This is a genomic window from Cupriavidus sp. SZY C1 (assembly GCF_032190535.1).
GTDB classification, from domain to species: domain Bacteria; phylum Pseudomonadota; class Gammaproteobacteria; order Burkholderiales; family Burkholderiaceae; genus Cupriavidus; species Cupriavidus pauculus_C.
The window spans coordinates 1-56145 of sequence record NZ_JAUANU010000021.1 but is presented as its reverse complement, the minus strand read 5'-3'; the positions used below and the strand labels follow the sequence as shown (position 1 = coordinate 56145).

Genomic DNA, 56145 nt, shown 5'->3' with positions numbered 1-56145 from the left:
TGGGAGGCAACCGGCCTCCCTGCCGGAAACAAGCTCTGGTTCTTTCATCCACTGCAGTTTATCGAGGTTTTCCGCAGATGTGGATGGTTGAGTGAGGCGGAACTCGCACAAATATATTTGGAGAAGCACTACAAGTCCGCATCCAAAACAGGGGCATAATATAAGGAGATGTACCGGATCCATATAAACCGGGTGCTTCGCAAGTATGCCTTTGATAATAGCACAAGGGCTGCTCATTTCTTCGGGCAGTGTGCTGTGGAGTCCCACTACATGATGGCCGTGCGAGAGAGCACAATTGCCGCGCCCGTCGCGGTGAAACGCAATCATTATTCTGTCACTCCTGAAGTCAACGGATACTTGGATTCGCCAAAAGAATTCTCTGAAGCCTTTGACGATTATCAAAATAACCCTGCACTCGCAAATACCGATCCTGGAGACGGCACCAAGTTTCGCGGACGGGGATTCAAGCAGCTTACTGGAAAGTATAACTACAGTGAGTATTGGAAATACCGAGGATGGCTACAGCAGAGTGACTATGATCCCGTATGGTTCAAGACGCGGAGGCCTGGACCGATCATTCCAAATCCTGAAGTGGTCGCCAATGATGCCTACTCGTGCGTCGACACGGCAGGCTTCTACTGCGCAAGGTACCGAGTTGGTAAGCCCGCTGACGGAGGGATCGCGCGGGAAGCTTCCGCAGCCGTGACGAAGCGCGTGAACCCTAACGACCGGCGAAGCGTATCTCCACGTTGGGAAGAGACGAGGCTGGCTTACCAGATATTAGGAGATGATTCATGAAATCGCTCATTGTCACTGGCTTTTTCCTGCTTTTCTCGAGCACTGCGTTGGCGGTTCGTCCAGTACACTCTTGCTCCGGCAATTTGTCCGTGGAGAGAAATTCGAGCAACTTCCTAGTTCTGCGGCAGAACTCCCGAGAGATAGGCGCCCTGAGGATCAGACACCAGCTAACTGGAGGGCTTTTCAATCTCGAAAATTCCCTCTTGGTAGTGTACGGCCTGCCAAATCAAGCGAATCCAGCACACCCTCAGACAACTTACCTGACGCTGTACTCGCTCGACAGAAAAGGGCCACGAATGCGCAGGTTACTCAGCGAAGTTTTCGGAAGTAGAATCCTCGAGATCGGATTCACGGAAGACAATAAATCCGTCTATGTCAACACCAGGCTGGGCCACGGACTCATCGATATTCGCAATAAGGACGTTGCGTGGTTTAGTTTGAGTGAAGAACTGGATGTGAAACTACAGGAATGTTCAGCAGAGAACCGTGCGAGAGCTTTCTGAAGCGATCTGCATTCAAGCGTAAGGTCTGCACGAAGCTCGGCTCTGACAAACTGCAGCCGGTGCAAGCACTGGATAAGACCTAACAACGCCCAAACCGAGACTACCCCCCCCCCCACACCCCACCCTGCCGACGCACAACCCACATGCGCCGCAGCGCGCCTAGCAACTGAACACCCAGCATCGCGTTAGCAGCCGCGAACAAGCATCCCCCCAACCTCGCCAGCGCTTCCGGTGCCATGGGCAGCACGAGCAGTGCTGCGAAAGCTGCCAGCAACACCATCGCTTGCTGGCGTTGGCGGTGGGGCTGGATGATGGCCTGCATGACGGGCACTTTTGCGCGCGGCGGTAGCATGCGGCGCAGATGGAGCCACACCAGGAACGGGACGATCTTGCCGAGCATGGCCGTGACCGGCAGCGCGCCGCAGCCGATCAGGGTCAGGACGCCGATTAGCCATGGCAATGCCGGCGCGGGATGGAACTGGGCGACGGCGGCCAGCATCGCGGCGGTGGACATGCTGGCCGATGCGATGAGCCAGAGCAGCCAATGCGGGTCGTGCCGGCGGCGGGCGCGCAGCAGTGTGGTCAGCATCGCCATGCCGAGGATGACGATGAAAGCGAGGTACGGCAGGAGCGCGTAGCGGGCGATGGTGCCCTCGCCTGCCGTCACGACGGCGAGGCTGAAAGCCAGCAGCAACAGCCAATGCGCCATCGGCAGGCAGCGCTGCAGCGGGGCCGGCAGGCGTCGCGCCTGCCAGAACATTGGCAGCACGGTCGTGGCCACGCCGGTCACCAGGGCGCCCAGCCAGCCGCCGAGCCCCCACGCCACGTGCAGGGGCAGCACTGTCGATACCGGCAACTGCCACCACCCGCCGAGCGTGCACGCCAACGCGATGCCTGCGGCGACTGTCGCCAGCAACGGCGCGCCGATCCATGCCAGCGTGCGCGTCGTGGCATCGACGCGCATCACGCGCCGCCCCGCCGTCAGCAGGACCATCGCCACCGCGAGTGGAAACAGCGCCATCGCGGCGGCCCAGCGGAACGCCGCGCCGCCAGCGCCGAGGAAGCCGGCGGACAAGGCGGTCGCCATGCCAACTCCGGCCAGGGCGACGAACGGTGCGATCCATCGCACGCGCGGCACCGGCACATGGGCAATCACCGGCATCATCTGGAATAGTGCGCCAAGCATCACCGGCAGCAGCATCGCCAACGCCACCATATGGACTGACGCCAGCGCCAGCGGCGCAAAGCGGTGCGGCAAGCCGTCGGCGGGCCCGAGCGCCAGCAACAGCCCGGCGGCCGCGCCCAGCCACGGGGCGGGCATCAGACAACCGAACACCACGGCGGGCCGCGGGGTGCGCGCGTAATCGAGATTGACGGCCTTCATGGGGATCACCCGCGCCAGTCGGCGTCGAAAAACGCCGATTGTCCGCCGCCGTGGCGGGCCGCTTCAATAGCGGCGGGTCATCTACGCCACAGTCGGCCGTCGATCGCCGACTTATTGATCTGGCGCAGAAACGGCAGGCCCCGACGGGCCGAAAATCAGCGCGAGGTTGTGCCCGCCCCCTTGCGCCAGCCTGCATCCATGTCAGCTTTCGCCTCCCACCCCTCGACCGAATCCCCGCCCCAGGCATCCCAGACACCCGACGGCCCATCCGATCCTCCCTCGGCAGCCTTCCCGGACACGGGTCACGTGTCCGAAACCGTGCAGCTCACGCCGCTGCGCTACCGGTTGTCGACGCGGATCATCCTGCTGTCGCTCGTGTCGCTGCTTGCCGTGCTGGCGATGATCGCCGGCACGCTCTACCTGTCGTGGAAGCTCGAAGGTGCCGGCGCCGCCATCAACGATGCCGGCAGCCTGCGGATGCGCGCCAATCGCGTCGCCATCGAACTGTCGCTGTCGGCGGCCGGCAAACCCCATACCCTGACCAGCCAGATTGCCGCGCTGGACCGCACCCTGGCGCAACTGCGCAAGGGCAATCCGGCGCGGCCGCTGTTCGTGCCAGACGACCCGGCGATCCATGCGCAACTGGAAGCCGTGCTGGCCGACTGGTCCGAGCGGCTCAAGCCGATGGCGCTGGCCGGGCAGGCCGCCGCCTACGTGCAGGCGCTGCCCGGCTTCGTCGACCAGGCGGATCGGCTGGTCGGCCAGATCGAACAGAACAGCGCGCGCAAGACCGACATGCTGCGGCTATCCCAGGTGGGCCTGGCGGCGATGGCGTGCGTGGGCACGGTGGCCGTGATCTACCTGCTCTATCTCTGGATCATCCTGCCCGTGCTGCGGCTGCAGGACGGCCTGCGCCGCATGGCCAGCCGCGAGTTCTCGCTGCGGCTGCCGGTGGAAACGCGCGACGAGTTCGGCACGCTGAACGCCGGCTTCAACCGGATGGCCGCCGAGCTGCAGGACCTCTACCACGACCTCGCCGCGCGCGTGACCAGCAAGACCGCCGAACTGGCGCGCCAGAACCGCGACCTCGAATCGCTGTACGACATGGCCGCGTTCCTGAACCAGGCCGGCGACGCCGAAACGCTGGCGCGCGGCTTTCTGGAACGCGTGCTGCAGCAGTTCGGCGCCGATGGCGGCACGGTCCGGGTCTACGACGCGCGGCAGGGGCGGCTCCATCGGCTGGCGGCCGTCGGGCTGTCGGCCACGCTGGCCGACAACGACCACTGCGCGGACATCGACGCCTGCCACTGCGGCCGCGCCACGCACACCGGCATCGTCACCGTGGCGGATCTGCGGCGGGCCGTGCTGCCCGATATGTTTGCCGAAGCGATGCCCGTCCCTGCCCCGTCGAACGGCGCGCTCTCGCCCTGCCGCAGCGAAGGGTTCCTGTCGATGGCCGCCTTCCGGCTGGACACGCTGCACGGCCCGGCCGGCACGCTGACGCTGCACTTCCGCGTGGCGCGCGAACTGCCGCCGTCGGACCGCCAGTTGCTGGAAACGATGGCCCAGCACCTGGCAACCGCGCTAGAACACGTCCGACTGTCGGCCAGCGCGCGGCAACTGGCCGTCGTGGAAGAGCGCAATCTCGTGGCGCAGGGGCTGCACGACAGCATCGCGCAGGGACTGAATTTTCTGAATCTGCAAGTGCAGTTGCTGGAAGACGCCGTGGAGCGTGGCGCCGCTGCCGAGGTGCACGACATCATCCCGCTGCTGCGGCATGGCGTGGAGGAAAGCTACCAGGATGTGCGCGAGCTGCTGCACAACTTCCGCTCGCGGCTGACCACGGGCGACCTGCGGCCAGCCGTGGAGGAAACGGTGGCGCGCTTCCGGCGCCAGTGCCGCACCGAGGCCACGCTCACGATGGATGACAAGGGGCTGCCGCTGCAGCCGGAGCACCAGTTGCAGGTGCTGTTCATCCTGCAGGAGGCGTTGTCGAACGTTCGCAAGCACGCCATGGCCGAGCACGTGACGATCACGATCCGCCACGGCCGTGTGTTCCAGCTCGTGGTGCAGGACGATGGCGACGGCTTCGACGCGAGCCGGCTGGCGCAGCGCGACGCCAGCCATATCGGCCTGCACATCATGCGCGAACGCGCGGCACGGCTGGGCGCCCGGCTGGCCATCGACGCCCGGCCGGGGCTGGGCGTCCGCATCGAACTGACCCTGCCGCGCGACGACATGCCCCCGTCGCGCGGCGCCCCGCCCGCCGGGCAACGGCGCCAGGCGCCACAAGAGGAACCCGCATCATGACCATCCGCATCCTGCTGATCGACGACCACACGCTGTTCCGGTCGGGCATCCGGGCGCTGCTTCAGCGGCAGACGGACTTCGAGATCGTCGACGAGGCGGCCGACGGCGTGGAGGGCATCAAGCGCGCCAAGCAGCACCGGCCCGACGTGATCCTGCTGGACCTGAACATGCCGGGGCTGTCGGGGCTGGAAGCGCTGCAACTGCTCGTGGAGGACCTGCCGGACAGCGCCGTGATTGTGCTGACCGTATCGGAGGAAGCCGAGGAACTGGCCACGGCGCTACGCAGCGGCGCGCGCGGCTACCTGCTCAAAAACATCGAGACCGAGGCGCTGACCAGCGCCATCCGCCGTGCGGCGGCAGGAGAACCGGTGATTTCCGAGGCCATGACCGCCAAGCTGGTGCAGCAGTTCCGGGCGCCGCCGGTGCCGGTCCCGCCCGGGCGCGGCCAGGACAGCGCGCCGCTGACCGCACGCGAGCGCGACATCGTCAACGGGCTGGTGCGGGGCGAAAGCAACAAGGAGATTGCACGGGAACTGGGCGTGGCCGAGAGCACGGTGAAGATCCACGTGCAGAACATCCTGAAGAAGCTCAACCTCGCCAGCCGCGTGCAGGTGGCGGTCTACGCGGTCGAGCACGGGCTGGCCGGCTGACCGCGCGGGGGCATCCGCTCAGTAGTCGGTGCGCTGCACGCCGTGCTCGGTGCCCAGCAGCAGCACGTTGGCGCCACGCAGCGCGAACAGGCCCACCGTCACCACGCCGGGCAGCTGGTTGATGCGCGATTCGAGACCCTTCGGATCGTCGATCTTCAGCCCGGCGACATCGAGGATCACATTGCCGTTGTCGGTCTTGTAGATGCCGCCTTCCTTGGTCATGCGCAGGCGCGGCTGGCCGCCCAGCGCGGCCAGCTGGCGCGCCACGGCCGCGCGTGCCATCGGGATCACCTCCACCGGCAGCGGGAACGTGCCCATGACCGGCACCAGCTTGCTGCCATCGGCGATGCAGACAAAGCGGTCGGCCACGGCCGCGACGATCTTCTCGCGCGTCAGCGCGCCGCCGCCGCCCTTGATCATGGCGCCCGAGGCGTCGATCTCGTCGGCGCCATCGACGTAGACGGGGATGCTGTCCACCTCGTTGAGGTCCAGCACCTTGAAGCCGTGCTGCTGCAGGCGGCGGGTGGACGCCTCGGAGCTGGACACGGCGCCGCTGAAGCGCTCCTTGAACGCCGCCACGGCGTCGATGAAGAGATTGGCGGTCGAGCCCGTGCCCACGCCGAGCACGGCCCCTTCGGGCACTTCCTGCTTCACATAGTCCGCGGCAGCTTGCGCGACCAGCGCCTTGAGTTCATCCTGAGTCATGACAACAGCCAGAAAAGCGTTGGGAAAGCGCGTAGTGTAGCGGATCGCGGCCGGCGGCCCCGCCCCGGCCGGGAATACCGCGCCGGCGTTGCCGAACCGGTTGCCGCCTGGCGCGACGCCGTTACAATGGCCCATTCCCGGCGCCCTTCCAGCCGACTTCTTCCAGACGGAACCCAGACCATGAACGCGCTCGAACAACTGAAGCAGTTCACCACGGTGGTCGCCGACACCGGCGACTTCCAGCTCATGAAGCAGTACACCCCGCAGGACGCGACCACCAATCCGTCGCTGATCCTCAAGGCCGTCCAGAAGCCCGAGTACCGGCCCCTGCTGGAACAGGCCACGCGCGACCATCACGGTGCCGCCGGCGTGGAAGCGGTGATGGATCAGCTTCTGATCGCCTTCGGCTGCGAGATCCTGGCGATCGTGCCCGGCCGCGTGTCGACCGAGGTGGATGCGCGGCTGTCCTTCGACACGCAGGCCACCGTCGCCAAGGCGCGCCACCTGATCGGCCTGTACGAGCAGCGCGGCGTGGCGCGCGAGCGCGTGCTGATCAAGATTGCGTCGACCTGGGAAGGCATCAAGGCCGCCGAGATCCTGCAGCGCGACGGCATCCGCTGCAACATGACACTGCTGTTCTCGCTGGCCCAGGCCGTGGCGTGCGCGGAAGCCGGCGCGCAACTGATCTCGCCGTTCGTCGGCCGGATTCTGGACTGGTACAAGAAACAGGCCGGCGACAAGTGGGACGCCGACGCCAATGCCGGCGACAACGACCCCGGCGTGCGCTCGGTGCGCCAGATCTACGACTACTACAAGAAGTTCGGCTACGCGACCGAGGTCATGGGCGCCAGCTTCCGCAGCACGGGTCAGATCCTGTCGCTGGCCGGATCGGACCTGCTGACGATCAGCCCCGACCTGCTGGAGCAACTGGCGGCCAGCGACGCCAAGGTCGACCGCAAGCTGTCGGTCGAGCAGGCGCAGGCGGCCAACATCGCGCGCATCGCCGCCGACGAGGCGGCTTTCCGCTGGCAACTGAACGAGGATGCGATGGCGACCGAGAAGCTGTCGGAAGGCATCCGCCTGTTTGCGGCGGACGCGGTCAAGCTGGAAAAGCTCGTCGCCGAACTGGCGGGCTGAGGGGGCTGAGGGGCCTGAGGGGGCGGGAGGCCGAAGGGCCGAGGGTCAGGTGGTTGGCGGCCAGAGCTTTGGCAGCGCGTCACCGGCCGCGGCCGACACCACCAGGTCGGCCGTCTGGTCCAGCGCCGACGGCTGCGGGTTCACGACGATGACCCGGGCGCCGTGCTCCTTCGCCAGGCCCGGCAGTGCCGCGGCCGGATAGACCAGTCCCGAAGTCCCCACCACCAGGCAGAGATCGCACGTCTGCGCCGCGTGATCGGCCCGGAAGCGGGCCACGCGCGGCAGGTCCTCGCCAAACCACACCACACCGGGGCGCATCATCGCGCCGCATAGCGCACAGTGCGGCGGATCGCCGGGCACGGGCGGCACGGTGTCGCACCGGCCGCAGCTATCGAGCCACTTGTTGGCGAACAGGTTGCCGTGCAGCTCCACCACGTGCTCGCTGCCGGCCTGCTGGTGCAGCCCGTCGATATTCTGCGTAATCAGCGTTACCGATTTCTGCCGGGCCAGCGCCGCCAGCGCGTAGTGCGCGGGATTCGGCCGGGCCGCCGCCACCAGCTCGCGCCGGTGCTGGTACCACTGCCACACCAGCGCCGGCTGGCGCCGGTAGGCGACCTCCGTGGCCAGTTCCTCGGGATCGAAGCGGGCCCAGAGGCCGGTCAGCGCGTCGCGGAACGTCGGTACGCCCGACTCGGCGGAAATCCCCGCGCCGGTCAGCACGAAGATGTTCTGCGCCGCGGCGATCCACGTGCGGGCCTGCTCCAGCTTGGCGGCATCCCCGGCCATGCGTCAGCCCCGGCGCTGGCGGACCGCCTCGTACAGGCACACGCCGCTGGCCACCGACACGTTCAGGCTTTCCACGCCGCCCGCCATCGGGATGGCGACCAGGTCGTCGCACGTCTCGCGCGTCAGGCGGCGCATGCCCTCGCCTTCCGCACCCATGACGATTGCCGTCGGGCCCTTCAGGTCCACGTCGTAGAGCGCCTTCTCGGTGCCGTCGGCCGTGCCGATGACCCAGACGCCGCGTTCCTGCAGCTCGCGCAGCGTGCGGGCCAGGTTGGTCACGGTGATATAGGGAACGGTTTCGGCCGCGCCGCTGGCAACCTTCGCCACGGTGGCGTTCAGGCCGACGCTGCGGTCTTTCGGCGCGATCACGGCATGGGCGCCGGCGCCGTCGGCCACGCGCAGGCACGCGCCGAGGTTATGCGGATCGGTGACGCCATCGAGCACCAGCAACAGCGGCGTGCCTTCGATGCCGTCCAGCAATTCGTCCAGGTTCAGCGCCAGCGAGATATCGTCCGCGCGTGCCACCACGCCCTGGTGGCGGTCGGTGCCGGCCATGCCGCGCAGGCGGTCGGCGTCGACGGGATGCAGCGTCACGCCAAGACTCTCCGCCAGGCGGATGAAGTCCTGCATGCGGCGGTCCTTGCGGTTCGCTTCGATGTAGATGTCGGAGACGCTCTGCGCGTTCTGGCGCAGGCGGGCGTTGACGGCGTGAAAGCCGATCAGAAGTTTGTGTTTGGCCATGGCGCGCATTGTACCCGCCATGGCCTTCCACAACGCCGATTTGCTTACCGCTTGCGGGCCGGGCGTCCCGTCTTGCCAGCCGGCTTGGCCGGCCGCTTGGCCGCCGCCTTGCGCGGCGTCTTCAGGTGCGCGGGCTTCGGCTTGGCCGCACGCTTTTCCGGCTTGCCGGCCGGCGCCTTGCGGCCCGAATGTGCCGGGTGTCCGACATTGGCTTCGCGCGGCTTGACCGGCGTAATCACCGCTTCGAACACGGGTTGCTCTTCGATCACGCGGTCGAGCGTTTCGTCGAACGATTCCTCCGGCTTGGACGTTCCGCCCAGCAGCGCCGCCAGCTGGCGCCCCTTCTTGCGCGCCGGCACCGCGTGGGCGGCCGGTACGCGCGGCTGTTCGGGCACGCCGGCGCGGGCGCGCAGCGTCTTGGCCGACGGCTCCTGCACCAGGCGGAAGTCAATCTTGCGCGCGTCCAGGTCCACGCGGGACACCTGCACGCGCACCCGATCGGTCAGCCGGTAGCGGATGCCGGTGCGCTCGCCGCGCAGTTCGTTGCGTGCCTCGTCGTACTGGAAGTAGTCGCTGCCCAGTTCGGTCACGTGCACCAGGCCCTCCACGTACAGCTCGTCGAGCTGCACGAAGATGCCGAACGAGGTAACCGCGCTGATCGTGCCGGCGAAGTCGCTGCCGAGCTTGTCGCGCATGAAGTAGCACTTCAGCCAGGCTTCGACGTCGCGCGAGGCTTCGTCCGCGCGGCGTTCGTTGGCCGAGCAGTGCAGCCCCAGTTCGTCCCAGATGCCCTCGTCGCGGCGGGCGCGGGCGGCGGCATTCTCGGCGCGCTTCTCGGCGTCGGCCGCCTGCATGCGGCGCGCCTTCGGCGAAATCTGCGTGTTCAGCTCGGTGCCCGTCACAAAGGCCGGGCGGTACTTCGTATGCGCCAGGATCGCCTTGATCGAGCGGTGCACCAGCAAGTCCGGATAGCGGCGGATCGGGCTGGTGAAGTGGGCGTAGGCCTCGTACGCCAGGCCAAAGTGGCCGATGTTGTCCGGGCTGTAGACGGCCTGCTGCATCGAGCGCAGCAGCATCGTCTGCAGCATCGGCGCGTCGGGGCGGGACTTGATCTTGTCCATCACCTCGGCGTAATCCGATGCCTGCGGCTTGTCGCCACCGCCCAGCGACAGCCCGGCCGTGCGCAGGAATTCGCGCAGGTTCTTGAGCTTTTCCTCGCTCGGCCCCGCGTGGATGCGGAACAGCGCCGGATGCTTGAAGCGCTCAAGGAAGTCGGCCGCGCAGACGTTGGCCGTCAGCATGCATTCCTCGATCAGCCGGTGGGCGTCGTTGCGGGTGCGCGGCAGGATCTGCTCGATCTTGCCCTGCGCGTTGCAGACGATGTAGGTCTCGGTGGTGTCGAAGTCGATCGCGCCGCGCTCGCGCCGGGCCTTGAGCAGGACCTGGAACAGCTCGTACAGGTTCTGCAGGTGCGGCACCAGCTCGGCGCGCTTGTGCGCCTCCGGGCCCTTGGTGTTCGACAGGACGGCCCAGACCTCGTTGTAGGTCAGCCGCGCGGCCGAGTGCATGACGGCCGGGTAGAACTGGTACCCCTTCAGCTCGCCCTTGGCCGTGATCACGGCGTCGCAGACCATGCAGAGGCGATCGACGTTCGGGTTCAGCGAGCAGAGGCCGTTCGACAGCTTCTCGGGCAGCATCGGGATCACGCGCCGCGGGAAGTACACCGACGTGGCGCGGTCCAGCGCGTCGGCGTCCAGCGGCGTGCCGGGCCGCACGTAGTGCGACACGTCGGCAATCGCCACGATCAGGCGCCAGCCCTTGGTTCGGCCGATCTTGACCGGCTCGCAGTAGACCGCATCGTCGAAATCGCGCGCATCCTCGCCGTCGATCGTCACCAGCGGCACGTCGCGCAGGTCGATCCGGTGATCCAGATCGGCGTCGCGCACCTCGTCGGGCAGTGCCTGGGCTTCCTTGGCGGCGGCGGCCGAGAACTCGTGCGGCACGCCGTACTTGCGCACCGCGATCTCGATCTCCATGCCGGGGTCGTCGATCTCGCCCAGCACCTCCACCACGCGGCCCACGGGCTGCACGTAGCGGTCCGGCCATTCGACCAGTTCGACGCTGACCACCTGGCCGACGCGGGCCTTGCCCTGCGCCTTGGGCGGGATCAGGATGTCCTGCCCGATGCGCTTGTCCTCGGGCGCCACCACCAGCACGCCGTTCTCGGACAGCAGGCGGCCGATCACGAAGCGGTTGGCGCGCTCGACGATCTCGACGATCTGCCCCTCGGGCCGGCCGCGACGGTCGTACCCCACCACGCGCACCTGCGCGCGGTCGTTGTGCATGGCCTTCTGCAGTTCGCGCTCGGGCAGGAAGATGTCGTCCTCACCGTCGTCGCGGATCAGGAAGCCAAAGCCATCGCGATGGCCCTGCACGCGCCCGACCACGAAGTTCGGTTGATGGGCCAGCTCGTAGCGGCCCTTGCGATTCAGTTCGATCTGGCCGTCGCGCTCCATGGCGGCGAGCCGTTTCTGAAAGCCGTCATGCTCCTTGCGCGTGACGGCCAGGGCCTTGGCGATATCGCCGGCCGACAGGGGCGACCCCGAAGTTCTCAGTACGCCGAGGATTTCTTCCCGGCTGGGGATCGGATAGTTGTTCTGATTCAATTTTTCTCGAAACTATTTGACAAACGTTTGACGGTCGCTATAATGGCCGCTTCGGTTGTTTCGACACCTGCCCAGGTGGCGGAATTGGTAGACGCACTAGGTTCAGGTCCTAGCGGTGGCAACACTGTGGAGGTTCGAGTCCTCTCCTGGGCACCATCTTCGAGACCCTGCTCCACGAGCAGGGTCTTTTCATTTGTACGCCCAGGAAGGGACGTCCTTGAGGACGTCGCGCGGGGACTCGAATGGGTTGCGCCTGCCAGCGCAACCCCGGGGTCGCGCCCGGGTGACCGAGTCCTCTCCTGGGCACCAGAGATTCAGCGAGAAACCCGCAACGCACGTTGCGGGTTTTTTGTTTTTGCGTCGCCGAATCGTTCAAACCCTCTCCTCTCGTTGCCTTGTCCATCGCTCGTTTCTTACAGCGAGCCGTGGATGAGTGTATCAGTTTCAGTGTCGATTCCGGCATTATCTCGCCATCTTCCCCCATTCCATCGCCAAAAATACATCGGCCTGTGCCGCCAAATCACCGGTTGACGGCCAGAGTATCTGTAACTATCATGGTTTCACATTGAGATTTCCGCATGAGCACCAGTAGCCGGTTCGCCGTTGCCGTCCATATCCTTACCCTGCTGGCACAGGCCGAAGGCCCGATGCCGTCGTCGATGATCGCCGGCAGCGTCGGTACCAACCCGGCGCTGATCCGGCGCATGATCGGCGCGCTGACCGAGGCGGGGTTCGTGACGACGACGATGGGCAGCACCGGCGGCGCGATGCTGGCGCGGCCGGCGTCGGCCATCACGCTGCTCGACGTGTTCCGCGCCACCGAGACCACCGCGCTGATCACGCTGCACCAGAGCGCGCCCAATCCGGCGTGCATGGTCGGCCGCGAGATCACGGGCGCGCTGCAGACGGTGGCCGATCGTGCCCAGGCGGCCATGGATGCCTCGCTCCAGGCCATCACGATTGCCAGCATGCTCGACGAGGTCGAACATGCCGCCCGGCGCCGCAAGCGCTGATTTTTTTACCCCAATGTGTAACCGATATGGTTTCACATCAACCCTGATCCGAAAGGAGTCGAACATGAAGATCGCCATCATCGGTGCCACCGGCAACGTCGGCAGCCGCCTGACCGAGGAGGCTGTGCGGCGCGGCCATGCAGTGACCGCCCTCGCCCGCAAGGCGTCGGCCCTACCCGCCCGCGACGGCGTCACGACCCGCGACGTCGACATCGCCGACGCCCCGGCCCTGACGCAGGCCCTGGCCGGCCACGACGTCGTCATCAGCACTGTGCGGTTCCTGCAAACCAGCGCGGCCCAGATCACCGCGGCGGTCAAGGCGGCTGGCGTGCGGCGCCTGCTCGTGGTGGGCGGCGCGGGCAGCCTGTACGTGGCGCCGGGCGTGCAACTGGTCGATACGCCGAGCTTTCCCGATGCCTACAAGGCCGAGGCGTCGGCAGGTCGCGATTTCCTGAATGCGTTGCGGGGCGAGGCGTCGCTGGACTGGACGTTCCTGTCGCCGTCCGCCCTGTTCACGCCGGGCGAACGGACGGGCCGGTTCCGCCTGGGGAAGGACGATCTGCTCACCGCCGCAGACGGCAAGAGCTGGATCTCCATGGAAGACTATGCCATCGCCATGCTCGACGAAATCGAGCAGCCCAGGCATGTGCGGGAGCGTTTTACGGTGGGGTACTGATGCCCCGGGCCCACCCTCCCCGTGCGGGAGCGTGGGCCGGCGCGGCGCCGCGCGTCAAGCGGCGCTGTCGTCTTCCAGCAGGCTGGCGCGCTTGCCGCGCTTGAGCCAGGCAGCCAGGTTGTGCGGGCGCAGCGTGTCGTATTCCTCGAACGGCTGGTGGATCCAGGGGTTCGACGGCAGGAACGTCACGTGGTAGTCCGGCTCGACCTTCGAGCACGCCTTGTACCAGAGCACGGCCGAGCGCACGTCGGTCACGGCCGGATAGCGCTCCTTCAGGTGACGGCCCACGCGTTCCAGCGTCACGCCGGAATCGACCAGGTCATCGACCAGCAGGATCTTGCCGGACAGTTCGCCACGGGTCATCGTGATGTACTGCGCGATGTCCAGGTCGCCCTGCTGGGTGCCGGCTGCCTCGCGGTACGAGCTGGTGGCCAGGATGGCCAGCGGCACGTCGAAGATCCGCGACATCTGGTCGCCCACGCGCAGGCCGCCACGGGCCAGGCACAGGATCTTGTCAAACTTCCAGCCCGACTCGTGCACGTTCAGCGCCAGACGCGCGATCAGGCGGTGGTATTCATCCCAGGAGACCCACAGGTTCTCTTCGTCATTGGTTGGCAGGTTCATGGCGTCTTTTCTGCTATGGGCCGCGTCGGGCCCGTTTGATAAAGCATCGGCCCGCTGGTCGCGGGCCGAATGGCTTTTGTGAGGCCGCGACGCTCATGGCGCCACGGTCATGCTCACGGAGACTTCCGTCGCGTCAGGCGACCTGGTACGGATGGCGCAGCAGGATCGTCTCGTCGCGGTCCGGGCCGGTCGAGATCATGTCGATCGGAATGCCGACCACTTCCTCGATCCGCTTCAGGTACACGCGGGCCGCTTCCGGCAGCGCGTCCCAGGTCTTCACACCGAACGTCGACTCGTTCCAGCCCGGGAATTCCTCGTAGATCGGCTTGCAGTTCGCCACGGCGTCCGAGCCGCGCGGCAGGATGTCCACCTGCTTGCCGTCCAGTTCATAGCCGACGCAGAGGTTGATCGCCTCCAGGCCGTCCAGCACGTCCAGCTTGGTCATGCACAGGCCCGACACGCCGTTGATCTGCACCGAGCGCTTGAGCGCGGCGGCATCGAGCCAGCCCGTGCGGCGCGGACGGCCGGTAACCGAGCCGAATTCCTTGCCGACGTTGGCCAGGCGCACGCCCACGGCGTCCTGGCGGGCCGGGTTGTCGTTGTCGTACAGCTCGCTCGGGAACGGACCGGCGCCAACGCGCGTGCAGTAGGCCTTGGTGATGCCTAGGATGTAGTTCAGGCGGCCCGGGCCGACCCCCGCACCCGCGGCGGCCGCACCGGCCACGCAGTTGCTCGACGTGACGAACGGGTACGTGCCATGGTCCACGTCCAGCAGCGTGCCCTGGGCGCCTTCGAACATCAGGTTGCCGCCGGCCGCGTTCACGGCGTACAGCTCGGCCGACACATCGGCCACCATCGGCTTCAGGCGCGGCGCGTAGGCCAGCATTTCGTCCAGGATCTGCTGGTAGTCCACCGCTTCGGCGCCCAGGTACTGGGTCAGCATGAAGTTGTGGAAGTCCACGTTCTCGCGCAGGCGCTCGGCAAAATGCTGCGGATCGAACAGGTCCTGCACGCGCAGCGCGCGGCGGGCAACCTTGTCCTCGTAGGCCGGGCCGATGCCGCGGCCCGTGGTACCGATCTTGGCGGCGCCACGGCGGGCTTCGCGCGCCTTGTCGATGGCCACGTGGTACGGCAGGATCAGCGTGGTGGCTTCGGAAATGCGCAGGCGGTTCTGCACCTGCAGGCCGGCGCCCTCCAGTTCCTCGATCTCACGGAACAGCGCCTCGGGCGACAGCACGACGCCGTTGCCGATGTAGCAGACGGTGCTCTCGCGCATGATCCCCGACGGGATCAGTCGCAGGATGGTCTTCTTGCCGCCGATGATGAGCGTGTGGCCAGCGTTGTGGCCGCCCTGGAACCGCACCACGCCTTTTGCATGATCGGTAAGCCAATCGACGATTTTTCCCTTGCCTTCGTCACCCCACTGGGTTCCGATCACGACGACATTGCGTCCCTGGCCTACTGCGGATGCGGACATGTTGAATTGGTCAGAAGGTTAAAAACGTATTCTACTCTCGTTGTTCTACGGTTCCGGCTTTTCACACGTCCGTGTCACAGACGTTTGGGATCCATTCCGGGCGATCATGGGACGCCACGGGCAGCAAACGTCATGCGAGAGCAACTGGAGACGCCGGCACGATATGGCCGGCTCGCAAACAAACAGGTCAGCGCGGCACGACAACCCAGGTGTCGCCCTGGCGCTGCAACTGGCGGTCGCAGTTGAACTCGTCGAGTTCATGCGTATGGCCGGGCAGCGACTGGATCACGATCTCGCCGGCGGTGCGCAGCGCGGCAATCGTCGTGCGCAGGGCCGGATCGGCGTCCCACGGCGCGTACACCGCCTGGGCGCGCACTTCCACGGGCGACAGCGCCGCCACCTCGCGCAGGTCGAGCGAAAAACCGGTGGCCGGCCGCGCACGGCCGAACGCCTCGCCCACCTTGTCGTAGCGGCCGCCGCGGGCCACGTAGTTCGGCAGGCCCGCCACATAGGCCGTGAACATCACACCGCTGTGATAGTGGTAACCGCGCAAATCGGACAGGTCAATATTCACGCTCGCGCCGCGCACCTGGGCGGTCAGTGCGGCCAGTTCATCGAGCGCTCGGCCAATCGCCGGGCTGGCGGGCAGCGTCTGGCGGGCCTTTTCGATCACTTCCACACCACCGTACAACGTCGGCAGCGCCAGCAGCGCATTGCGCTCGGTCTCCGGCATGCCCTGCGTCAGTTCGCGCAGCGCCGGCACGTCCTTGGTTTCCAGCGCGGCAAACAGCGCATCCTCGATCTGGCGCACCGACGGCAGCGCCGCCAGCAGCGCTTCCAGGATGCCAGCGTGGCACAGGTCCAGACGTACGTCGCGCAGCCCCGCCACCTGCAGCGCGGCCAGCATCAGCTCCTGGATCTCGACGTCTGCTTCCAGACCGGCATGGCCATAGATTTCCGCACCGATCTGGATCGGCTCGCGCGTGGCGTGGAACCCGGCCGGGCGCGCGTGCAACACGTTGCCGGCATAGCACAGGCGCGTTACGCCGGGACGGTTCAGCAAGTGCGCGTCGATCCGCGCCACCTGCGGCGTGATATCGGCACGCAGGCCCATCGTACGGCCCGAAAGCTGGTCCACCAGCTTCAGCGTGCGCAGGTCCAGGTCGTGCCCGGTACCGGTCAGCAGCGACTCCAGGTACTCCAGCATCGGGGGCATGACCAGCTCGTAGCCATAGGTGCGGAACAGGTCCAGCATGCGGCGGCGCAGTTCTTCGATCTTGCGCGCTTCCGACGGCAGGACGTCGGCAATGTTTTCAGGCAGGAGCCAGCGGTTGGACATGGGGGTCTCTTCTATCAAAAACCTGGCCGGCGGGATGCACCCCTCCAGCCGGACAAAACCCCGGCGGACCGGGGTTCTGTCGAATGTTGCGTTTCGGGGCACCTGTCGTCAGACGCGATGCCCGGTGCGCGCCGTGCGCGCTACTTCTTGCCGCCTGACGCGGCCGGCGCCGTGTTGCCGCCCGACGACCGCATGTAGCGGAAGAAGTCGGAGTTCGGCTCCAGCACCATCACGTTGCCCTTGTCGCGGAACGTGCTGCGATAGGCTTCCATGCTGCGCCAGAACTGCGCGAAGTTCGGATCCCGGCCGAAGGCATCGGCATAGATCTGCGACGCCTTGGCATCGCCCTCGCCCTTGACCATCTGGGCATCACGGTACGCCTCGGCCAGCACCACTTCACGCTGGCGATCGGCGTCGGCACGGATTTTCTCACCTTCCGCGGCGCCGGTCGAACGCAGTTCGTTGGCCACGCGCTTGCGCTCGGCCTCCATGCGGCGATAGACCGACTCGCTGATCGCGGGCAGCAGGTCCACACGCTTGAGACGCACATCCAGGATCTCGACGCCCACGGACTGCGCGTATTCGGCCATGCCGACGCGGATGTTCTGCATGACCTTTTCACGCTCGCCGGCCACCACGTCGGTCACCGTGCGCTTGCCGAATTCCTCGCGCGCCACGGCGTCGATCCGCTGCGTCATGCGGTCCTGGGCGCCGCGCACGTTGCCGCCAAAGGCGACGAAGAATTTGCGCGGATCGGTGATGCGCCATTTGACGAACCAGTCCACGACCATCGACTTCTTCTCGGCGGTCAGGAAGCGCTCGTTGGCGGCCACGTCGATCGTCTGCAGGCGGCGGTCCATGAAGACCACGTTCTGCAGCGGCGGCGGCAGCTTGAAATGCAGGCCCGGCTCGCGCACGACCTGCTTGATCTCGCCGAAGGCGAACACCACGGCGTACTGGCGCTGGTCGACCACGAACAGCATCGACGACACGACGGCCAGCAGGATGAACAGGCCAATGGCAAAGGAAATCAGTCGATTCATGACGGTCTCCTTAGCGTACGTCGCGATCGCGGTTGCGCATCGATTCGCGCGAGCGGATGTCCGGCGACGGTGCTTCCGTCGTCGGCGGCGCAGTCGTGCCCGGCGCGGCGGCCGGCGGCGTGGCGCCCTGCACCTGCGACATCAGCTTGTCGAGCGGCAGGTACAGCAGGTTGTTGCCGGCCTTGGCATCGACGAGGATCTTGTTCGAGTTGCTGTAGATCTGCTGCATGGTCTCCAGGTAGATGCGGTCGCGGGTGACCTGCGGCGCCTTCGCGTACTCGGTCTGCACCGAGCGGAAGCGCGATGCGTCACCTTCGGCCTGCGCCACCACGCGGGCCCGGTAGGCCTCGGATTCTTCCTTCAGGCGCGCCGCCGTGCCGCGTGCGCGCGGCAGGATGTCGTTGGCGTACGCCTGGCCTTCGCTGATCGCACGCTCGCGATCCTGGCTGGCCTTGTTCACGTCGTCAAACGCGGCCTGCACCTGCTCGGGCGGCTGCACGCTCTGGACGTTGACCGAGATCACGCGGATGCCGGTCTTGTATGCCGACAGGATCGACTGGATCGACTTGGCCAGGCCCTGCGCAATCTGCTCGCGGTTCTCGTACAGCACCGCGTCCATCTTGTTGCGGCCGACGATCTCGCGCACCGAGGTCTCGGCGGCCTGCGTCACCAGTTCCTCGTCGCCACCGCGGTCGGTCTTGTTGAAGAACAGGAATTCGCTGGCGTCCTGGATGTCGTACTGCACCGTGAAGCGGACGTCGATGATGTTCTCGTCCTGCGTCAGCATCGACGAGTCCTTGAGGTTGCTGTCCTTGATCGACGTCGCGCGGCCCACTTCCACCGAGCGCACGGCCGACAGGTTGACCACCTCGGCCGACTGGATCGGCCACGGCGCGCGCCAGTTGATACCGGGGCCCGTGGTGTACTTGAACTTGCCGAACTGCAGGATCACGGCGGTCTGCCCTTCCTGCACCATGAAGAAGCCGCTGGCCAGCCAGATGCCGATCACGGCCGCCACGATCACGCCGGCGCCGATGTTCGAGCCCCTGCCCGACGGGCGCGAGCCGAAGCCGTTGCCCTGCCCGCCGCCGCCGTTGTCCTTGCGGCCCAGCAGGCCGTTCAGGCGGCGGTTGAAGTCGCGCCAGAGCTCGTCCAGGTCGGGCGGGCCATCCTGCGGCCGCTGGTTCTGCTGGCGGCTCTTGTCCTTGTCTTCATCGTCCTGACCGTTACGGCCCCAGCGGGGGTCGTTCAAGGAGAAGATGGCGCGCAGGCGCGGCCAGCGAGCAAGCCGCGCGGCGCGGCTGCCTGGCACGAAGTGCGAGTCAGGATTCCGAGGGAACAGGGGCATGAAGGGCACGGGTCCGGGAAAGTTTGGAACAGGGGGATTCTAGCAGCCATCTTGATCACTTTTGCTCAAAATCCCCCAATCGGGCCGCCATTGGCGGCAATGCTTGCTCAGTTGGGGTAGTTGTCGCCGGCAACCGGGCGATTCCCGGGTCCGTTTTCCGCCTCGTCATCGGGCTCGGGCAGGCCCTGGCCGTCGCTTCCCCCCGCCAGCCCGCCACCGTCCAGCCGGGGATCGTACGGGGCCGGCTCGCCCGGCCGGGTGGCCAGCCACTGGGCCACTTCGACGATGGCCTCGCGCAGCGCGTCCAGGCCCAGGCCGTCGCGCGCCGACAGGAATACCCGCGTCGGCACGCCGTCCTCGTTCCGCTCCACGCGCGGGCCAAGTTCCAGCAGTTCGGGCGCCGCGTCGATCTTGTTCATGACCACGATCTGCGGGATGTCCAGCGCGTCGATTTCCGCCAGCACCCGGTTCACCTGCTCGATCTGCTCGTGGCGCACGGCGCTGGACGCGTCCACCACGTGCAGCAGCAGGTCGGCGTGCACGGTTTCGTCCAGCGTGGCGCGGAACGCTGCCACAAGCTGGGTCGGCAGGTCGCGGATGAAGCCGACCGTATCCGACAGCACGACGTTGCCCAGCCCGTCCAGGAACAGGCGCCGGGACGTCGTATCGAGCGTCGCAAAGAGCTGGTCCGCGGCGTAGGCCCGGGCCTTCGTCAGCGCGTTGAACAGCGTCGACTTGCCGGCGTTGGTATAGCCGACCAGCGAAATGCTGAGCGTATCGTTGCGGGCACGGGCGCGGCGCTGGGTATGGTGCTGGCGCTGCAGCCGCGCCAGATCGGTCTTGAGCCGCTTGGCGCGGTCGTCCAGCATCCGGCGGTCCAGTTCGAGCTGCCGCTCGCCGGGGCCGCCGCGCATGCCGATCCCGCCCTTCTGCCGCTCCAGGTGGCTCCACGCCCGCACCAGTCGCGACGCCTGGTATTGCACCTGCGCCAGTTCCACCTGCACCTTGCCGACGTGGCTCTGCGCGCGCTGGCCGAAGATATCGAGGATCAGGCCGGTCCGGTCGATCACGTGGCGGCGCAGGAACCGTTCGAGGTTCCGCTGCTGGGCCGGGCTCAGCGCGTGGTTGAACACCACCACGTCGGCATCCAGCGCGTCCGCCGCCTCCTTGAGCTCCTCGGCCTTGCCGGAGCCGATGAACAGCGCCGGGTCGGGGCGCGAACGCTTGCCGGTCAGCGTGTGCACCGGCACCGAGCCGGCCGTGGTGGTCAGCAGCGCCAGTTCGGAAAGGCTTTCCTGGAAATCATGCTTGCCGAAATCCACGCCGACGAGGATTGCGCGCGAGGGATCGGTCTGGGAAGTAGCTCTGGGTTGCAAGCGGGTGGACGCGGGGCGCCGGATAAATGTTGGAAACGGTGGGAAATCCGATTGTCAAGACAATGGTCGCGACCACGGGCCGCGGCGCGGCAACCTGCCGCATCGGGCGGCCGTCAGGCAGCGGGACAGGTGCGGAGTCGATCGGAAACCGGAATTTGAAGAGGCGGCCCGTTCGGGGCAACGCTGGCGGCTCGCGCCGGAGGACGGCGGGACAGGAACGTGCAGCGTGGACGGCCGCATGGCAATGCGGCCACCCACGAATGAGGGAAAATCAGCCCTCGGAGGAATCATCCACACGGAAATTGACCGCGCGCGCCGGCACGACGGTGGAAATCGCATGCTTGTACACCATTTGGGTCACGGTGTTGCGCAGCAGGACGACATACTGGTCGAACGACTCGATATTGCCTTGCAGCTTGATGCCATTGACGAGGTAGATGGAAACCGGCACGTGCTCTTTGCGCAGCGCGTTAAGGAACGGGTCTTGTAGCAATTGCCCTTTGTTGCTCATGGCACACTCCAAAATTATAGATTTAGTGATGGATCATGGGGACGAAAGTCCCCGGTTCAAGTCAGTTGGCGCAAAAACGCGCCAGAAAAAAGATCAAAACGGTACCAAGCTGGCATCAACGCGCAGGGCTCCCCCTGCTACCGTGAATTTAGCCGCAGTTCCAAACGAACGCAAACGAAACTTCGGACGAGGATGGGCACCTTTCTGGCTCAATCCTTCGAGTCCGCGTACGGGTTTTTGTTCGTACGGAATTCGATGCGCAATGGCGTGCCCTTGAGCTTGAACGCCTCGCGGAAGCGGTTCTCCAGGTAGCGCTTGTAGGCATCGGTCACGTTCTGCAGGCCGTTGCCGTGGATGACCACGATGGGCGGGTTGGAACCACCCTGGTGCGCGTAGCGCAGCTTGGGCCGCGACACGCCGGCGCGCTTGGGCTGCTGGAATTCCACTGCCTCGTGCAGCACGCGCGTGAGCTGCGGCGTGGGCAGCTTCACCATCGCGGCGGCGTAGGCGTCGTCTACCGAACGCAGCAGCGCGCCGATGCCGGTGCGCTCCTTCGCCGAGACGAAGTGGAAGTTCGCAAAGCCCAGGAACTGCAGCTTGCGCTCCAGGTCGTGCTTCACGCGGTCGCGCTGGTGGCCGTCCAGGCCGTCCCACTTGTTCACGCCCACGACGAGCGCGCGGCCCGATTCGACGATGAAGCCGGCGATATGGGCGTCCTGCTCGGAGATGTCCTGCTGGGCGTCCAGCAGCAGCACCACCACGTTGGCATCGGCAATCGACTGCAGCGTCTTGACCACCGAGAACTTCTCGATGGCCTCGAACACCTTGCCGCGCTTGCGCAGGCCGGCCGTGTCGATCAGCGTGTACGGCTTGCCGCCGCGCTCGAACTCCACGTAGATGGCGTCGCGCGTGGTGCCCGGCATGTCGAACGCGATCACGCGCTCCTCGCCGATCAGCGTGTTGACCAGCGTGGACTTGCCCACGTTGGGCCGCCCGACGATGGCGATCTTGGTGCCACGCTGGTTGGCCTCGGCTTCCTCGGCCAGCTCGGGCCGCTCCTGCACGGCCAGTTCCAGCGCCTCGTCCACCAGCTCGCGCACGCCGTCGCCGTGCGTGGAGGAGATCGCGTACGGATCGCCCATGCCCAGCTCGTAGAAGTCCGCGGCCACCGAGGTGTACTTCATGCCTTCGGCCTTGTTGACCGCCAGCATGATGCGCCGGCCGGTCTTGCGCAGGTAGTCCGCGATCACGCGGTCCTGCGGCGCCAGGCCCAGGCGGCCGTCCACCAGGAAGATGACGACGTCGGCCTCCACCACGGCCTGGCGCGTCTGCTTGGCCATTTCGGCGACGATGCCGTCCTTGGCCACGGGCTCGAAGCCGCCCGTGTCGATCACGATGAACGGACGATCGCCGATGCGGCCCTCGCCATAGTGGCGGTCCCGCGTCAGGCCCGGCAGGTCGGCGACGAGTGCGTCGCGCGAGCGGGTCATCCGGTTGAATAGCGTCGACTTGCCCACATTAGGGCGGCCGACGAGTGCGATAACTGGTTTCATGCAATAAATGGGAACAGGGGGCGGCCTGCGCCGTCCCCCAGCAACTCCGGAGTCATGTTGAGCCGACAACCGCCGTGGGCATCACGGCTGGCCACGTCTGTCGGGCGTCCTGTCGGGGGGCAAGTCGGAGCCAGACGCTCCGTCCCGCCGTGTTGCACGACCAGGGATCATGCTACCGGATTGGCGCCGGCCGTGCGACAGGGGCACGGCCGGGCCGCGTGCGCCAGCACGCGGTACGATGGCGGCCCCGGCACGGGCCGCCGCTGGCAATCAGTTCGGCACGAAGCCGTACACGTCGCCGTCGCGGGTCTGGACCACCAGGGTCTGCCCGGCGATGACCGGCGCCGCGCTGATGGCGCTGCCGTCGGTCTTCATGCGCGCGACGATGGTGCCGTCTTCCCGCGACAGGAAGTGCACGAAACCTTCATAGTCGCCCACCACCACCGAGCGGCCGATCGTGGCCGGCGCACCAAGCTGGCGATAGCGCAGGTCCGTATTCTTCCAGCGTTCGTTGCCGTTCTGACGATCGAATGCGAACACCGCCGACGTCTCGTCGCTGGAGAACAGCGAATTCTCGTCCTGGGCCAAGCCCATCGGCGACGAGAAATCCTTGCCCCACTGCGGCTGGCCGTTGGCCAGTTCCAGGCAGGCAATCCGGCCCTGGAACGTCGTGGCGCAGACCTGGCGACCCAGCACGGCCGGCACGCCGGTCACGTCGTTCAGGCGCTCGATTTCCGACACGCCCTTCGGATAGGACACGGTGCTTTCCCAGCGCAGCACGCCGTTGCCCGGGGCCAGCACGCCCAGCTTGCCGCCCGGGAAGCCGGTCACGATGCCGTCGCCGGCATAGACCATTCCCATCGCGGCGCGCAGGTTCAGCGCGGCCTGGGAGCGCTGGTAGATCCAGCGGCGGTCGCCGGTGCCGGCGTCCAGGCCGATGACGCGCGTATCGGTCGTACGCACCACCACCAGGCCGTTGCCGACCAGCGGCGCCGACAGGACTTCGCCATTGACCTGCTTCTTCCAGATCTGCTTGCCGGACTTGTCGAACGCGTAGATCGCGCCCTTCTCGCCCGCGACGGCGGTGGTCTCGCCGTCCGAACCGGGGCCCGACGTCAGGTCGCGGTCGGTCTTGGCCTTCCACAGCGTCTGGCCGCTGGCCGCGCTGATTGCCATCACCGTCCCGCTCTTGCCGGACACGTACACCGCATCGCCAGCCGCCACGGGCGCCATCACATACGGGCCACTCTTGCCCACGTCGGCCTTCCAGGCCTGCTTGACCGACAGCGTGGCCGACACCGGCTTCAGCTCGGTAGGCGGATGCTTGTTTTCCTTGCTGAACAGCGAGCAGCCCGCCAGCAGGCCCAGGCAGGTGCCGGCCACGAGCGTGCGGGTTGCGGCTGTGCGAAGCAATGACGTCATAGGATGCGTTCCGATATTTTTTGAGAGGGTCCGCGGTCCGCTCACGCGGTGCCCAGCGCGTCGAGCTTGAACTGGATGATCTGGCGCATGCCGGCTTCGCCGGTGCCCAGCTTTTCCAGCGCACGGCGGTAGGCGGTGCGGGCCTCGTCACGCTTGTCCTGGGCGGCCAGCAGGTCGCCGCGGCGGTCCGCGAACAGCGCTTCGTACTGCGCCGGCGCGTCCTTGAGCAGCGCCAGGCCCTGGTCGTACGCCTTCTCGTCGAGCAGGATGCCGGCCAGGCGCACGCGCGCCACCGGGGCGTAGTCTTCGCCGCCGTGGTCGATGGCCCACTGAAGCTGGGTCTTGGCGCCTGCCAGGTCGCCAGCCTCGTACAGCACCTTGGCGGCGGTCAGCGCGCTCATCGGGCCGTAGGCGGTGCGGCCGAACTTGTCTTCGAGGTCCGTGGCGGCGCGCTTGACGCGGTCGGCGTCGCGCGCTTCGGCGGCCTTCGTCACCTGCTCGTAGAGCTGCGCGGCATCACCGGCCTGCGAGCGCTGCCAGTACTTCCAGCCGGACCAGCCCGCAAAGGCCAGCAAGAGCACAATGACCGCCCACGTGACGGCGTTGCCGTACTGTGCCCACCAGGCCTTGAGGCTCTCAAGCTGTTCCTGTTCTTCTAGATCGTAAGCCATGTCGAGGCAGTTACCTGCGTTGGTTGAAATTGACACGGCCGCTTCCTTCCAGGACAGCGGCCGTGCGGCACTTGTCTGACGACGCGCCTGTTGCCCGTCGTCCTATTGCTCGTCGTCCTCGTCGTCGTCCGCTTCCAGCGCGTCCACCATCCGTTCGATGATGAACTCCACCACGGTCTCGGCCGGGATGCTGGTCTGCGGACCGCCCTCGGCGGCGTTGCCGCTGCGCAGTTGCTTGACCGCCACCGTGCCGCCGGCGATTTCGTCGTCGCCAATGATAACGGCAAAGGAGGCGCCGCTCGCGTCGGCGCGCTTCATCTGCGACTTGAAGCTGCCGCTCTTGCCGTCGGGCGTGGCGTGGAAGAGCACGTCCAGGCCGGCGTCACGCAGCCGTTCGGCCGCGATCATCGCCTGCTCGCTGGCGGCCTGGCCCTGGTGGACCATGTACACGTCGCAGCCCTGGGCCTCAGGGGCCAGCTTTTCCTCGCGCAGCAGTTCGATGATGCGCTCGATGCCCATCGCCCAGCCGCACGCCGGCGCGGGCTTGCCGCCCATCTGCTGGATCAGCGGATCGTACCGGCCACCGCCCGCGATCGTGCCCTGGGCGCCCAGCTTGTCGGTGATCCACTCGAACACCGTCAGGTTGTAGTAGTCCAGGCCGCGCACCAGGCGCGGGTTGATCTTGAACGGGATATTGTTGGCCTTCAGGATGCGCTGGACGCCCTCGAAGTGCGCCAGCGACTCGGCACCCAGGAAGTCGATCAGCTTGGGCGCGTTGGCGGCCATCTCCTGCAGCGCCGGATTCTTGGTGTCCAGCACGCGCAGCGGATTGGTGTACAGGCGGCGCTTGCCATCCTCGTCGAGGATGTCCTTGAAGCCTTCCAGGTACTTGACCAGTTCCTCGCGGTGCGCGGCGCGCTCGTGCGCCTGGCCCAGCGAATTCAGCTCCAGCCGCACGCCGGTCAGGCCCAGGTCGTCCCACAGGCGCTGGCACATCAGGATGATCTCGGCATCCACGTCCGGGCCGGCAAAGCCCAGCGCCTCGGCGCCAAGCTGGTGGAACTGGCGATAACGGCCGCGCTGCGGCCTTTCGTGGCGGAACATCGGGCCCGTGTACCAGAGGCGCTTGGGGCCGTCGTACAGCAGGTTGTGCTCGATGGTCGCGCGCACGGCCGCGGCGGTGCCTTCCGGGCGCAGCGTCAGGTTCTCGCCATTGAGCGCGTCGGTGAAGGAATACATCTCCTTCTCGACGATGTCGGTCACTTCGCCAATGCCCCGCACGAAGAGCTGCGTATGCTCGACGATCGGCGTGCGGATCTGCTGGTAGCCATAGGCGCGCAGCATGCTGCGCGCGGCGTTGTCGAACAGTTCCCACAGCGGGGCATCGGCGGGCAGCATGTCGTTCATGCCCTTCACGCCCTGCAGTGCCTTGTCGGCCTTCGTCTTGTCTTCGCTCATGTTCTCTTCGTGATACCGGTGGTGTCCTGGCGCCCCTGCGCTCAGGCCACCGCTTCCTGTTGCTTGGCCTGCTTCGCGCCGGGACCGTAGTGCGAGCGGACGTATTCGTCCACGATCGCCTGGAAGTCCTGGGCAATGTTGTCACCCCGCAGCGTCTTGACCTTGACGCCGTCGACGAACACCGGCGCGGCCGGCGATTCGCCCGACCCCGGCAGCGAGATGCCGATGTTGGCGTGCTTGCTTTCGCCCGGGCCGTTGACGATGCAGCCCATCACGGCCACATCCATTTCCTCCACGCCGGGGTACTGGTCCTTCCAGACCGGCATCTGCTCGCGCAGGTACGACTGGATGCTGGCGGCCAGCTCCTGGAACGTCGTGCTCGTGGTGCGGCCGCAGCCCGGGCAGGCAATCACCATCGGCGTGAAATTGCGCAGGCCCATGGTCTGCAGGATTTCCTGGCCGACGTAGACCTCCTTCTCGCGCGGCGCGCCCGGTTCCGGCGTCAGCGAGATGCGGATCGTGTCGCCGATGCCTTCCTGCAGCAGCACAGACAGCGCGGCCGTCGAGGCCACGATGCCCTTGCTGCCCATGCCGGCCTCGGTCAGCCCCAGGTGCAGCGCGTATTCGCAGCGGCGCGACAGCTCGCGGTAGACCGCCACCAGTTCCTGCACCTGCGACACCTTGCACGACAGGATGATCTGGTTGCCCGGCAGGCCGATTTCCTCGGCCTTCTGCGCCGATTCGATCGCCGACGTGATCAGCGCCTCGACCATCACGCTCTGCGCGGGCCACGGCTCGGCGCGCTGGGCGTTCTCGTCCATGATGCGCGCGAGCAGGTCCTGATCCAGGCTGCCCCAGTTCACGCCGATGCGCACCGGCTTGTTGTAGCGGCACGCCATCTCGATCATCTCGGCGAACTGCTTGTCGCGCTTGGCGCCCTTGCCCACGTTGCCGGGATTGATACGGTACTTCGACAGCGCCTGCGCGCACTCGGGATAGTCGTGCAGCAGCGTGTGGCCGTTGTAGTGGAAGTCGCCCACCAGCGGCACGTTCACGCCCATCCGGTCCAGCTGTTCGCGGATGGCCGGCACGGCGGCGGCGGCCTCGGGCGTGTTCACGGTGATCCGGACGATCTCCGACCCGGCGCGCGCCAGTTCCTTGATCTGGATGGCCGTGCCGATGGCGTCGACCGTGTCCGTGTTCGTCATCGACTGCACGCGCACCGGTGCGCCGCCGCCGATCGTCACGATGTTGTCGCCCCACGCGACGCTGGCCTGGCGCGACACGCGGCGTGGCAGCGGACCCGGGATCACCGGTTGGGAAGCTTTCTGGTGCATTGCGTTACCACCTTCAAATGGCATGGCTGATTGCGCGGCCCGGCCGCATTACTGCAGGGTCAGGCGCGCCACGTTGTTCCGGTCGGCGGCCTTGAAGTTGACCGGCGCGCCATTGTGCGCCATCGACTCCACGCCCTTCACGTTGCCGAGCACGACCTTGTAGGGACCACCCGCGCCGCTGCCGGCCACGGCGTCGCCGGCCTTGCCGGTGCCGCCCATGATGACCTTGCCGGTGCGGTCGCGCACTTCGTACCAGGTATCGGCGGCAAAGCGGATCTGGACCGCGCCGTCGCCGGTGGCGGCCGGTGCGGCAGGCGCACCAGGCGTGGCGGCCGTGGCCGTCGCGGGCACCTGCACCGGCTGGGCCACAGGCTTGTCCTGCGGCAGGCCCACCGCGCCGCCAGTGGCCAGCGGCATGCCGGTGGCGGTGGTCGGCGTGGTCGTCGTCGTTGTCGTTGTCGTAGCCGATGCCGGCGACGCCTCGGACGGCGCGGGCGAATCGTTGCCGGCCATCACCGGCGGCAGCGCGGCCGATACCGTGCCGTCACCATTGCTTTGCGTCCCGCCCTCTTCCGCCGGCTTGTCGGCCGCGCGGTCGCCGGCCGGCGCATCGGCGGCGGCCTGGTTGTGCGATTCCAGCCATGCCTTGGCATGGTCGTAGCCGAAGTACACGCCGGCGCCAGCCAGCGCCAGCACGCAGACCAGCCACAGCCAGCGGCCACCGGCGCCGCCCGTGCCCTTGGCCTTGCCGCCAAAGCGCTTGCGGTCGTCGAACGCCTGGTTCAGCGCGCCTTCGTGGCGACGGGTGATGCCGGTTACCGGCATGGCCTGCGCCTGGGCATGGTATTGGCCCAGCAGGCCATCGATATTGATCTGCAGCGTGCGCGCATAGGCCCGCATCACGCCCTTGGCGAACGTCACGTCCGCCAGGCTCGACACATTGCCCGCCTCGATCGCCACCAGCTTGCTCGGCGCCACCTTCAGCCGTGCGCCGACATCCTCCAGCGACAGGCGTTGCGCCTCGCGACCCTCTTTCAGTTGCGCCCCGATCTCGCGGGCCACTGCCTCGCGGTCGGAGTCTGTCGCGCCGCCTGCAACTTGCGTTGCGGCCTGGCTGCCGGCGCGCTCTTCTTCATTCATCCCAAGCTCCTCTCTCGTATGCGGTCAGCTCGCGCGAATCGGGGAAACGGTTACGCAGTTCCGCGATCATCGCGCCCTGCGTCTGGGTATCGCCCTGCCGATGGGCAATGCGCGCACCCAGCCAGAGGGATTGCGCGGTGGCAAAACGGCTGCCATTGATGCGGCCAGCGAATTGCCGGGCTTGTCCCATGTCCCCGCGCTGGAAATACAGTTGCGCGAGATTCATGAGCACTGACGGATCATTCCGGTCATATCCGTAGGCCGTCTGCAGATATTTTTCTGCCCCGGCAAAGTTGCCGTGGCGCAATTCGCAGACGCCCAGGTTGGTCAGCGGCTTGATCGGCCCATTGGCCGACGGGGCCTGCACGGCGCGTTCCAGCGTCGCCTTGCCCTCGGCGTAGCGGTTGGTCTGGCACTGGAACCAGCCGTAGTTGTTCAGGATGTCCGGGTCGCCCGCGCGCATGCCCAACGCGGTACGGAAGCTGTCCTCGGCCAGCGCGTTCTCGTTCATGCCCATGTAGATCAGGGCGCGTACGTGATAGGCGTCGACGTTGGCCGGATCGATCGCGATGGCCTGCTTGACCTCGTCAAGCGCCACCGGGTACTGGCGCGCCTCCAGGTACTGCGTCGCCAGGCGCAGCCGGAGCGCGGCGCGCTTGTTCGCGGCGGTCTGGTCGGAAGCAGTCTTGATGTCCTGCGTGGGCCCGGCGGGCAGCGTGCAGGCGGACAGCATCAACAGCCCTGACAGGGCAGCGACAAGCAGACGGATCATGCAGGACGGGCCTCCCGAGCGCTGCCGGCAACCACCGGCACCAGTGGCGTGATCTTGCCGAACTTACCGCGCTCGGCCAGGCGGGTGCGATCCATGACCTCGCCGGCCAGCTGGCCGCACGCGGCGTCGATGTCGTCGCCACGGGTCTTGCGGATCGTCGTGACGATCCCCGCGTCCATCAGCACCTGGGCGAAGCGGCGGATCTGCTCGTTGTTCGAGCGCTTCAGCCCCGACTCGGGGAACGGATTGAACGGGATCAGGTTGAACTTGCATGGCACGTCGGCCACGAGCTTCAGCAGTTCCCGGGCGTGCTCGACCGTGTCGTTGACGTTGTCGAGCATGCAGTATTCGAAGGTGATGAAATCGCGCGGCGCGAACTCAAGGTAGCGGCGGCATGCCGCCATCAGTTCGGCCAGCGGATACTTGCGGTTCAGCGGCACCAGCACGTCGCGCAGCGCATCGTTCGAGGCGTGCAGCGACACGGCCAGCGCCACGGGCAGGTCCTTTGCCAGGCGGTCCATCATCGGCACCACGCCGGACGTGGACAGCGTCACGCGGCGGCGCGACAGCCCGTAGGCGTTGTCGTCGAGCATCAGCCGCATGGCCGGCACGACGGCATCGTAGTTCAGCAGCGGCTCGCCCATGCCCATCATCACCACGTTGGAGATGACACGGTCGTCCTTGGGGCCGCGGCCCAGTTGCTCGCGCATGGCGAACTCGGCCATCCAGAGCTGGCCGATGATCTCGCCCGTGCTGAGGTTGCGCGAGAAGCCCTGCTTGCCGGTGGAACAGAACCGGCAGTTGACGGCGCATCCGGCCTGGGACGACACGCACAGCGTGCCGCGCGTGTCCTCGGGGATGTACACCGTCTCCACCGCGTTGCCGGCGCCCACGTCGAGCAGCCACTTGCGCGTGCCGTCGGCGGACAGGTTGTCCGTGATGATGGCAGGCGCCCGGATCTCGGCCCGCGTCGCGAGCTTTTCGCGCAGCGACTTGGCGAGATCCGACATGGCGTCGAAGCGGCTGGCGCCGAACTGGTGGATCCAGCGTTGCAGCTGCCGTGCACGGAACGGCTTCTCGCCGAGCTCGCCGCAATAGGCGGTGAGCGCGTCCGCGTCGAGATCGAGCAGGTTGACGAGAGAGTTCATGACGGCAGTTTCCAGCGTTGCTACAGGTTCAGTCGTGATGTCAGAGACAATCAGCGGCTGTAAACGTTCATGCCCGGGAAGAAGAACGACACTTCCACGGCAGCCGTCTCGGCGGCGTCCGAGCCGTGCACGGCGTTCGCGTCGATGCTGTCGGCGAAGTCGGCGCGGATGGTGCCCTTCTCGGCCTTCTTCGGGTCGGTGGCGCCCATCAGCTCACGGTTCTTGGCAATGGCGTTCTCGCCTTCCAGCGCCTGGATCATGACCGGGCCGGAGACCATGAAGTCCACCAGGTCCTTGAAGAACGGACGCTCCTTGTGCACTGCGTAGAACTGCTCGGCTTCGCCGCGCGACAGGTGCACCATCTTGGCAGCAACGACTTTCAGGCCGGCGGCCTCGAAACGGGCGTAGATCTGGCCGATAACGTTCTTGGCCACGGCATCCGGCTTGATAATCGACAGGGTGCGTTCGATCGCCATGAAAAACTCCGAAAAATGAAGGGGTTACAAATGGATTAAACGTGCAATTCTAGCACGACCGCATGGCGGATTCGAGCGCGTGCCGGCATGACTTGAAAGACGCCCGGACGCACCGGCACCGTGCCGCAGATTATGCGTCGGAAAGCACATTACATTGTTGAAATGCGGGAACAGATACCCGGCACTTGCGTCAAAATGTCTGCGTTTTCGGAAAACAACTACTGACAAGGATAATTGTCAAGACAAGGGCCCTTGCAAATCCGCGGGCGCGATGCCACATTGGCGCTGTGCGGCCGGGTTACCCCGGCGCCTCACGTATCTCAGATGACAGGAGTCATGATGAACAACAAGCTGAATACCTATGGATTCGGCAACAGCGCGGGCGTGACCGATGTGGCCGTCCGCAACCGGGTCCTTCGCAATACCTACTGGCTGCTGGCCATCTCGATGATCCCGACCGTGCTCGGCGCGTGGATCGGCGTGGCCGCCGGCTTTGCGGGCCTGGTCGCCGGCAGCCCGGGGCTGTCCGCCATCCTGTTCCTGGCCGTCGCGTTCGGCTTCATGTTCGCCATCGAGAAGACCAAGAACAGCAGCATGGGCGTGGTCCTGCTGCTGGCCTTCACGTTCTTCATGGGCCTGATGCTGGCGCGGATCCTGAGCCTGACGCTGTCGTACTCGAACGGCCCGGCGCTGATCATGTACGCGTTCGGCGGCACCGCGGCCGTGTTCGGCGTGATGGCGACGATCGCCACGGTCAGCAAGCGCGATTTCTCGGGCCTGGCCAAGTTCCTGTTCGTCGGCGTGATCCTCCTGATCCTGGCCAGCATCGCCAACATCTGGCTGCAACTGCCGGCGCTGATGATCACGCTGTCGGTCATCGCCATCGCGATCTTCTCGATCTTCATCCTGATCGACGTGCAACGCGTGGTGAACGGCGGCGAGACCAACTACATCACCGCCACGCTGGCGATCTACCTGGACGTCTACAACGTCTTCGTGAACCTGCTGGCCCTGCTGGGCATCTTCGGCGGCAACCGCGACTGAGCGGCGCCGCACCCAATGAAACAGCCGCCCTCGGGCGGCTGTTTTTTTGTCCGGTCCCGTCGCGCCAGGGCTCAGTCGCGGTCGAACACGGCGATCGATTCGACGTGGGACGTGTGCGGGAACATGTTGACCACGCCCGCACCGCTGAGCCGGTATCCGGCCTCGTGCACCAGCAGGCCGGCGTCGCGCGCCAGCGTGGCCGGGCTGCACGACACGTAGACGATCCGCTTCGGCAGCAGGTCGCTGCCGGCCTGGTTCAATTCGCCAAGCGCCTTGCAGACGGCCAGTGCGCCCTCGCGCGGCGGATCGACCAGCCAGCGGTCGAACCGGCCCAGCGCCGCGATGTCCTCGGCGGTCACCTCGAACAGATTCCGGCACGCGAACGACGTCTTGTCGGCCAGCCCGTTGTACTCGGCATTGGCCAGCGCGCGCGTGGTCAGCGCCTCGCTGCCCTCGATGCCCATCACCGACGCGCCCTGCGTGGCCAGCGGCAGCGTGAAGTTGCCGATGCCGCAGAACAGGTCCAGCAGGCGGTCAGACGGCTGGGCGTCCAGCAGGCGCAGCGCCCGGCCGATCAGCACGCGGTTGATCTGATGGTTGACCTGGGTGAAATCGGTCGGCTTGAACGGCATGCGGATGCCGAACTCGGGCAGCGTGTAGGCCAGTTCCTGCTCGGCCGGGTAGAACGGGTAGACCGTGTCGGGGCCCTTGGGCTGGAGCCAGAACTGCACGCCGTGCTGGTCGGCGAAGGCGCGCAGCAGGTCCTTGTCGGCATCGGTCAGCGGTTCCAGAATCCGAAGGACCAGCGCGGTCACCTCGTTGCCGACGGCCAGTTCGATCTGCGGCATGCGGTCGCGGATCGACAAACCCGTCACCAGTTCCCGCAGCGGCACCAGCATCGCCGACACGTGCGGCGGCAGGATCTCGCAGCGCGTCATGTCGGCCACGTAGCTGCTCTTGCGCTCGTGGAATCCCACCAGCACCCCGCCCTTCTTGGCCACGTAGCGGACCGTCAGCCGCGCCCGGTAGCGATAGCCCCAGTCCGGGCCGGCGATGGGACGAAACACCACATCGGGCTTGACCTTGGACAGGTGCCAGAGGTCGTCTTCCAGCACGCGCTGCTTGATGGCTAGCTGCGCGCGCGCGTCCAGATGCTGCATCGAGCAGCCGCCACAGACGCCAAAGTGCTGGCAACCGGGCGTCACGCGCATCACCGACGACTGCCTGATCTCGACCAGATGGGCCTGCTCGTAGCTCGGCTTGCGCCGGTAGCTCCGGTACGCCACGGTCTCGCCGGGCAGCGCGCCTTCGACGAAGATCACCTTGCCGGGCGTGCCGTCCTCGTTTTCCAGGCGGCCGACGCCACGCGCCTCCATGTCGAGGCTGTGGATCGAGACCACGGGATCGGCGGGCACGGGCGTGGCGGATGCGGCGGGTGCGGCACCCGGCTGGCCCGCTTGCTCGGGCTGGGGAGTAACGACGGCTTGAGACACCAGAGGGACCTGACGTATTGTTTTGCGAAAGCGCGATTGTAGTCCAGTCATCGCGCCGTCACGAAGCAGCACGTCACAGGAGAGACGGCGATGGAACTCGTTTCCTGGAATATCCAGTGGGGACGCGGCGCGGACGGCAAGGCCGACCTTGCGCGCACCGTTCGCACGATCCGCGGCATGGCGGACGCCGATGTCATCTGCCTGCAGGAAGTGACGCGCGGCTTTTCCGACATCGACGGGAATCCGCAGCGTGACCAGGTGGCGGAGCTGACCGCGCTGCTGCCGGGCTATCGCGTGATCTTTGCGCCCGGCGTTGACCGGACGCACGGCGACGGCACGCCGCGCCAGTTCGGCAACGTCATCGCCACGCGGCTGCCCGTGCGCGAGATCTTTCGCCATGCCCTGCCCTGGCCGGCCGATCCCGATGTCGCGTCGATGCCGCGCGTGGCGCTGGAAGTCACCGTGCTGGCAGGCACCAGCCCGCTGCGCGTCATCTGCACGCATCTGGAGTACTACTCGAAGCCCCAGCGCGAGGCCCAGGCCGACGCGCTACGCCAGTGGCACACCGAGGCGTGCGACCACGCGCGCCGGCCGGGCAAGTCCGAGAAGAAGCCGGGCCCGTTCACGCCCGAGCCGCGCCCCACCGCTGCGGTGCTGTGCGGCGACTTCAACAGCAAGCCCGATGACGTGGCCTACCGGCGCGTGCTGGAGCCGTACAGCGACGGCACGGTGAACTGGAAGGATGCCTGGTGCCAGATGCACCCGGGCCAGGACCATGCGCCAACCTGCGGGCTGTACGACAAGGAACAGTGGCCCGAGCCGGCGTTCGCATGTGATTTCGTCTTCGTGACCGAAGACCTGCTGGGCGATGTCAGGCGCTGCGAGGTCGATGCCGGTACCGATGCATCGGACCATCAGCCGATCCACCTGAGCCTGGCGCGCTAAAGGCCGGGAAGGCCGGAATTGCGAGGCTGGGCGCCTCAGTCCTCGTCCTCGGCCTCGGGGGCCATCGGCTGGAGCCGGAACGCGCGCAGGTACTGCATCCACTGCTCGCCCGGCAGCTCGGCCAGCGTCTCCTGCACCAGCGACACTTCCATGTCGAACTCGCGCGGCGACAGCCCGCCGCGCATCAACTGGAAGCGGCAGTACATCAGGTACGTGTTGACGACATCGGTCTCGCAGTAGTCGCGGATCTCGGCAAGCCGGCCCTGCTGGAACGCCTGCCAGACCATGCTGCCGTCCATGCCCATCTTGCCGGGAAAGCCGCACAGCTTTGCCAGGTCATCGAGCGGCGCGCTGGCCCGCGGCTGGTACATCGCCAGCAGGTCCATCAGGTCCAGGTGCCGCATGTGGTAGCGGCTGATGTAGTTGTTCCACTTGAAGTCGCGGCTGTCGTCGTCGCGGCCCTCGCCCATTTCCCAGTAGCGCGGCGCGGCCACGCCGTGCACGAGACCACGGTAGTGCAGCACGGGCAGGTCGAAGCCGCCGCCGTTCCACGACACCAGTTGCGGGCTGTAGCGGGCAATCAGCTCGTAGAACTTCTGGATCAGCGTGGCTTCCCCGTCCTCGGGCGTCCCCAGCGATCCGACGTGGAACACCGCGGAGCCGTCGCGCTGCGTACGGCGCAGCACGCACGAAATGGCGGCCACGCGCTGCAGGTAATGGGGCAGGAAATCGGAACCGGTTTTATCGCGGCGCGCAGCAAACGCATGCTCGGCCACTTCGGCGTCGCTCATTGCTGCGGGATGGTCGTGCAAACGGCGCAGGCCGTCGACATCGGGAATCGTCTCGATGTCGAATACCAGCACAGGGGTCATAAAACGGCGTCCTTCCTTACACCTTGCGACGCGAAATGCCGCTTGAGCTTGACCAGCGCTTCCTGCTGGATCTGGCGCACGCGTTCGCGCGTCAGGCCCATTTCCTCGGCCAGCTCTTCCAGCGTGGCCGGCTCGATGTGGTTCAGGCCGAAGCGGCGCTCCACCACATAGCGATGCTTCTCTGACAGGCGCGCCAGCCAGAGCTTCATCAGGTTTTCGAGTTCGCGGTGGGCCACCTCCTGGTCGGGGGCGGCATTGTGCTCGTCGGACAGGAAATCAAGCAGGCTCGATCCCGGGTCGAGATCGAACGGCGTATCGAGCGAGGTGGTGTGTTCGTTGAGCGCCAGGACGTCCTGCACCTCGTCCGGCGTCTTGCCTAGGAGATGAGCGATGTCTTCCAGGCTGGCGTCGCGGCCGTCGGTGCCGCCCTTCTCCAGATGACGCTTGGCGCGCAGGACCTGGTTCAGTTCGCGGATGACGTGCACCGGCAACCGCACGGTGCGCGCCTGGTTCATGATGGCCCGCTCGATGCTCTGGCGGATCCACCACGTGGCGTAGGTCGAGAAACGGAAGCCGCGCGTCGGGTCGAACTTCTCGATCGCGTGCATCAGGCCCAGGTTGCCTTCCTCGATCAGGTCGAGCAGCGGCACGCCGCGGTTCAGGTAGCCCTTGGCGATGCTGACCACGAGGCGCAGGTTGCGCTCGATCATGACCTGCCGGGCCGAGAAGTCGCCGCCCTTGGCCAGCGTGGAGAAATGCAGTTCCTCCGGGGCCGACAGCAGCGGCTTGATGCTGATGCGATTGAGATAGTGCTGGACCGTATCGGCGGCCAGTTCGGTATGCAGGACGGTGCGGAAGTCGTCGGGCTCGGCGGCAGCCTCGGTCGTGCTTTCCTCCTCCTCGTCCTCGGACTCCTCTTCCTCGTCCTGGTCCGATTCTTCGGCGCTTATTTCGGCATTGCGCCGGCTGGCGCGCGACACGGGAGCGATGGGTTCGTCAGCCACCGGCACCATGTCCGATGCCGGGTCGGCTTCCGCCTCGTACACTCCGACGACCTCGTCATCGGATTGCGTTGCCACGCCAGCCTTGCCTTCCGGCTGCTTGGGACGACGGGTCCTGCTGACAACTCCGGATGAGACAGTTTTCTGGCGTGGCATGAAACCTCACTGTGGCGGTAGATACCGCATCGGATCGACCGGTTTTCCGTTCTTGCGAACCTCGAAATGCAGCTTGACCCTGTCAGTATCACTGTTACCCATTTCGGCAATCTTCTGGCCCTTGCGGACCGTTGACTGCTCTGCCACCAGCACCTTGTCGTTGTAACCGTAGGCGGTGAGATACGTGTCGTTGTGTTTGATGATGACAAGATTCCCGTAGCCGCGCAAGGGGCCTACGTGAATCACCCTACCCTCGTCGGCGGCCAGCACCGCATCGCCTTTCTTACCTGCGATATCGATGCCCTTGTTGCCCTTGTCGTCAAATTTACCAACCAGTTGGCCGCTGGCCGGCCAGACCAGCCGGATGTCGCCCGCCGGGGCCGATGCGGCACCGGATGCGGCGGCCACGGCGGCCGGCGCCGGGGCGGCCGGCACGGCAGATGCCGCGGGTGCGGACGACGCGCTCATCGGCGTGCCGACCGGGCGAGTCGCGTCGATCGGCTGCGCCTGCACGGTGCCCGGTGCCACGGGCACGGTGGCCACGCCCGGCGCGGCATTCACGTCGGCGCTCGGCGGCACCACGCGCAGCAGTTGCCCCACTTCGATCTGGTTGGCGTTGGCCATGTTGTTCCAGGCCGCCACGTCGCGGTAGGACTGGCCGTTCTCCAGCGCGATACGGTAAAGCGTATCGCCGCGCTTGACCCGATAGTATCCGGGCGGCGCCGGCTCGTTGGACACCGCCGCCGGCTGGGTGGCCACGCCCGAGGTGCGGTCCACCACCGGCGCGGGCATCGGGGAATTGGCGCAGGCGGCCAGCACGGCTGCCGCGGCCAGGACGCCCAGGTGTTGTCCGACTCGTGTGAAATTCTTCTGATTCACGATGTTGTGCATAGTTCGACTCAGATGGTGCCCGATTTTAAAGGCACAAAGAAGACAGCTTCAAGCGCGGTCCGGTGAAAACGATGCCGATTGAGGCGCTCGATCAGTAGCAGTTGCTGGGTCACCGTCTGGCCCGCGGCGCCGGTGCCGGGGGTCACGACGGGCGCGATCAGCCGGCCGCCGATGGCGAGCTGCTCCAGCAGGGCCTGCGGCACTTCCATGCCGGCCGCGGCGAGGATGATCGACGAGAACGGCGCGGCCTGCGGCAGGCCCAGCATGCCGTCGCCGTAGTGCAGGCGGATGTTCGGCACCCGCAGCGGGCGCAGGTTCGCCTTGGCTTGTTCGTGTAGCGGACGGATCCGCTCGATGGAGAACACTTCCTGCGCGCACAGGCTCAGCACGGCCGCCTGATAGCCGCAGCCGGTGCCGATCTCCAGCACGCGCGCCAGCGGCTGGTCGGGCGTCAGCCCTTCGCGCAGCAACTCGATCATCCGCGACACCACCGACGGCTTGGAGATGGTCTGCTGATGGCCGATGGGCAGCGCGGCGTCCTCGTACGCCTGCGACGCCAGCCCCGGCTCCATGAACAGGTGGCGCGGCACCGTGGCGATGGCGCCAAGCACGCGCTCGTCGCGGATGCCGCCGGCCCGCAGCCGTGCCGCCAGCGCCGCGCGGGCGCGATCCGACGCCATGCCCCCGCCGCCGGCCGTGGCGGCCGACGCGCGCGCCTCCACCGCGCTGCCCGGCGCGGGCGGCGGCGCCGGCGGGGCGGCCGGCTTGCGCGGCTTCACCGTGGCGGGCGCCGGCGCGGCAACCGTGCGCTTGCCCACCGCGGGCAACCCGGCGGTGCGCGCGGGCGCGGGCTTGCGCTCGACCACCGCATCGAGCGGCAGCGGAAAGCGGGATCGGCGCGGCGTGGAACTCATTTCAGGGGCAAGGCAGGCAAGGATGGGATGACGACGATGGCGGCGGCCGCGCCACGGGCACGGCCATCGCCAGGAAACGGCCGGGCGGCGCGCGGCGCTGACACGCTCACCCCAGCCACTGCCCGATCTGTTCGAGCTGGCCGCGGTGCGTCAGGTCGAGCTGCAACGGCGTGAGCGAGACGTAGCCGTTGGCGGTGGCATGGAAATCCGTGCCTTCGCTCGCATCGCGCGCGTCGCCGGCGGGGCCGATCCAGTAGATGGGATCGCCGCGCGGATTGGCCTGCTGGATCACGGGCTGCGACGGGTGCCGCTTGCCCAGCCGCGTGGCGCGCTGGCCGCGGATGTGTTCGTACGGCAGGTTCGGGATGTTCACGTTCAGCAGGAACGGCTCGCTCGGCGGCCGGGCAATCACCCGCTCGACGATCTCGCGCGCCACGCGCGCGGCGGCGTCCACGTGCTCCCAGCCATGGTGCACCTGCGAGAACGCAATCGACGGGATGCCGAACAGGTAGCCCTCGATGGCGGCGGCCACGGTGCCCGAGTACAGCACGTCCTCGCCCATGTTCTGGCCCTGGTTGATGCCGGACACCACCAGGTCGGGCCGGTCCTGCAGCAGGCCGGTGAGCGCCACGTGCACGCAATCGGTCGGCGTGCCATTGATGTAGCGGAAGCCCTTCTGCACGCCCTCGCGCGCTTCGTAGACCGACAACGGGCGCTGCAGCGTCAGCGAATTCGAGGCGCCGCTGTGGTTTTGTTCCGGGGCGATCACGGTCACGCGCGCCAGGGGCGCGAGCGCTGCGTGCAGGACGGCAAGGCCCGGCGCGAGGTAACCGTCATCGTTGGCAAGAAGGATATGCATGGCCGCGATTGTACCTGAGCAAGGGGCCGTCGGCGCCACCGCGGATGCACCGGAAACGGGACAATCCGGCCCCGGCCATGCGTCGCCCGAATGGGCGCCATGCAACGATTTGCTCGTGCAGAACGATCGTGCTTTTCTTGCGCTACACTTGCCCGACACCGTCCGGGGCCGCCCTCGCCCGCCCCGCGCGGACGCCGGCCCGGCCGGCCAGATCCGCACGACATCACACATGGGAGACAAGATGAAAGCCGTACTGTGCAAAGCCTGGGGTCCGCCCGATTCCCTGTCGCTGGAAACGCTGCCGGACCTCGTGCCGGGCGATGGCGAAGTCGTCATCGACGTCAAGGCCGCCGGCGTGAACTTCCCCGACGTGCTCATCATCCAGAACAAATACCAGGCCAAGCCGGAACTGCCGTTCTCGCCGGGTTCGGAGCTGGCGGGCGTGGTCAACGCCGTCGGCGCCGGTGTTACACATGTGAAACCGGGTGACAAGGTCATCGCCTACCTGGGCAACGGCGCGTTCGCCACGCAGGCCAAGGCGCCGGCCAAGGCCGTGGTGCCGATGCCGCCCGGCATCGACTTCGACGTGGCCGCCGCGTTCACGCTGACCTACGGCACGTCGCACCACGCGGTGGTGGACCGTGGCGAACTGAAGGCCGGCGAGACCATGCTGGTGCTGGGCGCCGCCGGCGGCGTGGGGCTGGCGGCTATCGAGATCGGCAAGGCGATTGGCGCGCGCGTGATCGCGGCGGCGTCCACCGACGAGAAGCTGGCGGTCTGCAAGGCGCACGGCGCCGACGCGGTGATCAACTACAGCACCGAGGACCTGCGCGAGCGCATCAAGGCGCTGACCGACGGCAAGGGCCCCGACGTGATCTACGATCCGGTGGGCGGCATCTACGCCGAGCCGGCGTTCCGGTCCATCGCCTGGCGCGGCCGCTACCTCGTGGTGGGCTTTGCCAACGGCGAGATTCCGAAGATCCCGCTGAACCTGGCGCTGCTCAAGGGCGCGTCGCTGGTGGGCGTGTTCTGGGGCGACTTTGCGCGCCGCGAGCCCAAGGCCAACCAGGCCAACATGGCGCAGATGCTGGGCTGGATGCAGGAAGGCAAGATCCGGCCGCATATCTCGGCCCGGTATCCGCTGGACCAGGCGCCCCAGGCGCTCAAGGACATGGAGGCACGCAAGGTGACGGGCAAGATCGTCATCCAGCCGTAGCCATTGCGGCGGTCCGGTCCCCTCCCCGCCCGGCGGGCGAGGGGACCGCAGGTCCCGCCCAACGCCCAACGCTCAGCGCTCAGGCTCAGCGCCCACCGCTCAAAGCTTCTCCGTCTCCCCGCTCTTCGGCTGCCACTTCATCAGCCGCTTTTCCCCGGCCGTCACCATCCAGTCCAGCACCAGCGCAAACGCGGTCAGCACCACGATGCCCGCGAACACGGTGTTGATGTCGAACGTGCCTTCCGCCTGCAGGATCAGGTAGCCCACGCCGCGTGCCGAGCCCAGGTATTCCCCGACCACCGCGCCCACGAACGCCAGGCCCACCGAGGTGTGCAGCGACGAGAACACCCAGCTCGTGGCACTGGGCAGGTACACGTGGCGCAGCAACTGCTGCCGGTTGGCGCCCAGCATGCGCGCGTTGGCCAGCACCACGGGGCTCACTTCCTTCACGCCCTGGTAGACGTTGAAGAAGACGATGAAGAACACCAGCGTCACGGCCAGCGCCACCTTCGACCAGATGCCCAGGCCGAACCAGACCGCGAAGATCGGCGCCAGGATCACGCGCGGCATCGAGTTGGCCGCCTTGACGTAGGGGTCGAGCACGGCCGACGTGAACGGGCTCAGCGCCAGCCACAGCCCCACGCCCAGCCCGGCCACGGTGCCGATGCCGAACGCCAGCACCGTTTCCAGCAGCGTCACGCCCAGGTGGATGTAGATGTCGCGCTCGACGATGAACCAGTTCCAGATGCGCTGCGCCACCATCAGCGGCTCGCCGAAGAAGAACGCCACCTGCTCGGAGCGCGTGGCCAGGTGCCACACGACCAGGATGACGACGAGAAGCAGCAGCTGCCAGACGCGCAGCATGCCTTGGGAATCAGCACGAAAAGCCATGATCTTGTTGTTGTCCGGTCGGGAGATTCAGGCCACCTTGCGCTGCTGCGCGTAGCCCTTGAGCACTTCCTCGCGCAGCACGTCCCAGATGGCGGCGTGCAGCTCCACGAAGCGCGGATGGTTGCGGATCTCGGCCACGTCGCGCGGGCGCGGCAGGTCGATCGTGAACTCGCCGATCGGATGCGTGCCCGGGCCGGCCGACAGCACCACCACGCGGTCGCTCATGGCGATGGCCTCGTCCAGGTCGTGCGTGATGAACAGCACGGCCTTGCGCTTGGCGGCCCAGAGCTCCAGCACCTCGTTTTCCATGAGCTGACGGGTCTGGATGTCCAGCGCCGAGAACGGCTCGTCCATCAGGATGATGTCCGGGTCCATCACCAGCGTCTGCGCCAGGCTCACGCGCTTGCGCATGCCGCCCGACAGCTGGTGCGGATACCGGTCGCCAAAGCCACCCAGGCCCACGCGGCGCAGCCATTCCTCGCCCTGCGCCACGGCGTCGGCGCGCGGCACGCCGCGGAACTCCAGGCCGGCGATGACGTTGTCCAGCGCGCTGCGCCAGGGCATCAGCGCCTCGGTCTGGAACATGTAGCCGGCGCGCCGGTTGATGCCGCGCAGCGGCTCGCCGAAGATGCGCACCTCGCCCGACGACGGCTCCAGCAGGCCGGCCGATACGTTGAGCAGCGTGCTCTTGCCGCAGCCGGTGGGACCCACCACGGACAGGAATTCGCCGGGCTGGATGGACATCGTGACATCGCGCACGGCGGTGTAGCGCTGCGCGCGGTCCTCGCGCGAGACAAACGTGCAGGTCACGTTTTCAAGGGAAAGTGCAGGCGTGCTCATGACGGCATGACTCTGAGAAACGTTTCGCCCGCCGGGCGGCTGGCGCGCGGCGGGCGACGGGGCGTCCCGGGGGGACGGGAGGCTTACTTGTACTTGGCGTTGGCCTTCTGCACGAACGTGTTCGTGAACGTGTTGTCCAGCTGGATCGACTTGCCCTTGAGGTCCGGGTCGAACTGCTGCAGCGTGGTCAGCGCGGTCTTGGGGCCGTCGGCCGGCATCACGCCGTCCGGCGAGATCGCCTCCTTGACCTTGTCCCAGGCGGCCAGGTACAGCGCACGGTCGCCCAGCAGGTAGCTTTCCGGCACGGTCTTGACGATGTCGGACGGGCCGGCCTTCTGCAGCCACTTCAGCGCCCGCACCATCGCGTTGGTCAGCGCCTGCGTGGTGTTCGGGTTCTGCTCGATGAACTTGGTCGACGCGTACAGGCAGCCCGACGGCATGTTGCCGCCGAACACCGACTGCGTTTCCTTGAGCGTGCGCGTGTCCGAGGCAATCTTGACCTCGTTCTTCTGCGTCAGCATCGAGATCACCGGGTCCAGGTTGGCCATCGCGTCGATCTGGCCCGAGCGCATGGCGGCCACGGCGCCGGCGCTGGCACCCACGCCGATGAACGACACGTCGGACGGCTTCAGCCCGGCCTTGGCCAGCACAAAGTTGGCCATCATGTTGGTCGACGACCCCGGCGCGGTCACGCCGATCTTCTTGCCCTTCAGGTCGGCGATCGACTTGAAGTCCGGCATGGTCTTGTTCGACACCACCAGCACGATCTGCGGCGCGCGGCCCTGCAGCACGAATTCCTGGTAGCGCTGGCCCTTGGCCTGCAGGTTGATCGTGTGCTCGTAGGCGCCCGACACCACGTCGGCGCTGCCGCCCACCACGGCCTGCAGCGCCTTGGCGCCGCCGGCAAAGTCCACGATCTCCACGTCCAGGCCCTCTTCCTTGAAGTAGCCCAGGCGCTCGGCAATCGTCAGCGGCAGGTAGTAGAACAGGTTCTTGCCACCCACGGCGATCGTCACCTTCTGCTTCTCGGGCTTGCCCTGCGCAAACGCGCTGCCGAACGTGAACCAGCCTGCCAGGAACAGCGCCAGCGCAATCAGCAACTGCTTCCAGAACCGTTTGTTGTACATATCGATCTCCTGCCTTTTCTGCTTCTGTTTTGAATGGGGGCGCGACGCGCAAAAGCCGGGCCGCCGCACAGCGGCTCCCGGCGATGCTACCCGACCCCGGTGGCTCCCGCATCGGGAGTTGACCGGAGGCCGGGCAGGAAACGCGGCGGCGCTCATACTACGCCGCAGCCCTTTCAATCGGCTGGTCCCGGCCTCATTCGGCCTGGATGTTGGCGGACTTGATCACCTTGCCCCAGCGCTGGAGCTCGGCCTTCTGGTACTGGTCAAGCTGCTGCGGGTTCATGTACTTCGCCTCGGCGCCCAGTTCCTCGGCCTTCTTGCGGAAGGCGTCGGTCTTCATGATCTTCTCGATCTCGGTGGTCAGCTTGTCCACCACGGCCTTGGGCGTGCCGGCCGGCGCGTACATGGCGAACCACGACGACACGTCCAGGTCGGGGTAGCCGGCCTCGGGCGCCGACGGCACGTCCTTCAGGCTGTCCAGCCGGGCCTTGCTGGTCACCACCAGCGGGCGCAGCTTGCCGGCGGCGATATGGCCCATCAGCGGCGGCGGCGTGGTCATCGTCATGTCGACGTTGCCGCCCAGCAGGTCGGTCATGGCCGGGCCGGTGCCCTTGTACGGCACGTGGGTGATCTTGATGCCGGCCATCTGGTTGAGCAGCTCGGTCGACACGTGCTGCAGCGACCCATTGCCCGACGACGCATAGTTGAGCTTGTTCGGATTGGCCTTGGCGTACGCCACCAGTTCCTTGAGCGACTTGACCGGCAGGCTGGGCCGCACCACCAGCACCTGCGGCGCCGACAGCAGGTTGGCCACCGGCATGAAGTCCTTGACCGGGTCCCACGACGTCTTGGTCAGCAGCGGCGTGATCACGTGGTAGCCCGAGTACTGCACCAGCAGCGTGTAGCCGTCCGGCTTGGCGCGCTGCACGTTCTGCGCGGCGATGGTGCCGTTGCCGCCCGGCTTGTTGTCGACCACCACCGACTGGCCCAGCGCCTTGGCCAGCGGCTCGGCGATCAGGCGCGCCGCGAGGTCGGTCGTGCCGCCGGCGGCGGCCGACACCACGAGCATGACCGGGCGGTTCGGGTAGGCACCGTCCTGGGCCTGGGCGCCCGACGCCATCAGGCCGGCGGCCAGCAGCGCCGCGGCGCCGTAGGAATTGCGTTGCATGATTGTCTCCGTATGTTTTATGGGGGACTTTGGAAATCCGTGGGTATTCAACCCGTCTCAAGCCTGCCGAGCCTGCCCGGAGAAGAACTCCGCCATCCAGGCCGGCGGCTGGTGCGTGCGCAGGCGCGGGCCGGCGCGCAGCAACTGGCTGGGCACGTCGCGCTGGACCAGCTCGGACACGCCGCCGACCACCGCCAGCAGCGCCGCCAGGTCCACGCCGGTATCCACGCCCATCGACGCGAACATGTGCACCAGTTCCTCGGTGCTGACGTTGCCGCTGGCGCCGGGCGCGTACGGGCAGCCGCCCAGCCCGCCGGCGGCCGCGTCAAAGCGCGTCACGCCGGTCTGCCAGGCCGCGATGGCATTGGCCAGGCCCATGCCGCGCGTGTTGTGCAGGTGGATCGTCAGGCCGACGCCCGGCAGCGTGCGCTGGAACGTCTGGCACAGCGCGGCCACCTGGCTCGGATAGGCCATGCCCGTGGTATCGCACAGCGTGATGCCTGCCGCGCCGGCGTCCGCGAACGTCCGGGCCAGCGCCATCACGTCGGCTTCGGCCACATCGCCCTCGAACGGGCAGCCGAACACGGTCGACAGCGAGATATTGACCGGCACGCCGGCCGCGTTGGCCGCCTCAATCATCGCCAGCAACTGGGCCTTCGACTGCTCGCGCGTCATGCGCAGGTTGGCGCGGTTGTGCGTCTCGCTGGCCGACATCACCAGGTTGACCTCGTCCGGACGGCACGACAGCGCGCGCTCCAGCCCGCGCAGGTTGGGCACCAGCACCGTGTAGCGCACGCCCGGCACGCGCTCGACCTGGTGCATCACGGCCTCGGCATCGGCCAGCGCGGGAATGGCCCGGGCCGACGTGAACGACGTGGCCTCGATGCGCGCAAACCCGCAGTGAGCCAGCGCGTTGACAAAGGCGACCTTGCCCTCGGTGGGCACCACGAACGGTTCGATCTGCAGGCCGTCGCGCGGCGCCACCTCGTTGATCTCGATCCTGGCCGGCCCGGCCAGCGGATAGGTCTGGGCACTCATGCAATCACCCCCTTGGCACGCAGGTCGGCAATGGCCGCCGCGTCAAAGCCGGCCTGCGCCAGCACGTTGTCGGTATGCTCGCCCAGCGTGGGCGCGCGGTCATGGATGGCGCCCGGGTTGCCGGACAGCTTCGGGATGATCCCCGGCACCTCGACGGCCAGCCCCTTGGCGGACGTCACGGTCTCGATGACCTCGCGGGCCCGGTAGTGCGGGTCCTCGGCGATGTCCTTGACCGTGTAGATGCGCCCGGACGGCACGTCGGCGGCGCGCAGCACCTCCAGCGCGGACGCCACGGTCTGGGTGCGGGTCCAGGCGGCAATCGCGGCGTCGATCTCGTCCACGCGCTTCACGCGGCCGTCGTTGCGGGCCAGGCCCGGGTCCTCGCCCAGGTCTTCCCGGCCCATGGCCGTCATCAGCCGCTTGAAGATGGCGTCGCCGTTGGCGGCGATCAGCACGTAGTCGCCGCAGCCGCACGGGTAGGCGTTGGACGGGGCGATGCCCGGCAGCGCGCCGCCGGCCGGCTGGCGCACCGCGCCAAACGCCGAGTACTCGGGCAGCAGGCTTTCGCTGAGGTTGAACAGCGATTCGTAGAGCGCCACGTCGATGACCTGCCCCACGCCGCCGCGCGCGTCGCGCTCGTACAGCGCCAGCAGCACGCCCAACGCGCCGTGCAGGCCGGCGATGGTGTCGCCCAGCGACAGCCCCGCGCGCACCGGCGGCCGGCCCGGCTCGCCCGTCAGGTGACGCAAACCGCTCATGGCCTCGGCCACGGCCGCAAAGCCCGGTTCATCGCGCTTGGGGCCGGTCTGGCCGTAGCCCGACACGCGCAGCATGATCAGCTTCGGGTTGGCCTGGTGCAGCACGTCCCAGCCCATGCCCCACTTTTCCATGGTGCCGGGGCGGAAGTTTTCGATCAGCACGTCGGCTTCGGCGGCCAGCTTGCGCACCAGCGCCTGGCCGTCCGGCTGGCGCAGGTCGATGGCGATCGACTGCTTGTTGCGGGACTGTGCCTCCCACCAGACCGACGTGTCGTCGTGCAGCATGCGCCATTTGCGCAGCGGGTCGCCCTGGCCGGGCGGCTCCACCTTGACCACATCGGCGCCGAAATCGGCCAGGGTCTTGGCGGCAAAGGGGCCGGCGATCAACTGGCCCAGTTCCAGGACCTTGATGCCGTTGAGAATCTGTTGCGCCATGTTGGAAATGTCTCCGTGAAACTGACCCGTATGGGGGGATTGGCTTTGTTTCGACGGAGTGTGCTACAGCGCGGGGTGACGCGGAATCGGCATTCCGGAAAGCGGGTTTTCTCGGAATGCGAAGGATTGGGGCTAACCCTGACGGCGGGTTGGTTCAACTTCGCCCCGCGACCTGCCGTTATCCGGGGCACACGCCCGGGCACACCCTGCCCCGCACCTACCTCAGCGGCCCCGATGCCATGCGACTGACCCGCCTTTGCCGCATCCTCTGCGCCGCCTGCGCCTGCTGGACATCGACGCTCGCGCTGGCGCAGACCACCCCCATCGTGCTGTACTCCGAGGCCGGCCAGCGGCCGCAGTCATACGAGGAAAACGGCGTGCCCAAGGGCGCCTACATCGACCACCTGCAGCGCGTGCTCAAGCGGATGCCGCCCGAGTTCAAGGTCGAGATCCGCTTCGCCTCGTGGGCCCGCGTGGTCGAGGAAGCCCGCAACGGCAACAGCGCCGGCATCCTGGGCGTCTACTACCGGCCGAAGGAACGGCCGTTCCTGAACCACTCCCGACCGTTCTATATCGAGGAGGTGGCCGTCCACTGCAACCGCGACGCCATTGCCGGCCGCACCTTCCACACCTATCCGGACGACTTTGCCGGCCTGCGGTTCGGCAACCAGCGCGCGTACCTGGCGCCGGGGCCGCGCTTTTTCGAGATGGCGCGCGAGGGCCGGATCGAGATCGTCGAGGGCCACGAGTTCCACGACCTGGTCAAGAAGATGCTGGTTGGCGAGATCGATTGCGTGGTCAACCCCAGCGCCGTCATCAACGAGGCGCTGGTCGCGCTGGAGGCGCGCGGACTGCCCGAACGGATGCGCTACAAGTCCCGGCGCGTCCTGAATATCCGCGCCGAATCGGTCCATGTGGGCTTCAGCCGCAAATACGAGGCATCGCACCCGGAACTGGCGCGTTTCCGCCAGCTATTCAACAAGGCGGTGGATCAATAGAATCCGTCCCTGATGCCTTCAGGTCGAGCCCTTCATGCCACAGCTTCCCCCGGTCCATTCGATCCGGAACAGGATGATCGTGCTGTTCATCGTTGTCACCACGACAACGCTGGGGGCATTCGCCGCGCACCGGCAGTGGCAGTTGCGCCAGGAACTGACGCAGCGCTTCGAGCGGGCGCGCGCGGAGATCGTCGATAGCCTGGGGCAGAGCCTGGCCGAGCCGGCCTGGGCGCTCAACGTCGGCATCCTGCGCAGCCGGCTGGAAGCCATGCTGGTGCATCCGGAAGTCTACGAGGCGTGCGTGTTCTCGCCCGACGGTCGCGAAACCTATGCCACGGCCGGCCATCCGGCCGCGCCGGGCCGCCCGCCCTGCTCCGCCACCGGCCCGCACGACGCGCTGAGCGAGGTGCAGATCTACCCGCCGGCCAGCATCGACCCCGCCCGGCGCGAGCAGCCGATCGGCACCGCCGTCATCCGCTTTTCGCACGAGCCGATGGAGCGGGCGCTGCGCAACGCGATGATGCACGGCGTGACCGAGGTGGCGGCCATCGACGTGGTGCTGGTGCTGCTGCTGACGTTCGGGCTGCGCATGGTCTTTCGCCCGCTGGAACGCCTGCAGCGGGCGCTGTTCCAGCTGGCATCGGGCCATGGCGACGAGCTGGACGAGCTGTCGCGCATCGGCCGCACCGAGTTCGACAGCGTGATCGACGGCTTCAACCAGGTGCTGCGCAAGCTCAAGCGGATCATCGCCGAGCGCACCGAGGCGGAGCTGACCGTGCGCGCCGCCATCCAGCGCAGCCATGAGGCGTTCGCGCAGATCCAGGCCACCCAGACCGAGCTGGTCGAGAAAAACCTGCAGCTGGAGGCGCTGTCGAAGACCGACCAGCTGACCGGCGTCTTCAACCGCCGCCACCTGGACGCGGTGCTGATCAGCGAACTGGAGCGCCACCGCCGCGACGGCCACCCGTTCTCGATCATCCTGATCGACGTCGACCGCTTCAAGGCCATCAACGACAACCACGGCCACCAGGTGGGCGACCGCGTGCTGGTGGAACTGGCCGGCCGCATCCTGGACGCGATGCGCGACGTGGACACCGTGGGCCGCTGGGGCGGCGAGGAATTCCTGATCATCTGCCCCGACACCGACGCACCGGCCGCCGTGGCCCTGGCCGAAGGGCTGCGCCGCACCGTGTCCGAACGCCATTTCCCGCTGACCGGCCCGATGACGGCCAGCCTGGGCGTGGCCAGCGTCCAGCCCGGCGACACCATCCACGGCATGATCTCGCGCGCCGACCAGGCGCTCTACCGCAGCAAGCACAAGGGCCGCGACCGCGTGGAATTCGCAGACGAGGCGGTGGTGGCGCGGTAGGGGTATGGGGAATGGCGATCGAGGCGCGCCGGTTTTGCTCCCCTCTCCCGCACGGCGGGAGAGGGGTCGGGGGTGAGGGCCAGCGGTGCAAACCGCGACCTGTCGGCAAGCAGAGCCACAACGCCCTCACCCCCAGCCCCTCTCCCACGTTGTGGGAGAGGGGAGCCAGAACCGTGCGGTAGCTCAGGCGTCCCCGCTTGTTTTCTCCCCTCTCCCGCACGGCGGGAGAGGGGCCGGGGGTGAGGGCCGGCGGTGCAAACCGCGACCTGTCGGCAAGCAGAGCCTCAACGCCCTCACCCCCAGCCCCTCTCCCACGTTGCGGGAGCGGGGAGCCAGAACCGTGCGGTAGCTCAGGCGTTCCCGCTTGTTTTCTCCCCTCTCCCGCACGGCGGGAGAGGGGCCGGGGGAGAGGGCCAGCCGTTTAACTGGCGACGCGCCAGGCAAGCCCTAGAACGGCGCCCGATCCCCGCACAGATGCGTGATCAGCAGCCGCGCCGATACCGTGAGCCCGGCCGGGTCGCGCATGCCGATCAGCAGCGAGCGGCGAGCCCAGGGGTCGCGCAGGCCGACCAGTGCCAGGCCCATCGACTTGACGTGCGGCTCGGCGGCGATGCGCGGCAGCACGCCGACGCCCAGGCCGGCCATCACCATGCGGCACATCGCGTCGAAGCTGCGTACCTGGATGCGCAGCCGGAACTGGCGTTCCAGCCGGCTGCTTTCCTCCAGCAGCCGCGCGGCCAGCGACGTCACCTGCGGCAGGCTGACAAAGTCGTATTCGAGCGCATCAGCGTAGTGAACCGGCCCGTCCTGCGCCAGCGGATGGCCCGGCGGCGTGATGATGACCAGCTCGTCCTGCCGGTACTCCACCGTGACCAGCCCGGTGCACGGCGTGCGGTCGGCAAAGATGCCGACGTCGGCGCGGTTTTCCATCAGCGCGGCCACGATGTCGCTGCTGTTGTGTTCTTCCAGCTCGATGCGGATGGTCGGATGCTGGCGCATGAACTGCGCCAGGTCGTCGGGCAGGAACTGGGTGATGGCCGACGTGTTCGCGCAGACGCGCACCTGCCCGCGCACGCCCGACGCGTAGTCGGACATCACGCCCGCCATCCGCTCCACGTCCTGCAGGATGGTCAGCGCATGGTGGAAGCACGCCTGCCCCGCCTCGGTGAGCTGTACGCCGGCCGCGTGGCGGAAGAACAGCGGCGCGCCCACGGACGCCTCCAGGTCGGAAATCCGCTTGCTGGCGGCCGCCACGGCCAGGTGCGACTGCCGCGCCCCGGCCGAGATGCTGCCCTGCCGGGCCACGGCGACGAACAGGCCGAGCGTGACGAGGTCGAAGCGCGCGAGGTTCATGGTCAGAGCGTGCGGCGGTCCATCACGGCACGGGCGATGGTGCCCGCGTCGACGTATTCGAGTTCCCCGCCCACCGGCACGCCGCGCGCCAGCCGCGACACCTTCAGCCCGCGCGCCTTCAGCATCTCGCCGATGTAGTGCGCGGTGGCCTCGCCCTCGCTCGTGAAATTGGTGGCCACGATCACCTCGGTGGCCGGGCCGCCGTACTCGGGGTCCGTGGCACGCGCCAGCAGGCGCTCCAGGTGAATCTCCTTCGGGCCGATGCCGTCGAGCGGCGACAGCCGCCCCATCAGCACGAAGTACTGGCCGCGATAGGTCAGCGTCTGCTCGATCATGACCTGGTCCGCGGGCGTTTCCACCACGCAGAGCAGCGCCGGGTCCCGGTCGGGGTCGCGGCAGGTCTCGCAGATGTCCTGCTCGGTGAAGGTGTTGCAGCGCTGGCAATGGCGGATGCCGTCGGCGGCGCCGCGCAGCGCGTCGCCGAGCTTGCGCGCGCCGTCGCGGTCATGCTGCAGCAGGTGGTAGGCCATGCGCTGGGCCGATTTCGGCCCCACGCCGGGCAGGACCTTCAGCGCGTCGATCAGCGCCTGCAGCGAGGTGGGCGGTGCCGCTTTCATGGCACCGCCTGGAACGATACGCGCATGGGAATGGCGATAAGGGTGGCGCTCAGAACGGCAGCTTGAAGCCCGGCGGCAGCGGCAGGCCCGACGTCATCGAGCCCATCTTCTCCTGCGTGGTGGCCTCGGCCTTGCGCACGGCGTCGTTGAACGCGGCGGCCACCAGGTCTTCCAGCAGGTCCTTGTCGTCGGCCAGCAGGCTCGGATCGATGGTCACGCGCTTCACGTCGTTCTTGCAGGTCATGACCACCTTCACCAGGCCGGCGCCGGACTGGCCCTCGACCTCGATCTGGGCAAGCTGGTCCTGCATCTTCTTCATGTTTTCCTGCATCTGCTGGGCCTGCTTCATCAGCCCGGCCAGTTGACCTTTCATCATGGCGTTACTCCTTGGATGTGTGTATGGAAACGGGCGGCGCTGCGTGGCTGGCACGCCAATGGCCGCCTCTCGAATTCAGGTTCAGGCCGCGCGCGGCTGCACGGACCCGGGCACGATCTGCCCGCCAAACTCGCGCAGCAGCCCCTGCACGAAGGGGTCCCGGTCGATCTCGGCCTCGGCCTCGCGCTGGCGCTCGGCGCGCGCCGCGGCATCCACGGCGGCCGCCGTATGCGTGACCGCGCCGATCTCGCACTGCACGCGCACGTCGACCTGGAACTGTTCGCATAGCGCCGCCTGCAGGCGCTCGGCCACGTTGGCTTCGGCGATGGCCGCCACCGGCACGCGCAGGTGCAACGTGCGGCCGACCACGCGGTGCAGCTCGCTCTGGTGCGCCAGTTGCTGCGCCAGCCCCTTGAGCGGCAGCGTGGCGGCCAGCGCCGGCCAGTCGCCAGTGAACACGGGCGGCGTGCCATCGTCGGCGGCGCTGGGCGCCATCGGCGGTACGGCCGGTGCCAGCGGCACCGCCGGTTCGGGCGGGGGCTCGGGCTTGCGGGCCTGCACCGGTGCCGGGGCCGCGCGGCCGGCGCCACGGGACGGGCGGGCGGGGATTTCGGATTCGAAACCGTTGTCGGGAGCGCTGTCGAAACCGCCAAAGCTGGCATCGAAGCCGGGATCGCTGTCGTACGGGCCGATCACGGGCATGTCGGGCGGCATGGCCTCCCACGGCGGCACGTCGCTGCCGCCGGCGGCCTCCCAGGGCGGCACCTCGGCCGGCGCGGCAGGCTTGGCAGCCGGTGCGGCCTTGGCTGCGGGCGCGGGCTGCCGGCGGACCGGCTCGGCGGGCGCGGGCGTATCAGGAGCAGTCTCGGCGGCAGCGGCTGGCACCGGGGCTGCCGGGGCGGGCGCGGCGGCCGTTGCCGGACGTGCGGCCGCGGGCGGGCGCAGCGGCTGGGCCGGCGGACGCTGGCTGCTGGCTGCCGCGGCGGCGGCACCAGCCATCGGCGGCGCACTGGCCCCTGCCGGACGGCTGGCGCCCTTGCCGGCCGAAGCCTGGCGGGCGGCCTCCAGCGCGGCCCGCGCGGGCGACATCGCCGTACGGCCGGCGGCCGGCGCGGGGGCCGGAGCGGTCGGGGCCGGGGTCACGGCGGGGGTAGCAGGTACGATGGGAGCGGCAGGGGCGGCAGCGGCGACGCGGGCGGCCGGTTCGGAAGGTTCGGCCGGGGCGACCGGCGCGACGGCAGCCACGGGGGCGGCCGGCGGCTCGGCCATCGGCAGCGCCACGCGCTGGGCGGGTTCGACGCGGGGCTCGGCTTTCGCCGGCGCCGCCACCGCTGCCGGCGCCATCGCGCGCGGCGTGGCCGGGGCTGCGGGACTGGCCGGGCGCGGGCGCGCCACCGGCTGTCCGCCGCCCTGCCCGCCGGCCGGGGCCGACGGCGTGGACGATGGACGGAACGCCAGCATGCGCAGCAGCGTCATCGTGAAGCCGGCGTACTCGTCCGGCGCCAGCGCCAGTTCGCTGCGGCCCAGGTTGGCAATCTGGTAGAAAAGCTGGATCTCCTGCGCGTCGAACAGCCCGGCCAGGCGGCGGACGTCCTCGGCCTCGGGCCACTCGTCCTGCACCGACGCCGTCACGGCCTGCGCCAGCGCCACCTTGTGCAGCAGCGACCCCAGGTCCTGCAGCGCGCCGGCGAACGACAGGCTGCGGTCGGCCATCGCATCGGCAATCCCGAGCATCGCGGCGCCGTCCTCGGCAGCCAGCGCGTCCAGCAGTTGCACCAAGTAGCTCTGGTCGATCGCGCCCAGCATGCCGCGCACCGCTTCCTCGGACACCTGGCCCGCGCTGTAGGCGATGGCCTGGTCGGTCAGCGACAGCGCGTCGCGCATCGACCCATGGGCCGCCTGCGCCAGCAGCCGCAGCGCGCTGCCGTCGTGGCCGATGCCTTCCTGGGCCAGGATATGGTCCAGGTGCGAGACGATATGGCCCGGCGGCATCTGCTTCAGGTTGAACTGCAGGCAGCGCGACAGCACGGTCACGGGGATTTTCTGCGGATCGGTCGTGGCCAGGATGAACTTGACGTGCCCGGGCGGCTCCTCCAGCGTCTTCAGCATGGCGTTGAAGGCGTGGTTGGTCAGCATGTGCACTTCATCGATCATGTAGACCTTGAAGCGGCCGGTGCCGGGGGCGTAGACGGCCTTGTCCAGCAGTTGCGCCATCTCGTCGACGCCGCGGTTGGACGCCGCGTCCATCTCGATGTAGTCGACAAACCGCCCGCTGTCGATTTCCTGGCACGCCTTGCACTGGCCGCACGGCTGGGCGGTGATGCCGCCGTTGCCGTCGGGGCCGGTGCAATTCAGGGCCTTGGCCAGGATCCGGGACAGCGTGGTCTTGCCAACGCCCCGCGTGCCGGTGAACAGGTAGGCGTGATGCAGCCGCTGCTGTTCCAGCGCATGCGTGAGCGCGCGCACCACGTGCTCCTGGCCGACCAGCGTGGTGAAATCCCGTGGGCGCCATTTGCGCGCTAGAACTTGATAACTCATGGCGGCGATTGTAGCAAAAGGCAGACCTGGGAATCGGCAAACCGGACGGCGATTCGGGCGCGGCCGGCGCCCATGAAAAAGCCCCGCCAGGGGCGGGGCTGTCGGGGACGGCTGCCAGTCTGGCGGCGGCCCGTCAGTGGATCACCATCAGCGTGAACGGGTGCACGTACGCCTGCAGCGTCACGAACAGGCCCACCAGCACGGCCAGCACGACCGAGTGGAAGAACACGTAGCGCAGGATCTCGCCCTCGTGGCCGTACCACTTGGTCGCCGTGGACGCCACCACGATCGACTGCGCGTCGATCATCTTGCCCATCACGCCGCCCGAGCTGTTGGCCGCCGCCATCAGCGTCGGCGACAGGCCAAGCTGCTCGGCCGTGGTCTTCTGCAGGCCGCCGAACAGCACGTTCGACGCCGTGTCCGAGCCCGTCAGCGCCACGCCCAGCCAGCCCAGCATCGTGCCGAACAGCGGGTACAGCACGCCGGTCTGGGCAAACGCCAGGCCCAGCGTGGCATCCAGGCCCGAGTAGCGGGTCAGGTAGCCGATGCCGAACATCGCGCAGATCGTCAGCAGCGAATAGCGCACGAGCTTGATGGTTTCCCAGTACTCCTTGAGCAGGCGCGGCACCGAGTAGCCCATCAGCAGGCCGCCCACGACGGCCGACACCAGGATGCCGGTGCCCGCCATCGACAGCACGTTGAAGTTGAACACCGCGCCTTCGGCAATTTCCTTCGGCACCACGGGCGGGCCCTTGATAATCGCCTTGTCCAGGCCCGGGATCGGGTATTTCCAGGCCCACACGCCGTCCATCAGCTTCTTGAACTCGGGAATGCCCCAGACGAACACGAAGATGGTCAGGATCACCCACGGCATCCACGCCTTCACAACCGAGATGCCGGCCGAGGCGGCCGTGGCGCGGGCGTCGGCCTCCAGGGCCTCGGGATGGTCGACCTTGGAGTCGTCGTGGCGGCCCAGGATGCGCGTGGACGTCCAGATCTCCTTCGGATGCCAGACCTTCAGGAACAGCGTCAGGCAGCCCATCGAGATCAGCGCCGAGATCACGTCCACCAGCCACGGGCCGTGGAAGTTCGACACCAGGAACTGCGGCACCGCAAAGCTGACGCCCGCCACCAGGATGGCCGGCCAGATCGCCAGCATGCCGCGGAAACCCGCGAACGCCCAGATCAGCCAGAACGGCACCAGCACCGAGAAGAACGGCAACTGGCGGCCGATCATCGCCGAGAGCTGCACCTGGTCGATGCCGGTTACCGACGACAGCCCGATGATCGGCGCACCCAGCGCGCCGAACGCCACCGGCGCCGTATTGGCGATCAGCGCCAGGCCCGACGCGGCCAGCGGCGAGAAGCCCAGCCCGATCAGGATGGCGCCCGTCACGGCCACCGGCGTGCCAAAGCCGGCCGCGCCCTCGAAGAACGCGCCAAAGCTGAACGCCACCAGCAGCAGTTGCAGGCGGCGATCCTCGGTCACGCCCGAGATCGAGTTCTGCAACACCTTGAATGACCCGTTCAACGTGGTCAGCCGGTGCAGGAAGATGATGTTGAGGACGATCCAGCCAATCGGGAACAGGCCCGAGACAATGCCCAGCCCGGCCGCCTTGCCCGCCATCGCGGCCGGCATGCCGAACACGAACGACGCCACCACGACGCCAACCACCAGCGCCAGCCCGGCCGCCAGGTGCGCCTGCATGTGAAAGAACGCCAGCGCCGCAAGCAGCACGGCCACCGGGACACCCGCGGCAATGGTCGAAAGCGCCATGCTGCCTAGCGGGTCATAGACTTGACTCCACACGATCACATCCTCCTCTGGTTGATACGGCCCCTGCCTCTGACGGGCAAGCTGTCGACCGGCTGCGCACCGCCCACGCGGCGCAAACGCCGCCCGAACGGCGCAGAAAGGGGATTGTAAGGACGCACCCCCGCCCGCCGACCCAAAAATCCGTCAACGCGGCGATGAACCGGATTCAGGGATCAGGGTTTATGCGGGGGCAGGCTGGCGCACCTGACAATCGGGGCAGCCTACTCCTAAAACGGGCGTTTGGGAGGCTGGGGGAGGTGTGCGGGGTATCGGGGTATCGGGGTATCGAGCGTGGTGATAGAGGTGACCGAACAGACCGCCGTGGGCGACGCCCGCAGCTTTGCCGCCGTGATGGCGGTGCTGACC

50 protein-coding genes and 1 tRNA gene are annotated in these 56145 nt (G+C 67.4%); 13 read left to right on the top strand and 38 right to left on the bottom strand.

Features of this window, described 5'->3' with window-relative positions:
- Positions 1-270: 270 nt before the first annotated feature.
- Positions 271-798 (top strand): hypothetical protein, encoded by a 528-nt coding sequence (locus QTN24_RS23895; protein WP_313840101.1) that lies wholly within the window; start codon positions 271-273, stop codon positions 796-798.
- Positions 795-1301, top strand: coding sequence for a hypothetical protein (locus QTN24_RS23890; RefSeq protein WP_313840100.1), 507 nt, complete (start codon positions 795-797; stop codon positions 1299-1301). The genes QTN24_RS23895 and QTN24_RS23890 overlap by 4 nt, the downstream gene beginning before the upstream one ends.
- A gap of 100 nt (positions 1302-1401) precedes the next feature.
- Here the strand turns inward: QTN24_RS23890 and QTN24_RS23885 are convergent, their stop codons facing one another.
- Positions 1402-2685: a hypothetical protein gene (locus tag QTN24_RS23885; RefSeq protein ID WP_313840099.1), complete on the bottom strand. Its 1284-nt coding sequence runs from the start codon at positions 2683-2685 to the stop codon at positions 1402-1404.
- Positions 2686-2991: 306 nt separating this feature from the next.
- Between QTN24_RS23885 and QTN24_RS23880 the strand changes: the two genes are divergently transcribed.
- Positions 2992-4995 carry a type IV pili methyl-accepting chemotaxis transducer N-terminal domain-containing protein gene (locus QTN24_RS23880; RefSeq protein ID WP_313840098.1) on the top strand — a complete coding sequence of 668 codons (2004 nt, stop codon included), beginning with the start codon at positions 2992-2994 and terminating at the stop codon, positions 4993-4995.
- The gene (locus tag QTN24_RS23875) at positions 4992-5645 is read left to right on the top strand and encodes a response regulator (protein WP_124683988.1); all 654 of its coding nucleotides are present in this window, start codon (positions 4992-4994) and stop codon (positions 5643-5645) included. The genes QTN24_RS23880 and QTN24_RS23875 overlap by 4 nt, the downstream gene beginning before the upstream one ends.
- An 18-nt stretch (positions 5646-5663) precedes the next feature.
- On the opposite strand, the gene rpiA is transcribed toward QTN24_RS23875, so the two are convergent.
- Entirely contained in the window at positions 5664-6350 is a 687-nt protein-coding gene (rpiA, locus tag QTN24_RS23870) for a ribose-5-phosphate isomerase RpiA (RefSeq protein WP_313840097.1), read from the bottom strand.
- 180 nt (positions 6351-6530) lie between these two features.
- Between rpiA and tal the strand changes: the two genes are divergently transcribed.
- Positions 6531-7487: a transaldolase gene (gene tal / locus QTN24_RS23865; protein ID WP_313840096.1), complete on the top strand. Its 957-nt coding sequence runs from the start codon at positions 6531-6533 to the stop codon at positions 7485-7487.
- A gap of 45 nt (positions 7488-7532) precedes the next feature.
- Here the strand turns inward: tal and QTN24_RS23860 are convergent, their stop codons facing one another.
- Genes QTN24_RS23860 through rnr form a run of 3 tightly spaced genes read right to left on the bottom strand, consistent with a single transcriptional unit; the run spans position 7533 to position 11680 of the window.
- The gene (locus tag QTN24_RS23860; RefSeq protein WP_313840095.1) at positions 7533-8273 is read right to left on the bottom strand and encodes an NAD-dependent deacylase; all 741 of its coding nucleotides are present in this window, start codon (positions 8271-8273) and stop codon (positions 7533-7535) included.
- Between the two features lie 3 nt (positions 8274-8276).
- The gene (rlmB, locus tag QTN24_RS23855; RefSeq protein WP_313840094.1) at positions 8277-9014 is read right to left on the bottom strand and encodes a 23S rRNA (guanosine(2251)-2'-O)-methyltransferase RlmB; all 738 of its coding nucleotides are present in this window, start codon (positions 9012-9014) and stop codon (positions 8277-8279) included.
- 44 nt (positions 9015-9058) lie between these two features.
- A complete protein-coding gene (gene rnr / locus QTN24_RS23850) occupies positions 9059-11680 on the bottom strand; it encodes a ribonuclease R (RefSeq protein WP_313840093.1) in 2622 nt (873 codons plus the stop codon).
- A 69-nt stretch (positions 11681-11749) separates the two neighbouring features.
- Between rnr and QTN24_RS23845 the strand changes: the two genes are divergently transcribed.
- The 3 genes from QTN24_RS23845 to QTN24_RS23835 all read left to right on the top strand — a co-directional run bounded on the left by QTN24_RS23845 (position 11750) and on the right by QTN24_RS23835 (position 13369).
- Positions 11750-11836: transfer RNA gene (locus tag QTN24_RS23845), tRNA-Leu, on the top strand.
- 422 nt (positions 11837-12258) lie between these two features.
- A complete protein-coding gene (locus QTN24_RS23840; RefSeq protein WP_313840092.1) occupies positions 12259-12693 on the top strand; it encodes an Rrf2 family transcriptional regulator in 435 nt (144 codons plus the stop codon).
- Between the two features lie 64 nt (positions 12694-12757).
- Positions 12758-13369 (top strand): NAD(P)-dependent oxidoreductase, encoded by a 612-nt coding sequence (locus QTN24_RS23835; protein WP_313840091.1) that lies wholly within the window; start codon positions 12758-12760, stop codon positions 13367-13369.
- A gap of 54 nt (positions 13370-13423) precedes the next feature.
- Here the strand turns inward: QTN24_RS23835 and QTN24_RS23830 are convergent, their stop codons facing one another.
- The 16 genes from QTN24_RS23830 to ndk all read right to left on the bottom strand — a co-directional run bounded on the left by QTN24_RS23830 (position 13424) and on the right by ndk (position 31064).
- Positions 13424-13993 (bottom strand): phosphoribosyltransferase, encoded by a 570-nt coding sequence (locus QTN24_RS23830; RefSeq protein ID WP_124683980.1) that lies wholly within the window; start codon positions 13991-13993, stop codon positions 13424-13426.
- 133 nt (positions 13994-14126) lie between these two features.
- A complete protein-coding gene (locus QTN24_RS23825; RefSeq protein WP_124683979.1) occupies positions 14127-15470 on the bottom strand; it encodes an adenylosuccinate synthase in 1344 nt (447 codons plus the stop codon).
- A 187-nt stretch (positions 15471-15657) separates the two neighbouring features.
- Positions 15658-16809, bottom strand: coding sequence for an ATP phosphoribosyltransferase regulatory subunit (locus QTN24_RS23820; RefSeq protein ID WP_313840090.1), 1152 nt, complete (start codon positions 16807-16809; stop codon positions 15658-15660).
- A gap of 140 nt (positions 16810-16949) precedes the next feature.
- Positions 16950-17852 carry a protease modulator HflC gene (hflC, locus tag QTN24_RS23815; RefSeq protein WP_124683977.1) on the bottom strand — a complete coding sequence of 301 codons (903 nt, stop codon included), beginning with the start codon at positions 17850-17852 and terminating at the stop codon, positions 16950-16952.
- Between the two features lie 10 nt (positions 17853-17862).
- Positions 17863-19200 (bottom strand): FtsH protease activity modulator HflK, encoded by a 1338-nt coding sequence (gene hflK / locus QTN24_RS23810; protein ID WP_313840089.1) that lies wholly within the window; start codon positions 19198-19200, stop codon positions 17863-17865.
- A gap of 107 nt (positions 19201-19307) precedes the next feature.
- Positions 19308-20576 (bottom strand): GTPase HflX, encoded by a 1269-nt coding sequence (gene hflX / locus QTN24_RS23805; protein WP_313840088.1) that lies wholly within the window; start codon positions 20574-20576, stop codon positions 19308-19310.
- Between the two features lie 271 nt (positions 20577-20847).
- Complete coding sequence (gene hfq, locus QTN24_RS23800; protein WP_066733804.1) at positions 20848-21087, bottom strand: RNA chaperone Hfq; 240 nt, start codon at positions 21085-21087, stop codon at positions 20848-20850.
- Between the two features lie 209 nt (positions 21088-21296).
- Positions 21297-22640 (bottom strand): ribosome biogenesis GTPase Der, encoded by a 1344-nt coding sequence (gene der, locus QTN24_RS23795; protein ID WP_124683974.1) that lies wholly within the window; start codon positions 22638-22640, stop codon positions 21297-21299.
- Between the two features lie 270 nt (positions 22641-22910).
- On the bottom strand, positions 22911-24062 hold the full coding sequence (bamB, locus tag QTN24_RS23790; protein ID WP_124683973.1) for an outer membrane protein assembly factor BamB: 1152 nt from the start codon (positions 24060-24062) through the stop codon (positions 22911-22913).
- A 41-nt stretch (positions 24063-24103) separates the two neighbouring features.
- Positions 24104-24733 (bottom strand): YfgM family protein, encoded by a 630-nt coding sequence (locus QTN24_RS23785; protein WP_124683972.1) that lies wholly within the window; start codon positions 24731-24733, stop codon positions 24104-24106.
- 102 nt (positions 24734-24835) lie between these two features.
- On the bottom strand, positions 24836-26191 hold the full coding sequence (gene hisS, locus QTN24_RS23780; protein ID WP_313840087.1) for a histidine--tRNA ligase: 1356 nt from the start codon (positions 26189-26191) through the stop codon (positions 24836-24838).
- A gap of 41 nt (positions 26192-26232) precedes the next feature.
- Complete coding sequence (gene ispG, locus QTN24_RS23775) at positions 26233-27528, bottom strand: flavodoxin-dependent (E)-4-hydroxy-3-methylbut-2-enyl-diphosphate synthase (RefSeq protein WP_313840086.1); 1296 nt, start codon at positions 27526-27528, stop codon at positions 26233-26235.
- Between the two features lie 48 nt (positions 27529-27576).
- Positions 27577-28668, bottom strand: a complete 1092-nt coding sequence (locus QTN24_RS23770) for a RodZ domain-containing protein (protein WP_313840085.1) — start codon at positions 28666-28668, stop codon at positions 27577-27579.
- Positions 28661-29440: a type IV pilus biogenesis/stability protein PilW gene (gene pilW / locus QTN24_RS23765; RefSeq protein WP_124683968.1), complete on the bottom strand. Its 780-nt coding sequence runs from the start codon at positions 29438-29440 to the stop codon at positions 28661-28663. Before pilW ends, QTN24_RS23770 begins: the two co-directional genes overlap by 8 nt.
- Entirely contained in the window at positions 29437-30588 is a 1152-nt protein-coding gene (gene rlmN, locus QTN24_RS23760; protein ID WP_124683967.1) for a 23S rRNA (adenine(2503)-C(2))-methyltransferase RlmN, read from the bottom strand. The genes pilW and rlmN overlap by 4 nt, the downstream gene beginning before the upstream one ends.
- Before the next feature lie 50 nt (positions 30589-30638).
- A complete protein-coding gene (gene ndk / locus QTN24_RS23755) occupies positions 30639-31064 on the bottom strand; it encodes a nucleoside-diphosphate kinase (RefSeq protein WP_124683966.1) in 426 nt (141 codons plus the stop codon).
- Between the two features lie 339 nt (positions 31065-31403).
- Here ndk and QTN24_RS23750 point away from each other — a divergent pair, with 339 nt between their 5' ends.
- Complete coding sequence (locus QTN24_RS23750; protein ID WP_124685090.1) at positions 31404-32108, top strand: Bax inhibitor-1/YccA family protein; 705 nt, start codon at positions 31404-31406, stop codon at positions 32106-32108.
- Positions 32109-32179: 71 nt separating this feature from the next.
- Here QTN24_RS23750 and rlmD read toward each other — a convergent pair whose 3' ends face one another.
- Entirely contained in the window at positions 32180-33601 is a 1422-nt protein-coding gene (gene rlmD / locus QTN24_RS23745; RefSeq protein ID WP_409559080.1) for a 23S rRNA (uracil(1939)-C(5))-methyltransferase RlmD, read from the bottom strand.
- A 90-nt stretch (positions 33602-33691) separates the two neighbouring features.
- Here rlmD and QTN24_RS23740 point away from each other — a divergent pair, with 90 nt between their 5' ends.
- A complete protein-coding gene (locus QTN24_RS23740; protein ID WP_313840083.1) occupies positions 33692-34546 on the top strand; it encodes an endonuclease/exonuclease/phosphatase family protein in 855 nt (284 codons plus the stop codon).
- 35 nt (positions 34547-34581) lie between these two features.
- Here the strand turns inward: QTN24_RS23740 and QTN24_RS23735 are convergent, their stop codons facing one another.
- The 5 genes from QTN24_RS23735 to surE form a co-directional block, all read right to left on the bottom strand.
- Entirely contained in the window at positions 34582-35418 is an 837-nt protein-coding gene (locus tag QTN24_RS23735; RefSeq protein WP_313840082.1) for a 3'-5' exonuclease, read from the bottom strand.
- Complete coding sequence (gene rpoS / locus QTN24_RS23730) at positions 35415-36575, bottom strand: RNA polymerase sigma factor RpoS (protein WP_124683963.1); 1161 nt, start codon at positions 36573-36575, stop codon at positions 35415-35417. Before rpoS ends, QTN24_RS23735 begins: the two co-directional genes overlap by 4 nt.
- 6 nt (positions 36576-36581) lie before the next feature.
- A complete protein-coding gene (locus tag QTN24_RS23725; RefSeq protein ID WP_313840081.1) occupies positions 36582-37466 on the bottom strand; it encodes a peptidoglycan DD-metalloendopeptidase family protein in 885 nt (294 codons plus the stop codon).
- Positions 37467-37474: 8 nt separating this feature from the next.
- Positions 37475-38380 carry a protein-L-isoaspartate(D-aspartate) O-methyltransferase gene (locus tag QTN24_RS23720; protein WP_124683961.1) on the bottom strand — a complete coding sequence of 302 codons (906 nt, stop codon included), beginning with the start codon at positions 38378-38380 and terminating at the stop codon, positions 37475-37477.
- A 106-nt stretch (positions 38381-38486) separates the two neighbouring features.
- A complete protein-coding gene (gene surE / locus QTN24_RS23715; protein ID WP_124683960.1) occupies positions 38487-39239 on the bottom strand; it encodes a 5'/3'-nucleotidase SurE in 753 nt (250 codons plus the stop codon).
- A gap of 241 nt (positions 39240-39480) precedes the next feature.
- Between surE and QTN24_RS23710 the strand changes: the two genes are divergently transcribed.
- On the top strand, positions 39481-40455 hold the full coding sequence (locus tag QTN24_RS23710) for an NADPH:quinone oxidoreductase family protein (protein WP_124683959.1): 975 nt from the start codon (positions 39481-39483) through the stop codon (positions 40453-40455).
- A 99-nt stretch (positions 40456-40554) separates the two neighbouring features.
- Here the strand turns inward: QTN24_RS23710 and QTN24_RS23705 are convergent, their stop codons facing one another.
- The 6 genes from QTN24_RS23705 to QTN24_RS23680 all read right to left on the bottom strand — a co-directional run bounded on the left by QTN24_RS23705 (position 40555) and on the right by QTN24_RS23680 (position 46712).
- Positions 40555-41346, bottom strand: coding sequence for an ABC transporter permease (locus tag QTN24_RS23705; RefSeq protein WP_124683958.1), 792 nt, complete (start codon positions 41344-41346; stop codon positions 40555-40557).
- A gap of 27 nt (positions 41347-41373) precedes the next feature.
- Positions 41374-42186 (bottom strand): ABC transporter ATP-binding protein, encoded by an 813-nt coding sequence (locus tag QTN24_RS23700; protein WP_124683957.1) that lies wholly within the window; start codon positions 42184-42186, stop codon positions 41374-41376.
- Positions 42187-42269: 83 nt separating this feature from the next.
- A complete protein-coding gene (locus QTN24_RS23695) occupies positions 42270-43313 on the bottom strand; it encodes an ABC transporter substrate-binding protein (protein ID WP_124683956.1) in 1044 nt (347 codons plus the stop codon).
- Between the two features lie 193 nt (positions 43314-43506).
- Positions 43507-44481, bottom strand: coding sequence for a tripartite tricarboxylate transporter substrate binding protein (locus QTN24_RS23690; RefSeq protein ID WP_313840080.1), 975 nt, complete (start codon positions 44479-44481; stop codon positions 43507-43509).
- 57 nt (positions 44482-44538) lie between these two features.
- On the bottom strand, positions 44539-45519 hold the full coding sequence (locus QTN24_RS23685; protein WP_313840079.1) for a hydroxymethylglutaryl-CoA lyase: 981 nt from the start codon (positions 45517-45519) through the stop codon (positions 44539-44541).
- Positions 45516-46712: a CaiB/BaiF CoA-transferase family protein gene (locus tag QTN24_RS23680; RefSeq protein WP_313840078.1), complete on the bottom strand. Its 1197-nt coding sequence runs from the start codon at positions 46710-46712 to the stop codon at positions 45516-45518. Before QTN24_RS23680 ends, QTN24_RS23685 begins: the two co-directional genes overlap by 4 nt.
- Positions 46713-46951: 239 nt before the next feature.
- Between QTN24_RS23680 and QTN24_RS23675 the strand changes: the two genes are divergently transcribed.
- The gene (locus tag QTN24_RS23675) at positions 46952-47710 is read left to right on the top strand and encodes a substrate-binding periplasmic protein (protein WP_172966047.1); all 759 of its coding nucleotides are present in this window, start codon (positions 46952-46954) and stop codon (positions 47708-47710) included.
- A gap of 34 nt (positions 47711-47744) precedes the next feature.
- On the top strand, positions 47745-49079 hold the full coding sequence (locus QTN24_RS23670; RefSeq protein ID WP_313840077.1) for a diguanylate cyclase: 1335 nt from the start codon (positions 47745-47747) through the stop codon (positions 49077-49079).
- Positions 49080-49526: 447 nt separating this feature from the next.
- Here the strand turns inward: QTN24_RS23670 and QTN24_RS23665 are convergent, their stop codons facing one another.
- From QTN24_RS23665 to QTN24_RS23645, 5 genes are all read right to left on the bottom strand, one after another.
- Positions 49527-50432, bottom strand: coding sequence for a LysR family transcriptional regulator (locus QTN24_RS23665; protein WP_124683949.1), 906 nt, complete (start codon positions 50430-50432; stop codon positions 49527-49529).
- Between the two features lie 2 nt (positions 50433-50434).
- The gene (gene recR / locus QTN24_RS23660; protein ID WP_124683948.1) at positions 50435-51049 is read right to left on the bottom strand and encodes a recombination mediator RecR; all 615 of its coding nucleotides are present in this window, start codon (positions 51047-51049) and stop codon (positions 50435-50437) included.
- Positions 51050-51098: 49 nt separating this feature from the next.
- On the bottom strand, positions 51099-51425 hold the full coding sequence (locus QTN24_RS23655) for a YbaB/EbfC family nucleoid-associated protein (protein ID WP_124683947.1): 327 nt from the start codon (positions 51423-51425) through the stop codon (positions 51099-51101).
- 81 nt (positions 51426-51506) lie between these two features.
- Entirely contained in the window at positions 51507-53963 is a 2457-nt protein-coding gene (locus QTN24_RS23650) for a DNA polymerase III subunit gamma/tau (RefSeq protein WP_313840076.1), read from the bottom strand.
- 133 nt (positions 53964-54096) lie between these two features.
- Positions 54097-55773 carry an L-lactate permease gene (locus QTN24_RS23645; protein WP_124683945.1) on the bottom strand — a complete coding sequence of 559 codons (1677 nt, stop codon included), beginning with the start codon at positions 55771-55773 and terminating at the stop codon, positions 54097-54099.
- Between the last annotated feature and the right edge of the window lie 372 nt (positions 55774-56145).

What these genes read in the sequence shown, in the direction of transcription:
- QTN24_RS23690 (WP_313840080.1), bottom strand. Translation starts at nt 44,481, where the DNA reads ATGCAACGCAATTCCTACGGCGCCGCGGCGCTGCTGGCCGCCGGCCTG.
- QTN24_RS23695 (WP_124683956.1), bottom strand. Translation starts at nt 43,313, where the DNA reads ATGTACAACAAACGGTTCTGGAAGCAGTTGCTGATTGCGCTGGCGCTG.
- QTN24_RS23860 (WP_313840095.1), bottom strand. Translation starts at nt 8,273, where the DNA reads ATGGCCGGGGATGCCGCCAAGCTGGAGCAGGCCCGCACGTGGATCGCC.
- hisS (WP_313840087.1), bottom strand. Translation starts at nt 26,191, where the DNA reads ATGAGCGAAGACAAGACGAAGGCCGACAAGGCACTGCAGGGCGTGAAG.
- QTN24_RS23735 (WP_313840082.1), bottom strand. Translation starts at nt 35,418, where the DNA reads ATGACCCCTGTGCTGGTATTCGACATCGAGACGATTCCCGATGTCGAC.
- QTN24_RS23875 (WP_124683988.1), top strand. Translation starts at nt 4,992, where the DNA reads ATGACCATCCGCATCCTGCTGATCGACGACCACACGCTGTTCCGGTCG.
- QTN24_RS23720 (WP_124683961.1), bottom strand. Translation starts at nt 38,380, where the DNA reads ATGAGTTCCACGCCGCGCCGATCCCGCTTTCCGCTGCCGCTCGATGCG.
- QTN24_RS23710 (WP_124683959.1), top strand. Translation starts at nt 39,481, where the DNA reads ATGAAAGCCGTACTGTGCAAAGCCTGGGGTCCGCCCGATTCCCTGTCG.
- hfq (WP_066733804.1), bottom strand. Translation starts at nt 21,087, where the DNA reads ATGAGCAACAAAGGGCAATTGCTACAAGACCCGTTCCTTAACGCGCTG.
- QTN24_RS23820 (WP_313840090.1), bottom strand. Translation starts at nt 16,809, where the DNA reads ATGTCCAACCGCTGGCTCCTGCCTGAAAACATTGCCGACGTCCTGCCG.
- QTN24_RS23750 (WP_124685090.1), top strand. Translation starts at nt 31,404, where the DNA reads ATGAACAACAAGCTGAATACCTATGGATTCGGCAACAGCGCGGGCGTG.
- QTN24_RS23830 (WP_124683980.1), bottom strand. Translation starts at nt 13,993, where the DNA reads ATGAACCTGCCAACCAATGACGAAGAGAACCTGTGGGTCTCCTGGGAT.
- QTN24_RS23650 (WP_313840076.1), bottom strand. Translation starts at nt 53,963, where the DNA reads ATGAGTTATCAAGTTCTAGCGCGCAAATGGCGCCCACGGGATTTCACC.
- QTN24_RS23825 (WP_124683979.1), bottom strand. Translation starts at nt 15,470, where the DNA reads ATGTCCGCATCCGCAGTAGGCCAGGGACGCAATGTCGTCGTGATCGGA.
- QTN24_RS23895 (WP_313840101.1), top strand. Translation starts at nt 271, where the DNA reads ATGATGGCCGTGCGAGAGAGCACAATTGCCGCGCCCGTCGCGGTGAAA.
- rlmB (WP_313840094.1), bottom strand. Translation starts at nt 9,014, where the DNA reads ATGGCCAAACACAAACTTCTGATCGGCTTTCACGCCGTCAACGCCCGC.
- rlmN (WP_124683967.1), bottom strand. Translation starts at nt 30,588, where the DNA reads ATGAACTCTCTCGTCAACCTGCTCGATCTCGACGCGGACGCGCTCACC.
- QTN24_RS23770 (WP_313840085.1), bottom strand. Translation starts at nt 28,668, where the DNA reads ATGAATGAAGAAGAGCGCGCCGGCAGCCAGGCCGCAACGCAAGTTGCA.
- der (WP_124683974.1), bottom strand. Translation starts at nt 22,640, where the DNA reads ATGAAACCAGTTATCGCACTCGTCGGCCGCCCTAATGTGGGCAAGTCG.
- rpiA (WP_313840097.1), bottom strand. Translation starts at nt 6,350, where the DNA reads ATGACTCAGGATGAACTCAAGGCGCTGGTCGCGCAAGCTGCCGCGGAC.
- QTN24_RS23685 (WP_313840079.1), bottom strand. Translation starts at nt 45,519, where the DNA reads ATGAGTGCCCAGACCTATCCGCTGGCCGGGCCGGCCAGGATCGAGATC.
- QTN24_RS23725 (WP_313840081.1), bottom strand. Translation starts at nt 37,466, where the DNA reads ATGCACAACATCGTGAATCAGAAGAATTTCACACGAGTCGGACAACAC.
- QTN24_RS23680 (WP_313840078.1), bottom strand. Translation starts at nt 46,712, where the DNA reads ATGGCGCAACAGATTCTCAACGGCATCAAGGTCCTGGAACTGGGCCAG.
- recR (WP_124683948.1), bottom strand. Translation starts at nt 51,049, where the DNA reads ATGAAAGCGGCACCGCCCACCTCGCTGCAGGCGCTGATCGACGCGCTG.
- QTN24_RS23885 (WP_313840099.1), bottom strand. Translation starts at nt 2,685, where the DNA reads ATGAAGGCCGTCAATCTCGATTACGCGCGCACCCCGCGGCCCGCCGTG.
- QTN24_RS23700 (WP_124683957.1), bottom strand. Translation starts at nt 42,186, where the DNA reads ATGAGCACGCCTGCACTTTCCCTTGAAAACGTGACCTGCACGTTTGTC.
- bamB (WP_124683973.1), bottom strand. Translation starts at nt 24,062, where the DNA reads ATGACGTCATTGCTTCGCACAGCCGCAACCCGCACGCTCGTGGCCGGC.
- QTN24_RS23665 (WP_124683949.1), bottom strand. Translation starts at nt 50,432, where the DNA reads ATGAACCTCGCGCGCTTCGACCTCGTCACGCTCGGCCTGTTCGTCGCC.
- QTN24_RS23655 (WP_124683947.1), bottom strand. Translation starts at nt 51,425, where the DNA reads ATGATGAAAGGTCAACTGGCCGGGCTGATGAAGCAGGCCCAGCAGATG.
- QTN24_RS23835 (WP_313840091.1), top strand. Translation starts at nt 12,758, where the DNA reads ATGAAGATCGCCATCATCGGTGCCACCGGCAACGTCGGCAGCCGCCTG.
- tal (WP_313840096.1), top strand. Translation starts at nt 6,531, where the DNA reads ATGAACGCGCTCGAACAACTGAAGCAGTTCACCACGGTGGTCGCCGAC.
- QTN24_RS23675 (WP_172966047.1), top strand. Translation starts at nt 46,952, where the DNA reads ATGCGACTGACCCGCCTTTGCCGCATCCTCTGCGCCGCCTGCGCCTGC.
- rpoS (WP_124683963.1), bottom strand. Translation starts at nt 36,575, where the DNA reads ATGCCACGCCAGAAAACTGTCTCATCCGGAGTTGTCAGCAGGACCCGT.
- pilW (WP_124683968.1), bottom strand. Translation starts at nt 29,440, where the DNA reads ATGATCCGTCTGCTTGTCGCTGCCCTGTCAGGGCTGTTGATGCTGTCC.
- hflC (WP_124683977.1), bottom strand. Translation starts at nt 17,852, where the DNA reads ATGAATCGACTGATTTCCTTTGCCATTGGCCTGTTCATCCTGCTGGCC.
- QTN24_RS23840 (WP_313840092.1), top strand. Translation starts at nt 12,259, where the DNA reads ATGAGCACCAGTAGCCGGTTCGCCGTTGCCGTCCATATCCTTACCCTG.
- ndk (WP_124683966.1), bottom strand. Translation starts at nt 31,064, where the DNA reads ATGGCGATCGAACGCACCCTGTCGATTATCAAGCCGGATGCCGTGGCC.
- QTN24_RS23740 (WP_313840083.1), top strand. Translation starts at nt 33,692, where the DNA reads ATGGAACTCGTTTCCTGGAATATCCAGTGGGGACGCGGCGCGGACGGC.
- QTN24_RS23705 (WP_124683958.1), bottom strand. Translation starts at nt 41,346, where the DNA reads ATGGCTTTTCGTGCTGATTCCCAAGGCATGCTGCGCGTCTGGCAGCTG.
- QTN24_RS23890 (WP_313840100.1), top strand. Translation starts at nt 795, where the DNA reads ATGAAATCGCTCATTGTCACTGGCTTTTTCCTGCTTTTCTCGAGCACT.
- ispG (WP_313840086.1), bottom strand. Translation starts at nt 27,528, where the DNA reads ATGCACCAGAAAGCTTCCCAACCGGTGATCCCGGGTCCGCTGCCACGC.
- surE (WP_124683960.1), bottom strand. Translation starts at nt 39,239, where the DNA reads ATGCATATCCTTCTTGCCAACGATGACGGTTACCTCGCGCCGGGCCTT.
- QTN24_RS23785 (WP_124683972.1), bottom strand. Translation starts at nt 24,733, where the DNA reads ATGGCTTACGATCTAGAAGAACAGGAACAGCTTGAGAGCCTCAAGGCC.
- QTN24_RS23670 (WP_313840077.1), top strand. Translation starts at nt 47,745, where the DNA reads ATGCCACAGCTTCCCCCGGTCCATTCGATCCGGAACAGGATGATCGTG.
- hflK (WP_313840089.1), bottom strand. Translation starts at nt 19,200, where the DNA reads ATGCCCCTGTTCCCTCGGAATCCTGACTCGCACTTCGTGCCAGGCAGC.